This is a genomic window from Pedobacter africanus, assembly GCF_900176535.1.
GTDB classification, from domain to species: domain Bacteria; phylum Bacteroidota; class Bacteroidia; order Sphingobacteriales; family Sphingobacteriaceae; genus Pedobacter; species Pedobacter africanus.
Genome location: NZ_FWXT01000002.1, coordinates 173,015 through 230,685, shown reverse-complemented (window position 1 = coordinate 230,685; position 57,671 = coordinate 173,015). Strand labels below are relative to the sequence as shown.

The window sequence follows — 57,671 nt, the reverse complement described above, 5'->3', positions numbered from 1 at the left end:
GGCTCAGGATTTTTCTTTTCATCTTTTTTACAGGATACCAAAACTGTAAGGACCGCAACAAATGCAAGGGCTAGGTTTTTCATAATAAGATTTTTAATTTTTATACTTTGATATTATCTGGTACAAAAATAAAATCGGGAAAGCCCGGACTACTTGACTTCGGTTAGGAAATGAACAACTTACTTTGTGGCTGCAGATGAACGCATCCTGCCCCTTATCCTGCTTAAAGATTCTGGTTTAATGCCCAGGTAGCTTGCAATATGGTAAAGCGGGACCAATTGAAACAGCTCCGGCCGTGTCCTGATCAGATGTTCATAACGCTCCATTGGGCTTGAAGATAAAAATTGATTTATAGCTGCTTTATAGTTTGAATACTGCTTTTCCATTTCCATCCTGCACATAGATTCCAGTCTTGGAAAACGCTTGTACATTTCATATTCCACTTCAAATGGAAAAACTGAAACAATACATTCACTAACACATTCCCAGTTTACGATACTGGGAATCCTATTCAAGTTATTCCCACCATCAGTTAAACTTTCGCCAACTGTATAAAATGCCACGGTCTTTTCCTCACCATCTTTATAATAATATTCTCTTACACAACCTTTAAACAAATGGTATGATGCCGTAATGGCCTCGCCCTCTTTCAATAAAAACATTCCTTTCTTTACCCGCTTAACAGGGATATTTGCGGCAAAGAACTCCTTTTCTTCCGGCGTATTATAATCTGAACTTACAAGTGATTTCATGATCTCCAGAACCTCAGCATCTGGTTCGGGCTTATTGGGCGGTATGGGGCTATTGTTGCGGTTCATCATTAAAATTATCTACTAAAGTTAAAAGAAATCTGAAATATCTCTTAACCCTAGATGATGAATAAGTGCAATTGCGGAAACTCAATCGAAAGTAAGTACCACGTTTCCTTTTTTCTGTCCGCTCATAACATAGGTATAAGCATCGGCAATTTCGGCCAGACTGTACCTCCGGTCTATTAATGGAGTAAATTCTCCCTTTAAAATTAGCCCGTCAATAAACTGCATGCTCCTGTGTATGGAATAAGGAAGCGGAAATTTTACTTTTTTACCTGGCATAAATGGAGCTAACAAAGCCAGCAGCGGGTTTTGCCAGTTGGGGCCCAGCTCGGACGAGACATAGATGCCTTTTGGCTTGAGCAGTGGCTTACATTGCGCGAAAGTGCTTTTTCCAACAGCATCAAAAACGTAGTCGAACTGCTCATTAAGCTTGGTAAAGTCTTCATTCTGATAATCAATGACCCGATCTGGACCCAGAGATTGGAGTACGGCCGTATAAGCGGTTTCGCAGGTTACGGTAACCTGAACCTTCAAATGTTTTAAAAATTGTAATGCCGCATTGCCAATAGCGCCGGTGCCCCCGTTGATCAATACTTTATCACCAGCCTTAACCTTTAACGGATCCAGGAAATAAAAGGCATAATGTGCGCCCTCCAAACTTGCTGCCGCCTGCTCAAAATTTATATGGCCGGGCATTTTAAGCACGGCTTGTTTAACAGATACCGCTACATATTCTGCATGTGAGCTTAAGCCCTGATCAAAAAAGCCATACACATTATCACCAACGTTAAAGTTGTGCACGCCTGCGCCCTTTTCCACTACTATACCTGCAAAATCGGTTCCTGTAACGGGGCGGTAAGGCTTAAATAGCCCAATAAAGCACCTGATTGCCCAGGGTTTGCCGGTAAGCACACCGCAATCTGACCGGTTTACAGTAGTAGCTTTAACCTTAACCAGAATTTCATCATGGGCAGGTACTGGGACTGGTATGGCCGCTACCCTTAACTGATCTGGGCTACAGTACCGGTATCTTATGGCTGCTTTCATCAAATGCTGTTCGTCACTGCCTGCTGGCTTCATAAAGTATTGTTTTAACTACCGGGCTGCAAAATAACGCTTTGTTTTATACAAATTTCTTGACTTCGGTTAAGAAAGAGCTCCATTTTCCTATATTTAACCTATGATCAACTTGCTTACACTTCAATACCAGCACATAAAAGAATCTCGGGCGGTAGTGTTCCGGTACCTTCGGGATGAGGTAAAACTGGACATCCTGAAAAATGTTGAGGCCTTTAACCATAAAAGCATCGTTTATATGCTGGTACATGTAGCCAATACCTATATTGCCTGGGCCGGCAATTTTGCTTTATCTATGCAAAAGCCTTATTATGAAGAAAACGAATTTGGTACTCTGGAACAACTCCAGGTGATGTTTGAAGAGGTAAACCAGGTTATGGAGCAGTTCATCAGCAAATATGCAGAAGATCCCGGCAGCGCTGTTAAAGGCTATAAATGGGCAGATAAGTACATTGAAACCGACGCTTATGGCATCTTTACGCATGTGATTACCCATGAATTTCATCACAAAGGACAATTGATGACCATGAGCCGTTTGCTGGGACATGTGCCACCTGATACCGATGTAATGCGGTTTTAGATTTTAAACTTATTTTTCTTTTATAATCCCATCTTCATCCACATCGTCAATTGGTTCAACCAAAACCATATTACTTCCCGTACCATCCGATCCGGTATCGACAGCAAAAGGGTCGTAGTATTGTTTGGGTAACTTGGGATTGTCGCCATATTCATTTTCAGTTGTATCTCCAGGGGCAAAACACATCCAAAAGCCGTAAAAAGGTATTAACTGGTACCAACCACTATTTCCCCTGTCATGGCATCTTTTAGCACCTTGTGCCCAAAGGAAGTAAATACCGGGAAGAATTGCAATCAATATTGTTAATGAATTTTTTGGACTTTCAGTATCATCTATCAGTCCGATAGCTCCAAAAATAAACCCAACGGCAAATACATAACAAAGATATATCAGCTGGCTAAGGCAATATTCGAGTCTGCGAATTCGGCCTTCAAATGAAAAAGGATTCTGAAACATCAAAAATGGAATTTGATTACGTTAATAATAGTTTTTAGTAATTACGGCAGTATGGTTTGGTTATATCAAAGTTTAATAATTGATTTGACAAATGCAATATATTGGCCCTTATTTTTAATTCCTTTTATTTTTTCTTTTTGCAGCTATGTCGTAGGCTATTTCAAGATAGCGCATAAGGCAAAATAATTTTACAGAAACACTCAAGTCAATAAAATAATATTCTAACATCAATTTATTTAAAAAATAAAATTTTGATTTCCAATATTTTTGCTACCTTTGCTATATAATTAAATAAAATACAATGCAACAAGGAACAGTAAAATTTTTCAATGAAACAAAAGGTTTTGGATTTATCGTGCCAGCTAATGGCGATAGCGAAATCTTTGTTCATTCTTCTGGCTTATTAGATAACATTCGTGAGAATGACACTGTAAGCTATGACATCGAGCAAGGTAAAAAAGGCTTGAATGCAATTAATGTTAAAATCGCTTAATTAGATTTCCTTCATAAATTGAGAAAGGCATCTACCCTAGGGTAGATGCCTTTATTTTTATATAACTTTTAAAATCCGCAGGATTTATCTCAAAAAGCGATAGCTTCCTTCAGTGCCTGTAAAATAAAGCGACCCATCATCAGCTTTGGCAGAAAGCGCAGGCTTAAATACTTTACCATCTTTCAGGATCTGCCAGGTACCCGGCAAAAGATCTGTTATTACAAACTGGAATGTCCCTTTTCCGGTAACGGAAAAAGTAAAACCGCGATCCAGGGTTTCAGAAGTCCGGCTAAAGGTAACTACCCTGTCTGCCAGCTGTACCCCCACTACCTTGTCGCCATCAATGCGCTTAACCTCATGCAGCTGCTGCTGGGTGTTGTCAGCAATTTGCATTACATTCAGATAGTAGTCTTCAGCGGCAGCTTTTTTAGGACTGATTTCCACCCTCCATTCTCCACGCTCCAGCGCCTCGTCGGTACCTGGTTTTGGATCGTTGGCATAATTGGTTCCAAATACCCAGAAATCTTTACCCTTACCACCCACAGACTGGATATTGGCATTTGCCGCATCAGGCAGTAAAGCGGTGTTCACCAGCATACCACTATCCCCGTTCTTTGTACGTTTTATAGTTATCTGGTTACCCTTGATCTGTGGCTGCTCAATACTGTGCAGTAACCAGAACTTCTTGAAATCAGGATTGGAAGATACCACCTTATCAAAAACGATCATAGCTGCAGGAACTTTGGTATCTTTAAGGTTCAGAAACATAAAGGAGCGCTTTACGGCCTTCACTTTGGCTGAGTAAGCTTCTGTAATATCGCCCTTCAGGTAAGTATAGTCAGGAACCTGGCTATCGGGGCCAAATCCCTGTGCAAGGATTTTACCGGTCTTGAAATCGCCTGCCAGCATTTCTTTAAGATCGCGCGGGGCAGTCCAGCCATTTCCAGGCAATCTTTGTCCGCCATCATTGGCAGCAAAATCAGTCTGGTCTTTTCCGCCGTATCCATGAATGTTAAAAACCTCTTTTGGATCGTAAACCAATAAGCTGTTGTGGGCGATGGTCCGTTTAAAAAAGTTCTTATTGTGCGCACTGTTATACCCACCTGCAGTACCTGTATACGATCCTGCATCAATAGCCAGCGGCCCTTTATAATAAATCTGGAAAGCTCCGGCATCGTGATGCTGGTGGTTCAGGAAAGTATATTCATTGATCTTCATTTCCGCAATTACACTTTCTGGCCCCCAGCCTGTACGGGCAACCATCCAGCCAAATGGTGAGCCAGAATACCTGGATAGCGGCAAATCGTCTGGCTTACGGGCCCCAAGTTTGGTATCGCGCCACAGGAATTCAAATAACTTACAATGCGGTTCAACATTAGGATCTTTCAGAAATTCGTAATTCAGGTATTCATCTTTGTAATAGCTGCCTGCCAGAAATGTTGGTAAAGAATAATATTTGGGTTTCTTACGGGAATAATCTACATCTCCCCCTGCCAGGATCTGTCCATCGGGACGGCGTTTATAGATCATATCGTACAGTACGAACTGCTGTCCGGGATGAAATACGTTGCCGGCACCCATACGGTCTAATATCCACAGCGCAAAAAGATCATTGGTAAACCTTACATTCAGGTAAGACATACCCTGGTGGTAGTTATGTGATGGATAAAACCAGTTACGTGCCACCAGGTGCTCCTTGAAAAAGCGGCCCGCTGCCAGGTTATACATCTCTGGAAATTCATCATAAATAGCAATACCTACAGAAAGCAGGTCGCGCATGATCATCCATTCCGAAGCATGCCCTACAATAGATTTGTCTTTTACAGGTGGATAGCCACATTCGAGCATTTTGGCCAGCCTTACAAAGGCTTTTACAAAACGGGTTTTCTCTTCGGGTTTCAACTGATCGTAACACCAGTCGTATACTATAGCACCTGTTACCATGAACAGGCCAATACCTCTTGAAATATCACCAGCTTCTTTAAAAGTAGCGATTTCGAGGGTATCAATAATAGAGGTGATGGCCTCACGACCTATCTTAGGATCTTTGGTCATCAGGTACTTGAGCGCCATAAGTTCAACCCTTACAGTAAGTCCTTTCTGGTTAAAGTAAAAGCGAAAGTCTTTAACCTCGGGAATGTCCTCCGGTTTCCAGTCTTCCTGCATCTTGATCATATCGGCCCAGACCTTCTTCAGTTCAGGATCGTTCATTCTGTTTTTCAGATCAGGCACTTGCTGATCACGAATGTATAACCGGGGGTGTACCTTTGGCGGTACTGGCATCGACACACCATCCACTTCTTTCCAAACCACATCAGTTTTGGCCTGGGAGTAGCCTTTTGCCGCAAAAGCAACAAATAGGATTGCAAATAAGTATAGCTGTTTTTTCATCTATATAATATATTTCATAACCTCAATGTACAAAGATTTCAAGCCCGCGATAAGCTATGAGGGCTATTTTCAACATAATTGAAATGAATTTACTGATTTTTAAAACTGTGGGCTTCACCTCCAGGCAATGTGCTTTCTTTTAAGCAGCCAATCTTCTGTAGCATTTTTGCGTTCCAGCTCGTTTTAGGCATAAACTCAAACAAATATGAAAAGGATTCTGAATTTAACATTAATGGCAATGCTTTTACTCACCGCTTTAAGCTGCAAAAAAGTAGTCAGCAAAGACGGCATAGAGGGCACCTGGGAATTAAGACATTTAGCTGGCGGACAGGTACCAGGTCTTGATCCGAATTTTAAAAAGGGCAATGGCAATAAGTATAAATTTGAAGGACAAACCTATACCCGTTATGAGAAAGGAGAAATTACCGAGAGTGGAACCTTTACCCTAGAGAAAGCCGACGTGGCCATTAATGCCAGTAAAGCGAACGCCAGGATCAGATTTAGCCCCTCTGAGGATGAATACTATATCAACTTATCAGGCAATAAGCTCACTATTTTCATCGGTATTATTGCGGCTGATGGCGTAGAAACAACTTACAAAAGAGAATAAACCACCGTATTTTTACACTAAAGACCAGGGTGTTGCTTAAAGAAATTGATGATCACCTGGTTTGCGGCCTGGGGGTAAGTATGCCCTCCGGGATGACTGTAAATCACCACCGGATTACCTGTAGCAGATTTATACAGCATGGCCTGATCGGCAAAAGGCTCTCCTTTATCGCTGCAGCTGTTTAGCTTCAACAGGAACTGACAAGTACTTTTCTGCCATTGCGTTTTAACCAGGTTATCATTTTCGCCATACAGATGCAATACCGGCTTAGGTTTTAACTGATTCATTATCCGGGCTGCCACCGCTGCCGAAGGCGCAAGCGCTGCAAATACAGGTCCTCTTGTTGCCCAAAGCAGATAGGTAAACCCTCCGCCATTGGAATGACCGGTTGCATAAACCCTTTTAGGGTCTACCCGATAGTTCTTTTGAAAAAAAGCAAGCATCGCATCAAAAAACTTCAGGTCACGATCTTCATTTGCACCTATCCCCTTTTGCCAGCCTGGTAGTTTTCCTTCCGGATCGGTTAATTGCCCGGCTGTATTTAAACCCTGCGGACAAATAAATATGGCTTCTGGCCATAATTGGTCAAAACGCCGGGTCTTAAACATATTCTCCATAGTGCCCCCATGCCCATGAAAAGCAAAAATAACAGGTGTATTACTTGTTTTAGCCCCGGCGGGGATATAAACCAATGCCTTTCGCACCGTATCGCCCACTTTCCATTCCATAACCTGAGGCGCCGTAGGGCCAACCTTTTGGCCCAATGAAGAAATGGATGAAATAAGTAAAGCCAGCAGCAAACCGACAGTTCTCAAGATTTTTTTAGCGCCCATAAATAGCAAAGTTTATACCCCATAGAGTAGCGGCAAATCAAATGGTTTAATCTATCTTTAATTAATTGATTAACCTTTTCAGAAATGAATATTACAAAAACTGCGGCACTGATTTCCATAAGGTTTGCCTTCCTGTTTTGGATGCTTTTTGTGTACTGTTTTAACGGTGCCTTTCCCTTCCTTTACTACATACAACAGTTTACAACACCTGTACTGCATAAGTTTATTCCATGGGTTGCTACGCGGTTTTTAAACGTTTCGGAGCCCGTTAGCACCACCATTAACGGCAGCGGCGATACCACCTACCATTATGTACTGCTCCTTTGTATATTTATTTGCTCGGTCTTCGGAACACTGATCTGGTCAGCATTAGATTACAAAAGGAAAAGTTACAATCAGCTTCTTTATTGGCTTATAACGGTACTCAGGTTTTATGTAGGCCTGATGCTGGTATCTTATGGCCTTGCCAAACTTAACGACGGGCAATTTCCTGCACTCAGTTCCTACCGGCTGTTTTCTACCTATGGCGATTCATCGCCTATGGGCCTTGCCTGGAGCTTTCTAAGCTACTCAAAAGGCTATAAATGGTTTATGTGCTTTGCCGAGCTGATGGGCTTTCTGTTGTTTTTTAGGAAAACAGCCACCATAGGTGCTTTTCTATGCCTCATGACCACAGCCAATATTGTGGCCATCAATTATTGCTTTGATGTGCCTGTAAAAATTCTAAGTACAGGTTTAATGCTGATGTGCCTCACCATACTTTCACCAAACATCATTCAAATGTTCAGGTTCTTTTTTAAAGGCGAAACAGTTGGGCTAAATTTTCTTAAGACTCCTGTGTTTAAAACCAGGTGGATGCGCATTTCAAAACTGCTTGTCAAATATGCCATAATACTGCTATATGCCGCGCTGCCCTTATTTATCGCTTTAAAACTAGAGTGGTTTGGTGCCAGGTCGACTCAACAACATGCCATGAACGGGATTTTTGATATAGAAGAGCTAACATGGGCAGATCAGAAACAAGCCGACAGCGCAGATTTACAGCCTAAATGGACACAGCTTACCTTTGAAGATCGCAATTATGGACTGGCCAATGCTGCAAATAGCCAAAAAGCCTGGTATAAATACAAACTGGATACCCTTGCCAAATCTGTTCAGATCAGCTTTACTGATGATCCTAATGTAAATCATACTTTAAATTATACCCTAGCAGATCACGACAGAATAGTGCTGAAAGGCGATTTTTTCGGTAAACCGGCTACCTTAATTCTTAAAAAGAAATCATTTGAGCTTACCGGCAGGGGCTTTCGCTGGATCAACGAAGTCCCCTATAACAGATGATGGTTAGTCTTTTATACAACGGATAGAGAATCCCGAATATGTGTATGTTTCATGCCGTTCGATATATCCTTTTACATAAAGATCGTAATAAACTGCAAGTCCCCCACCCGTTCTTGTTGAGGTCCACCACATGCCGTTCCATCCTATACTTGAGAAAACACCTGATTCAGTTCTTCGGCCACCCGGAAGCGCTGTAAACAAAGTAATGTTAGAAGGTTTGGTATCAACTTCCCAATATGCAGTACCAGTCTGCTGGATTTTTGCACCATCCTCTCTTCTTCCGCCGATGTAATTGTACAACACCTTCCATTCGTCATCACTGGGAACATGCCATCCGGCCGGGGCTATTTTGGAGTTATGTGCAGCTTCCCAGTTATACAGATAGCCATAGGTATCAGCATTTTCCTTTTTATTTTCATAACTGCAATATGCAGCAGAAGTACTTGAACTCCAGGCTACCCGATCTGTTGCAAAAGTCATAGCTGTTCCATCGTTGTAACGGGTGGTTTTGAGGTTCTCCATCATCCAGGTTTGCGTGCCTATCTTAATGGTTTTATATACGTTACCATCAATATCGGTTACCGTATTTTCCACAACAGGAGGATCAATCACCACCAGTTCGGCACTAAGCGTACAAGCCTTATAGATTCCGCTCTCGGCCTGAGACCAGGTGATCACTGTTTTTCCTGCAGATTTAATCTGCACCGTTTTTCCCACCACACTGGCAACATTCGGATGGCTGCTGGTGTAGGAAATGGTCCCATCGCTATTGGTAGCGGGGCCTGCAATCTCAAACGGTGCATCACCCACTTTCTTTTCAGGGAGGGTAAAAACACTGGTTACAGGGCTCATCTTCTGGCCAATTTGAAAAGTTGCTTTTATTGAATCTCTCTTAAATGTATTGGTAGCGAGCTGTACCGCAGTAATGGTGCAGTTACCGTTGCTCCTGATTGTAACCACGTTACCTTTTATATTCACTACTCCGGTATCGCTTGTTTTAAATATAAAACTTCCATCGCTTTTACTTTTTGGATTAACCAATGTAAAAGCTGCTTCTCCCATTCTTTTTGCTCCGATACTAAAATCACTTAAGTCCGGAGAAAGTAATTCAGGCTCAATCTCCTGTTTAATGCAGCTGCTCAGCTGGAGCAGGAGAATGCACGCGAGAACGTTTAAGAGAACGTTTGATAAATACTTCATGTTTGGTTTGTTTGACTCCCTACATGCAGATGTTATGCCGTTCGTTAAATATGCATTTAAAACTTGTTTTCAATACCTGAGTTGTTCCGGTAATTTATTTATGGAGAAATAAATACACAGAATTCCCCGTTTCATTTTATTTATTTCATTGCCAGCTGCTGTTCGTCGGCTTCAGCAATTTGCTTATAAGACGCATTAAAAGATTCTACCTTATCCAGGGGTACAAAATCATTTTTTAACATGAAGCTTCGCTTCAAAGAAATTTTATTACCGCTTTGCGTACTTTCCAGTTTAAAATCCACAAAGTCATTGGAAACATGAATATTCTTAGGTATCTGTACCAGGCTCATATCAGCAGGCAGTTCCAAAGTTAATTCCTGTCTGGATTCATCCATTGAGAATAGCTGCGTAAGGTCTATACCAAATTTCCGTTCGGGAAGAATCTGCAAATTGGAAGCAGAGATCCTGTTAGACCAGGGAATAGAAAAAATCATCATTCCGGCTACAGGTTTATTTACGTTGATCAGCTTATAGGAACTGGAAGTGCCCAATGTATCTGAGGTTGCACCGGAAGCATCAAGATTGGTAAAACTAAGCGAATAAACTTCGTTTTCAGGGTAAACTGCACTGATCTGCTCTTTCATTTTCTTTAGCTGGTCCTTGCTGCTGAGATCTGTAAATACAGAACGCAGGTAACTTACCGCTGATCCGGTATTTTGATTGGTTTCAGAAACCATCATATTGGCATTGTCAATTTTCACTACCGTTTGATAGCTGAAGGTATTGCGCCCCCTCAGTGAAGGATTAAATCTGATCAGTTCATTGGACGCTTTATTAATCTCCAATACGTTCGAATTGATAAAACCAGTGTTAAAGGTGTTAAATGGCAAACTTCCTGAAGTAAGCTCCACCCAGTAATCCTGCTTATTTATTATTGCCTTTGCAATGCAATGGTTAAAGTCTATACTAGGAAGCGGCAGGGTACTTTGCCCGTTATCGCGCGTGCTTACCAAAGCCAGCGTCGCATCTATTCCCGCCTCTTTACACATGGCTACAAATAGTGTAGAAACATCCTTACAGTCGCCAATGCGTGTATTGATCACTGAAGCGGGATTCTGAGGAATTACTCCATTTTGTCTGAAAGGTATTGAGCTATAAGCAATGTTACGCGTGATGTAATTATAGATCATCTTGATTTTTGTAAGTTGATCTGTATTTTTCTGATTGGCAAAGAGCTCTTTCACCACCTGCTTTACCTCATAGCTGCTACGTGCCTTTGCCGTTGCAATATTGTTATACCAGTCTGCAACGAACTGCCAGTTTGGGATAGAAGACACATAGAGTTTGTTTACTACATCTTCAGAAGGAGGCATTTTATCTTCATAAAGCAATGCTTTCTGATTTTGCTGTTCCCATACATAAAGGTCGAACTCGTCCTTTTTTGTCTTTACAGGATCGATTGGATTTTTTGAAAAGACATACTTAAACGGCTTATTCTGGTGTATCAGTAAAGCATATTTCTTATTGATGAAAGACAAGCCGTAGCTGAAATAAAATGAATCTGAGAATTGTGAGGCCATTTGCCCACTCGAATAGTTTTCAATCGTATACCTGAGGTTCACTACATCACCTACTTCAAGATTGGTAAACACCAGGTGGTTCTGATTTTGTTCTGCCGGCACCTTAGTCCCGTTAGCCTTAATAACCTCAGCAATTTCAACATTATAGTTCTGATCATTATTATAGGGTATATAATACTCAGTAAAAGATTCCAGGCCCTTTTGGGTAAGCACTTTTGTCACATCAAAATGTTTTTCTTCGGATCCGCCATGTTCATAAACTACCTTCTGCACTTCTCTGTGCAAAACGAGCAACTGGTCCTCAGGATAATTACTCGCTTTTGGTGCAGCGCCGATAATCGTTTTGATATCCGGCTGCTCAAAATAATCAAAAACAGCTTTTTTCTGTTGTAATCTCCTCAATTCCTGTATAGCGTCATAATTGTTCGGATTTATCTGTAGCGTTGTAGTATAGGCCTGGATACTTTTTTCCTTTTCTTTATTTGCGTTGTATATGTGGCCAAGTGAAGCATAGGTATCGGCGTCATTGGGATCGATCTGTAAAGCTTGTAAGTACACTTTCTCTGCATCAGCATATTGTTGCAGGTTATAATACTGCGCCGCAAGGTCTGTATATACAGCAAAAGCTATTGGATCGTTCTTTATTTCGTCCTTATAAACTGATAACCCCTTTTCTGTCTCTCCCTTATCAAAATAGAGCTGGGCCAAGTATTTTGCTGAAGAGTAATCATCGTTTTCAGCAACATATTTCTCTAAAATTGCTGTTGCATTCGGGTTCTTTTTAACTTCTTTTTCGATAGCATATTTCACCCCTACAATATCCGGAAAGTTTGGAAACCGCAGGTATGATTTTTCTGCAAGATCAATTGTCTCCTGGTGGTTTTTGAGTTTCCCTGAAACAGCAATTTTTTTCATGTAGATATTTTCATTCTCGCCGTATATCTTTTCCAGTTTGGTAATAATAGCAGCTGCATTATTATAATCTTTCTGGTTGAGATACTCGTTGTAAATAAGCTCAAGTGCGTAAGCGCTTTCAGGATCATTCGTTTTAATGGCTTCCTGGAGCATCTCAATACCTGTTCTGTTGTCTACTTTCGAAAACAGATCTATAAACATTATATTCAGATAGGTACTCTGCGGAAATTGCTTCTTTAGCTTTTCAAGCAAGATTCTGCATTCATAAATATTGCCCAGTCTGAGGTAAAGCTTTGCAAGCATCAATTGGTTAAGGTAGTTATTGGGTTGCCTTTTCAGCTCTGTTTCAAAGTAATTAAAGGCCACAGGTTTTATATTGGTAGATACAAAAGCTGTTTCCCTGGTATACTTTTGAGGTGTGGCTGTAGTACTGATATTGGTCAGTGCTTTTCCTTTTTCGTCCGTTATACGGATCATAAAATTAGACCTGTTCGCATAACTCTCCCCGATCTGAACAAGTATCCTGTTATACCCTTCATTCAATTTTATTGAATTGATATAGGAATCCAGGTCGTTATTTCTCTCTTCGGCTTCGCTAAATATCAATTGGTCATTTACCCAGACCTTAACAGAACCAGAAACACCTGTCCTTAACTGAGCCGTAATACTTGCAGGGCTTTTTACAAAGGTCTGTGCAAACTGAATAGAATTTTTATAGCTGTTATAATATGAAAAATCAAACCATTTGTCTAGCCTCGTATAAGGCACGGTTCTCCAGCCAAACCGCCGGTTGTTTTTCCCGGAAAAACTCGCCTCAAGTTCCGGGTGGTCTATAACATCATATACCTTGTCAAATCCACTGGTAGAAACATTCTCATATTCACCTGTAATTAACCAGTTTTCAAGTTCCCCAAGCTGCGCATAAGCCTTATTTGCCAGTTCATAATTTTTATGCTCCTGGTGATGTTTTCCGATTAGCGAAAAAGCCATTGCGGGCAGCGTTCCGTCAATGTCTTTTCTTTGGGTTAAGTTGGTGTAATGCGACATCTGCGCAGCAGATTTTTTGTGCCCGCTATAATTTGCTGCACTTCCCCATAAGGCAAACAAATAGGGTTCCGGCTTTTTAGAACCTGTATAAAGTTTATTAAGATAGGTAAAAGCCTCATCATTCCGCCTGTCCATCTCCGAGATAAAGCATAGACCTATACAGGCATCATTAAGTGTTTTCGGATCTTTCAGGAGCTGTAAGAACAGGCCACGGGAAGTCTGACGGTCATTTTGAAAAAACTTATTCCATGCATTGTTGACGGTAACCTGCGCACTTAATTTTGTACCTAAGCACAGGGAGAGTATTAAAAGAGATTTAATTTTCATTTAGCGTATAACTGGTTAGAGTGGTTTTATTGTCAATTATAGAAAAAAAACTTTACTTATCTTACTCTGGATGCCTTTTGTTCGGCTTTAGCCAGGTAATTTTTACCAGATGTCCCTTATTTTATTACCTTTGCAACGCTTTTGGTTCCCGGATCTACACCCGGGATTAAAAGGGAATACGGTGAAAATCCGTAACTGTCCCGCAACTGTAAGCGCTTAAACGGTTTTCTAATCTGGCCACTGTTCCACATAAGGTGTAATGGGAAGGCGGAAAACCGGGCGCAAGTCAGGAGACCTGCCTTCAGCATTAATGATTTCATAGCTTTCGGGGATTGAAGCTGGAATGAGAACACGATTGATACTAATAGTAACCTATTGATGCGTTATTGTACTGTATTTATTGCATGTCCGTTCGTTTGCCATTTTTCCGACAGCGCAAACTGTAACAAACAATAAATAAATACATGAAACACTTAAACATTAAACAACTTTTTGCTGCCGGGCTTCTTTTAACTGCAGCCTTACAAGCCTGTAAAAAGGAAAACACTGACCCTACCCCTGTTGATCCGGAAGTGGCCCCTTATGAAAACGGTTTCTTCATCATTGGTGAAGGGTCTATAGGGAAAAACTCTGGCGCTGTTAATTTTTACAGATATGGGGATGATACCGTGGCAGTAAGGGCATATGAGAAAGAAAACCCTGATAAAATATTATCCAATGCTGCTAAAACAAGCACACTGCAATTTGCTTCAGTAATCAATGGCAGCATTTACCTGATGTGTAAAATGAATGGCCCTATTGTGAAAGTAAATGCATTAACCCTGAAAGAAGAGGCCCGTTATGCGCCAGAAACCAGCAACTGGAGAAGCATGATACAGGTGGATGGTAACCGCGGATTGGTAAGTGCAAACGATGGTGTATACCAGGTAGATCTGGCCTCACTTACCATACAAAACAAATTAACCACTGTAGGTGCTGTAAATACAGGCGACATGTGGAAAAATGGCAATTATGTTTATTTACTGCAAAGTAATGGAGCTCAAATTGTCAATGCCGGCAACTATTCACTGGTAAAAAGCTTTTCCAATATCAACCGCGGATTTGCACAAACGCCAAACGGTAAAGTATGGGCCTCTACGGGCAGCCGTCTTATTGCAATAGACAACAACCTGGATACAACCGGTGTAGCGCTTAAAGTAAGTGTTGGCTCATTTGGCCTGGATGCGCCAACCCGCCTTACCGCTTCTACAAAAGAAAATGCTGTTTTTTATCATTCAGGAAAAGCCATTTATAAATACGTAGATGGCAATACCGCATCGCTGGCACAGCCTTTTATTACCATTGCAGAAAATTCCTTTATGGTTTATGGCGCTATCAGGTATGATAAAAACAAAGATTATATTGTTGTAAATGGGATACAAGGCTATGGCGCCGCATCAACCGTTAATTTCCTGCTGATTTACAACGCTTCAACCGGTGAACTGGTTAAGAAAATCAAATATGGCGGAGATGGGGTTACTACTGATTTTACCAAGATCTATTTCCCTAACCTTACAGTTTTCCACTAAATAACCCAAATGAGAAAGGGGCTGTATCATAGGTAAATGATGCAGCCCCTTCTAATTCTAATATGGTCGGATTTAATTCTTCAGTTTCACTACAGGCTTGCCATTTACACATTCTATCTTTTCTACCTGCGATTTGTTCGGAACATAATCAGCCGGTGCTTGCTCGGTAATAATCCTGGCCCTTAACCTATTGTAAAGCGATATTTTTTTCTTAAGTACCGAATAATCCCTGGACCTGAGATAAGGTACATATTCTACGTTTCCTATTCTATCTTTAATTAAAACGGTATAGGTCCAGTCTGCTTCACCGGTGCAGGTCTGCGCATCTATGATAGTTTTTATTTCCTGGTAAGTCTGGTCTGCAAGTGGCTTGGCCTCTTCGATACTGATATTCTGAGAGGTAATCAGTTTGAGGTCAAAGGAATTACAGATTGTTTTTATAGGCTGCTCTGCTATCCAGTAAGACTCAAAGCAAGGATCAATGATAATACCTTGTTTTACCATCGCATCGGTTTGTCTGCGCAGCAAATCAAAATATTCTTTTTTTAATTGCTCAAACCGGGTCAGGTCTGAAGACTTAACAAGATAATAAGCTGCTGAACAGCCCTCAGAAATTTCTTTGACGGCTACATCGTTTAGCTGGGCACAGGGTATACCAGCGCTCAATGTTTTAATTTCATTCAGCTTGGCTTCAGCCATATTTCCTAGTTCAGTAACTGTAGGCCCTTCTTTCTTTTTACAGCTTACAACAAATAATACAGCAACAGCAAGGATAATGGTTAATGGTTTGATCATACAATTAATGGTTGGTTTGGTGCTTATACGTAACAAAGTAGCCAAACGCTACACATCGGTTCAAATTTATTACATTTGAAGCACAGCTAAAACCAAAACTATGGCCTACAATGAACAGCTAGCTAATCGTGTGCGCATCCTGCTCTCCGACCGTGATGATGTGACGGAAAAGGAAATGTTTAGCGGAATATGCTTTATGGTGGATGATAAAATGTGTATCTGCGTTTCGGGTACAGAACTCTTGTGCCGCATTGGTGCAGAAAAAGTAGAAACAGTATTGGAAGAAGGTAACTGCAGGAATATGATGAGCAATGGCCGCGTGATGAAAGACTATGTTTATGTAGAGGATACAGCCTTAGATAACCAGAACAAACTAAAATACTGGCTAGACCTTTGCCTGGCTTTTAACCCTAAAGCAAGGTCATCAAAGAAAAAAACCAAACCGGGCACATCATAAATTATCATCTTTTTTTCCCAATATCAGGTTTAAAGGATATTTTGCGGCTTTATTAATGAAATAACATATGGCTTCAGGCATTTTTGCGATTTTAGACGATATAGCTGCCTTAATGGATGATGTTGCGGTAACAGCTAAAATTGCAACAAAAAAAACAGCGGGAATTTTAGGAGATGATTTGGCGGTAAATGCAGAAAAAGCTACCGGTTTCCTTTCTTCAAGGGAACTACCTGTACTGTGGGCAATTACCAAAGGTTCTTTCATCAACAAACTGATTATTGTTCCGATTGCACTGCTGCTAAATGCATTTTTCCCGATTGCCATTAAAGTCATCCTGATCCTTGGAGGGGTTTACCTGGCCTATGAAGGCGTAGAAAAAATAATCGAATACTTCTTTCACCGCCAGAAAGAAGGCCATGAGGTAGTGGCTGAAATTAAACAGGATGGTAAGGATGCTGAAAAAGCAAAAGTAAAATCGGCCATCATGACTGATTTTATCTTGTCTATCGAGATTGTAATCATCGCCTTGGGAACCGTGCTTACAGAAAGCCTTAGCCTGCAGATCCTAACCGTATCTGTGGTGGCTTTACTGGCTACAGTTGGTGTTTATGGTATAGTTGCCATCATTGTACGAATGGATGATGCAGGCTATAAACTGATCAAACGCTCGGGCGACAAAGGCCTGGTTGCCAGCATGGGCCATATATTGGTGAAATCACTTCCTGTCATCATCAGGATACTTGCAGTAGTTGGAACAATAGCCCTGATTTTGGTTGCAGGTGGTATATTTGCACATAACATCGACTTTTTACACCATTTACTGCCAACGGTTCCTTCAATAATTAAGGAGACATTGTTAGGATTAATTGCAGGACTGCTTGCTGTTGCAATGGTAAAGATCGTAAAAGCAATCTTTTAAGTCCTGAGCTGCATCTATTTCAAACGTAGCAGTGCACCCTTTCTTTTAACTATGTTTTTATAGTCCCATTGTATTCCTCTGGATTTTTCGAGCCAGCGTTTCAGATCGGCTATATTGACCTCACCGGCATTGGTGTAGGTTATGGAAGCATCTTTAAATTTACCTGTGTTTATTTTAAGCTGCTCCTCATCAAAATCGGCCCCGCTCCAGAACATCAGGCGTATGCCTGCTTTTAATTTACTGTACCCTACTATAGGGTTTCCATCTAAAAACCAAACCGGATGTGCATGCCATATTTTACTTTCTGCTTCAGTAAGATTTTTGTTGATCTCTGAAGCCAGTTTGTTGCAGATTTCTTTATATACTTCAGATTGGGCATCATTATAAGCTTGTATATCAGTATTCATTACCTTTTTAATTAAATCTACACAATTTGTTACTGTAAATTTAATCAATGTCTTTTATCCAGCAACCTGAATGCGTAGGCACACAGCAACAAAAGAAAAGCAATGCCCGCCCAAAGCCAGTTATAGCCCAGTTCCCTGGCAATGTAAAAGCCTGTTAGCGGCCCAACAACCTGGGCAACCGACCAGCTTAAGGTATAACCTGCGGCATACAATCCCCTGTTATACTCGTTGCTCCTGCTAACCACCACCGTATTGATAAAAGGCAGCACCAACATCTCGCCTACGGTAAAAACAATCATCACCAGCACGGCTACAGCTATATGAAAGATGAGCGGGATGCTCAGCAACAGGTATGAACTTGCAAAGAAAACAGCACCAATAATAATGAAGAACATGGGTGAGCGCCTTTTTTCGATTCTGTTGATCATGATCATTTCAAAAAGTGCAATGACAGCCCCATTTATTCCCATAATAATACCAATAGCAAATTCATCTATATGCCATTGTTCTTTAAAAAAGACGGGTACAACCCTGAACATTAAAAATGCACAGGTAATAAATATGGTGGTAAGCAGAATGAACTTCACGTAGAAAATGTCCTGCCAGGGTTTGGCAATAACCTGCGTGGTCCTATTCTCTTTAGCCTTTTTTATGAACCCCTGAACTTTAGGCAAAAAGAACAGAATGGAAAGACCAACCAGGATACTTACTGCCCCTTCTACAATAAAGAGCAATTTGTAATTTATAGAAGCAATGATACCGGCCATACTGATGCCCACAGACCAGCCGATATTGGTAGCCAGCCTGTTTAGGGAATAGGAACGTGTGGTAGTGCCTTCTTTTGCATAGGAAACTACCGCGGTAAAGTTTGCCGGCCTGAAAGCATCAGAAAAAAAACTGATGACTACAGTTAAAATACAAAGGGTGGAAAAATGGCTAATGGTGGAAAATAGGATAAACAGGATTCCCCCGATAATGGACGAGAGGATCTGTACCGGCCTGAAACCAATGAGATCTGTAAGCTTACCTCCCATTGCGGAGCCTAAAATTGAGCCTATGCCAAACAGCGTAATGATTAAGCCGGCATCTACTTCAGAACGGTGCAGGCTTTGGGTTACGTATAGCCCCATAAAAGGTACCGCCATGCTTCCGCAACGGTTAAACATCATCACGATGCTAAGCAACCAGGTCTCGCGGCTTAAGCCGCTAAAGGATGTTTTATAGGTATGGAGTATAAGTTTAAGCATTATTCAATTTCAGGATTGCAAATCTAGCCAAAGCAGATGGATTATTTCTGCTTCTGACTGGCTTTGCAAACGTTTGCGCGCTATTTATACAATTTTCGGACAATGCTTCCCTGCGGTATTGTATAACTTTACCTGAGAAGAACACAACCAACATGAAACCACTTTTCAGACCTGAATTAAAACGTACAGCCATACTACTGCTGGCCCTGCCGTTAATATTGGCAGGCACAAACAGCATTGCACAGAAAAAAACGGCCGCAGCACAGCATAGCGCCCCCGAAAACCCGAAGGCAATCAGTGCAAAGAAAATAAGCCCAACTGTAATTGAAGTGTTGCTTTCCAACAAGCAAAAAATGCTACTGGATTTTTACGGTGACAATATATTCAGATTGTTTCAGGACAATTCGGGCGGAGCCATGAGAGATCCCGAGGCAAAACCTGAGGCAAAAATATTGGTTGCTAACCCGAGAAAGCCTGTTGCTAAACTAAGTGTATCGGAAGATACAAATCTGATTACCATAATTACCCCTAAGGTTAACATTCAGATAGACAAGCGTACTGCCCTGCTTAAAGTTATTAACCCACTTAGCCATACGGTGGCTATAGAAAGTATTGCCCCGGTTAAATTTGACACAAAAGCAGTCACACTAACTTTAAAAGAAAACCCACAGGAATATTTTTACGGCGGTGGTGTACAAAATGGCCGCTTTTCACATAAAGGAAGGGCTATTGCCATAGAAAACCAGAACAGCTGGACAGATGGCGGTGTAGCCTCACCGACCCCTTACTACTGGTCATCTAATGGATACGGCGTTTTATGGCATACCTTTAAAAAAGGCAGGTACGACTTTGGGGCAAAAGAAAAAGGATCGGTTAAACTATCTCATGAAACAACGTATCTTGATGTGTTCATCATGATAAACAATGGTGCAAAAGCACTTTTGAACGATTTTTATCAGCTTACCGGAAACCCGGTACTGCTGCCTAAGTTTGGTTTTTACCAGGGACACCTCAACGCTTACAACAGGGATTTCTGGAAGGAAAATGAAAAAGGGATTTTATTTGAAGATGGAAAACGTTACCAGGAAAGCCAGAAAGACAACGGTGGCATCAAGGAGTCATTAAATGGCGAAAAAAACAATTACCAATTCTCTGCGCGTGCAGTGATAGACCGCTATAAAAAGAATGACATGCCTTTTGGCTGGCTGCTGCCTAATGACGGTTATGGAGCTGGATACGGGCAAACAGAAACGTTGGACGGAAATATCGGGAACCTTAAAAGCCTGGGCGATTATGCCCGCAAAAACGGGGTTGAAATTGGCTTATGGACCCAGTCCGATCTTCATCCTAAAGCAGGCATCAGCGCCCTGCTGCAACGCGATATCATTAAAGAAGTAAAGGATGCAGGCGTAAGGGTATTGAAAACCGATGTAGCCTGGGTGGGCGCTGGCTATTCTTTTGGTCTTAATGGCGTAAGCGATGTTGCCCAGATCATGTCTCAATACGGAAATAACAGCAGGCCGTTCATTATTTCACTTGACGGCTGGGCAGGCACACAAAGGTATGCAGGCGTATGGTCTGGCGACCAGACCGGAGGCGTTTGGGAATACATACGCTTTCATATTCCTACTTATCTGGGATCCGGGTTATCCGGGCAGCCCAATATCACCTCCGATATGGACGGCATTTTTGGCGGTAAGAACCCGGTCATCAATACCAGGGATTTTCAGTGGAAAACCTTTACCCCCATGCAGCTGAATATGGATGGCTGGGGAAGCAACGAAAAGTATCCGCAGGCGTTGGGCGAGCCCATAACCTCTATTAACCGTACCTATTTAAAGCTTAAATCGGAATTGATGCCCTACGCCTACAGCATTGCCAAAGAAGCGGTTACCGGCTTACCGATGATCAGGGCCATGTTCCTCGACTATCCAAATACCTACACCATGGGTACGGCAACCCAATACCAGTTCCTCTATGGTCCTGATTTTCTGGTAGCACCCATATACCAGGCTACCAAGGCAGACGATAAAGGCAACGACATCCGTGACGGCATCTATTTACCTGAAGGGATTTGGATCGATTACTTTACCGGAGAAAAATATAAAGGCAACTGCATCCTGAATAATTTTGACGCCCCCCTATGGAAACTACCTGTTTTTGTGAAAGCAGGCGCCATTATTCCGCTGGCAAATCCAAACAATAACGTCTCCGAGATCAATAAAAAGATCCGTACCTATGAGATCTATCCTTTAGGAAAAAGCGCATTTACGGAGTACGACGATGACGGAACAACTGAACAATACCGGTCTGGGCAAGGGGTATCAACCCTGATTACTGCTGAAGTTGACCAGAAGGGCCTTGCAACTGTTACCATACATACCGCTAAAGGCAGCTTCAATGGCTTTGTAAAACAGAAAGCTACAGCTTTTAAGATCAATTTAACAACCAAGCCGTCAGGTATTTTAGCCAAAATAGGTAAAGCCAAAGTTAACCTGACTGAAGCCAGATCAATGCCGGAGTTCCTGAGGAAAGAAAACACCTATTTCTACGATGCAGCGCCTAATTTAAACAACTTTGCAACAAAAGGGAGCGAATTCGAAAAAGTACCCATCACCAAAAACCCTCAGCTTTTGGTAAAACTGGCTACAACGGACATTACCTTAAATAGTGTTACCCTTGCCGTAGCAGGTTTCAAATATGAGCCGGCAGACCAGCACCGCAATTCTTCAGGAAAGCTGGCAGCGCCTGCGAATGCCCGCGTTTTGGACAACAACACTGAGGCATATACTTTGAAGCCCAGCTGGGAAAAAGTTGAGCATGCAGATTTCTACGAAATAGATTTCAATGGCATGCATTACACAGCAATTAAGGATACCGCCCTTTTATTTGAAGGGCTTGCTGCCGAAAGCAAATATACTTTCAAATTGAGGGCAGTAAATAAAGATGGAAATTCTGAATGGACAGAAATTAAAGCTACCACAAAATCCAATCCGCTTGAATTTGCCATCCAGGGTATTACTGCCGAAACAACAGCACAAAACCAATCCTCATCAGAAATTGACAAACTGTTCGACTTTGATGAAGGGAACCTGTGGCACACCAAATGGGGTACCAAATCTGTTCCTTTTGACCTGGTTATAGACCTTAAAGCCATTAGCCAGCTGGATAAATTCCACTATCTGCCGCGTACCGGCAGAGGCAATGGCACCTTACAAAAAGGAAAAGTGTCTTATAGCAACAATAAGGCAGAATGGACCGCAGCGGGCGACTTTGAATGGCAGGCCAATGATAAGGTTAAAGTATTCAATTTCAGCACCCATCCAACTGCCCGATATGTTAAAATTGCTATTGACAGTGCCGTAGGCGGCTTTGGCTCGGGCAGGGAGCTGTACATTTTTAAAGTACCGGGTACAGAAAGTTACCTTCCGGGAGACATCAATAACGACAGGTTGATCGATAAAAATGACCTTACATCGTATACCAACTATACTGGCCTAAGAAAAGGTGATGCCGATTTTGAAGGTTACATCAGCAAGGGTGACATCAATAAAAACAACCTGATTGATGCCTACGACATTTCGGTGGTGGCTACCCAGCTTGAAGGTGGGGCAGACAACAATAAAGCCGATGAGCCCAGTGGTAAACTGGAAATAAGTACTGCCAGACAAAATTACAATAAAGGTGAAATTATTGAGGTTAAAGTGAAGGGAACTGGTCTTAAATCTGTAAATGCGCTAAGTTTTGCCTTGCCTTACAACCAGCAGGATTATGAATTTATGTCCTTACAGTCAATAAACATGAAACAGATGGAAAACCTGACCTATGACAGGCTGCACACAAACGGCGCCAGGGCATTGTATCCTACTTTTGTAAATGTGGGCAAAAAGGAAACCTTATCTGGTGATAACGAACTATTTATCTTAAAATTAAAAGCAAAGCGCAATCTAAAATTTGAACTCAAAATAACGGATGGCATCCTGGTTAACAGCAGGCTGAGTGCTGTTAATTTCTAAACACAGAAAATATTTGACATTAATCTATCTAATTGTCCAATATTTTATAAATTTAGAAAATTATTTCCATGATAGTTACGAATATCATACCGAGGGATAACAAAGTTTAATCATGATTGCAAAAAGACTGGAGGGTATTAGCGAGTATTACTTCTCCCAAAAACTGAGGGAGATAGATTCCCTCAACAAAGAAGGAAAAAACATCATTAACCTGGGCATTGGCAGTCCCGACCTTCCACCTCATCCTGATGTGATCAGGACGCTGCAGGAAGAGGCTGTAAAGCCAACTGTGCATGGCTACCAGGGCTATAAAGGTATTCCGGCATTGCGCCAGGCCTTTGCCGACTGGTACCGGCAATGGTACAGGGTTGACCTTAATCCGGATACAGAAATACTGCCGCTTATTGGCTCAAAAGAAGGTATTGTGCACATTTGCATGACCTATCTGAACGAGGGCGACGAAGCGCTGATCCCCGATCCGGGCTACCCTACCTATGCCAGCGCAGTTAAACTGGCCGGTGGTAAAGCTGTTACCTATCAGCTGCACGAAGAGTTAAACTGGTCTCCTGACCTGGAAGCTCTTTCCGCCAGTGATCTGAGTAAAGTAAAACTGATGTTTGTGAATTACCCGCATATGCCTACCGGCAGACAGGCAGGCCCTGGTTTCTTCGAAAAGCTGATTGGCTTTGCCAAAAAACATCAGATCCTGCTGGTACACGATAACCCCTATAGTTTTATCCTGAATGACCGCCCCTTAAGTTTGATGGAGTTACCCGGTGCCAAAGCCGTAGTACTGGAGCTAAACTCCCTGAGCAAATCGCACAACATGGCCGGTTGGCGCATAGGAATGCTTTGTGCAGCTAAAGAACGGATTGAAGAAGTACTCAGGTTTAAAAGCAATATGGATTCGGGTATGTTTATGCCAATGCAGCTGGCAGCAGTAAAAGCATTAGGACTGGGTAGCGACTGGTACAACCACATCAACAGCATTTATGCCGAACGCAGAACCAAAGTATACCGTATTCTTGATATATTGGGCTGCAGCTATGCATCGGACCAGGTAGGCCTCTTTGTCTGGGCAAAAATACCGGCACACTATGCCGATGCCTATGCCCTTAGCGATGAGGTCCTTTATGGGGCGAATGTTTTCCTGACCCCCGGAGGTATATTCGGCAGCCAGGGCAACAGGTATATCAGGATCAGTCTTTGCGGCGACCTATCGAGATTTGAAGAGGCGATAAATCGCATCAGTAAATAATATTAAACGCATAACATAATGAAAATAGCAGTAGTCGGCCTCGGACTTATAGGAGGTTCCATGGCTTTGGTGCTGAAGCAAAAGGGCTTCGCCACAAAGGTATATGGTGTAGATAATCAGGAAGCACACACAAAGAAGGCACTGGAGCTGGGAATTGTAGATGAAATAACCGATCTGGATAAGGCGGTTGCAGTAAGCGACCTGGTCATCCTGAGCGCTCCTGTAAGTGCCTGTGCTGCGTTGTTACCAGGCATACTTGACCAGGTTGAGCACCAGATTATATTGGATACCGGGTCTACTAAAATGTCGCTGCTTGAGGCCGCAAATGGCCATACCAAAAGAGGCAGATATATTGCCACTCACCCTATGTGGGGTACAGAATTCAGCGGACCGGAAGCCGCAACCGAGCTGGCCTTTACCGGCAGGGCCAACGTAATCTGTAATGCCAGCGAAAGCGATAAAGATGCGCTGGAAACTGTAGAACAGCTGTACGCACTGCTGGGTATGTACAATGTATATATGGATGGGAAAGACCATGATGTGCACGTAGCCTATGTGAGCCACATTTCCCACATTACCTCTTTTGCCCTGGCCAATACCGTTCTGGAAAAGGAGAAAGAAGAAAACGCAATTTTTGAGCTGGCCAGTGCCGGTTTTGAAAGTACGGTAAGGCTGGCAAAAAGTAGCCCGGCCATGTGGGTACCTATATTTCAGCAGAACAAAGAGAATGTACTGGACGTTTTGAATGAGCACATTACCCAGCTCAGGAAATTCAAGTCATGCATTGAAAAAGAAAACTGGGCCTACCTTTCCGAGTTGATGGAACACGCAAACAAGATCAGAAACGTACTGGACCGTAAGGCTTAATCAGCTGCCGGCCACATTGTATTGAGGATCTTCAATAATGTTGACATCAATAACTGATTCAGCATTTTTCAGTAGCCTTTTACAATCAGGGCTCAGGTGTTTCAGCTGCAGCTTTTTTCCGGCTTTGGCATAACGCTCTGTAAGTTTGTTCAAAGCTTCAATACCCGACATGTCTGCTACCCTGCTGTCTTTAAAGTCAATGACAACAACCAGAGGGTCTTCAGCTACATCAAATTTTTCATTGAAAGCGGCAACAGATGCAAAAAACAGCGGCCCATAAATCTCATAGTGTTTAATACCTGTTGTTTCATCTATATATTTCCTGGCACGGATTCTTTTGGCGCTTTCCCAGGCAAAAACCAATGCCGAAATGATAACCCCGATCAGTACCGCCAGTGCCAGGTTATGAAGGTAAATGGTAATTAGTGCTACCAGTATACCTACAAATACATCTTGCTTTGGCATTTTATTAATGATTCTGAAGCTTGCCCATTCAAAGGTACCCACGGCTACCATAATCATCACCCCGGTTAATGCAGCCATAGGAACGCGGTCTATAACCGGGGCCCCAACTAAAATAATTAAAAGAATGGTAAGTGAAGCGATGATTCCTGATAGGCGCGCCCTTGCCCCTGCAGACAGGTTAACCAGTGTTTGCGCAATCATAGGACAGCCACCCATGCCTAAAAAGAAACCATTGGCAATATTCGCAGCTCCCTGCGCAATACTTTCCCTGTTGCCATCCCCTCTTGTGGCTGTAATCTCATCTACCAGGTTTAATGTCAGTAAGCCTTCCGTAAGCCCAACCCCTGCCATAATCAGTGCATAGGGAAAAATTACCTGTAAAGTCTGCAGGTTAAAAGGTATGGCCGGAATGTGAAATGATGGGAAGCCGCCGCTAACTGATGCAATGTCTTTGACTGTCTTGGTATCGATATTAAAGCCAAGTACCAGCAAAAAAACAATAACAATGGCTACAAGTGATGGTGGTACTGTTTTGGTGATGCGCGGAAAAACAATTACGATAGCTATGGTAAGTGCCACAAGCGCGGCCATTATATATAAAGGACTGCCGCTAAGCCAGACTGGCGCTCCGTTTACCATTGTTTTAAACTGCTCCAGCTGCGCCATAAAAATAACAACCGCCAGTCCGTTCACAAAGCCATACATTACCGACTGCGGTACCAGCCTGATGAACTTGCCCAGTTTAAATATCCCTACCAGGATCTGGATCATACCCGCCAAAGCTACTGCTCCAAAAACATATTCAATACCATGTGACTTCATCAGCGCGATAAGTACAATAACTGTAGCACCGGCACCTCCGGAAATCAGGCCCGGCCTGCCACCAAAAACCGAAGTGATAAGGCCCATGATAAAAGCAGCGTACAAACCCGCCAGCGGAGGAAACCCAGCCAGTATAGCAAAAGACAAAGACTCCGGCATCATGGTCATCGCTACAGTGAGCCCTGCCAGAATTTCGTTCTTATAATTGATTTTTTGTTTGAAGTCGAACAGATTAAAATAAGTCTTCATCTCCAGCCTTCCCGCTTTATTTCAAACATCGCCGCGGCATCTTTCAAAAGAATCTCCCGCAGTAGCATGCGATCGGTTTCTGCATAAATCTTCATAAGCGCAAATTTACTAGCTTTGAGGCATGAATATGAAAATATTGCAAGGAAATTTTGTAAGGCTGGAGCCCCTTAGCCATGCCCATACAGATGGCTTAACTGAAGCTTCGGCTGGAAATGAATTGTTATTTAAATGGACGCCGGTTCCGCAAGGTAAGGCAGCCGTAACGGACTATATCAATACTGCGCTAAAAATGAAGCGTTCCGGTACTTCCGAACCCTTTGCAATTATAGGGAGTGATGGGCTGGTAAAAGGCTCTACCCGTTTCTGGAACATGGAGTACTGGGCCTGGCCCGAAGGGCACCCACGACATGGAAACAAAAGCCCCGATGTTTGCGAAATTGGTCATACCTGGCTAACACATACGGCAATACGCACAGGCATCAATACAGAAGCAAAATTGTTGCTGCTCACCCATGCTTTTGAAACCTGGAATGCATTACGTGTTTGCCTTCATACCGACGTCCGTAACGAACGTTCGCGTGCAGCCATTGAGCGCATAGGCGGAAAATTGGAAGGAATACTCAGGGCGCAAAAAATGAGTGCGGATTTTAAGCCCAGGGATTCGGCACGTTATTCAATTATCGTAGAAGAATGGCCTGAGGTAAAGGAAAACCTGATTTCAATGCTGAAATCCAGAAATTAACACAAGATAAGCTTAACTTTTATTATCTTTGCCCACACAAACAATACAAAACTAAATGTAGGATATAATTTCTTTCAGAAAATAAACAGGATTGCCCGTAACTGGCAATCTTTCATTTGTTCACCTGTTAAAGAAAGAAATTATGCTTATTCTTCAAGACCTTACCTATATACATCCCAATAAAGATTTATTGTTTACTGATTTAAATTTCATAGTAAACAAGCAAGATAAAATTGCCTTAATAGGCAATAATGGCTCCGGAAAATCTACACTTTTGAAGATCCTGGCCGGAGCGCTGCACCCCTCGGCCGGACTGGTAAAAAATAATCCTAAACCTTATTATATTCCCCAGGTTTTTGGTCAGTTTAATGATTACACTGTAGCGCAAGCTCTTCAGATCAGCGATAAGCTTCAGGCCTTGAATGAAATTCTGAATGGAAACATCACGGATGAAAACCTGAGCCAGCTTAACGATGACTGGGCTCTGGAAGAACGCTGTCAGAAAGCCTTTGACTACTGGGGCCTTGAGGGGCTGGATTTAACCCAGAAAATAGAAACGCTGAGCGGCGGACAAAAGACGAGAGTGTTTTTGGCAGGAATTATGGTTAACCGCCCCGAATCCGTATTGATGGACGAGCCAAGTAATCATTTAGATACCACCGCCAGAAACATGCTTTATGATTACATCAGCCAAACGAAAAACACTTTAATTGTAGTAAGCCATGACCGCACACTGCTAAACCTTTTGGATGTAGTATATGAACTTAGCAAAGGTGGGATTAACATTTATGGCGGAAATTATGATTTCTATGTTGAACAGAAAAACACAGAAACAGCAGCGCTGAACCAGGATTTAAAAAACAAAGAAAAGTCTCTTCGCAGCGCCAGGGAAACAGAAAAAGAAGCGATGGAAAGGCAGCAAAAACTGGATGCAAAGGGAAAGAAGAAACAGGAAAAAGCCGGTCTACCAACCATAGTGATGAATACCCTGAGAAACAAGGCCGAGAACAGTACCTCGAAAATGAAGAGCGTCCACGCTGAAAAGATAAACAACATTTCCGTGGAACTTACGCAATTGCGTAGCACACGTCCGGAGAGCGGCAAAATGAAAATGAACTTCGATAATTCGGCCCTGCATACAGGAAAAATCCTGATCGACGCAAAAGACATTAATTTTGGATATACCGACCACCCGCTTTGGAAAAAAGGTTTAAATTTTCAAATCAATGCTGCCAAACGCATACTCATTAAAGGATTAAATGGTTCAGGAAAAACTACTTTAATTAAAATACTACTGGCCGAACTTCAGCCAGGATGGGGCACCATTCAACGCGCAAAGTTCAATTCGGTGTATATCGATCAGGATTATTCCTTAATAGACAACAGGCTTACAGTTTATCAGCAGGCAGAACGGTACAATACCGGCATACTTCAGGAGCATGAAATAAAAACCCGCCTGAACAGGTTTCTCTTTACATCAAACTATTGGGACAAACCCTGCAGCGCGCTGAGCGGAGGTGAAAAAATGAGGCTTATGCTCTGTTCGCTCACCATCAGCAACCAGGCTCCGGATATGATCATACTGGATGAACCTACCAACAACCTGGATATTCAGAACATTGAAATATTAACAACGGCAATTAATGAATACCAGGGCGCACTACTTGTGGTATCTCATGATGAGCACTTCTTAAAAGACATCCATATAGAACAGGCCATTGAATTAACCTGACTTTCTTTGTTGACTTTTTATGGCCGAAAAATAAATCCATGCAATAAAAAACAATTGCAAAGGGATCCTAAACCATAGATATCCGGTACCAGTGCCTTCATAGTTGGCTTTGTACATATCGATATGCTCCAGCGCAGCTTTAGCGTTCGATGGCAGGATAAGTATAAAAAAGAGGATCAGCAGCCAGGCGGTAAGCAACCTTAATTTAGGGAGCTGCAGGCCAATGGCTGCTGCAACCTCAATAACCCCGGTTAGATAAACCAGCTCTATTTTGAAGGGAATAAAGTCGGGAACCATCATGCTCATCCCCCTGGCAAACATAAAATGCCCCAATGCTGTAAATAACAGCATGACCGACATTCCTATTCTTGCAGCAGCCGGCAAGTGATGTTCGTGGCTCATGATTTTAATGACAAGCGCCGCAATACCCGTTGAAATAAACAATACAACTAATACATTCATGATTTTTTATTTACAAAATTGAACATTGCAGAAAGCATACGCAATGAACCTGGGTTAAGAAATCCGTCGTCTTATTCTGCTAAGGGCTTGTGGGGTAATGCCAATATAAGAAGCAATGAATTTTAAAGGAATCTGCTGAAATAAATGTGGTTTTTCCGCAAAAAGGTTCAGGTAACGCTGCTCTGCGGTATCGTTTAAAAGCGAAAGCTCTCTTTTTGATTTTTCCAGAAATAAGGCCTCTGCCGCTCCCCTTCCTATGGTGTTACCTATTGCAGTATTTTCATAGACCAATTGCAGGTCAGCATAATTTATACGCCATAAAACGGTTTCAGTGACGGTTTCTATGTGGTATACCGATGGAGTTTGGGTTAGAAACGAATCGTATGCGCTTACAAAAGCACCAGCATGTGCAAAACCAAAAGTAAGGTCATCAAACTCAGCTGGAATGCAAAGCCGCACTATCCCATTTTCAATAAATGACAGGTAATTTTCTACTGTTCCTGCTTTTAGAACAACAGCCTTTTTTTTGAACTCCTGTTTTTTTAGTTTAGACAAAAAAAATTGCCAATCGGTATCGGAAAGTTTGGCAATTTTCTCAAAGTACGTCCGGATTTGTTCCATCAATTCATTTGAGGAAGTGGCAACAGGTATTCTTCCATATGGGCTTTATTAAACCGGTTGAAAGCATTCATGAATGTTTTGTAGTCCTGATTGGAAACAGGAAGCGAAGTCTGGTAAAGATTAACAGGTTGTAAGCGTTCGTCAATAGACTCAAATATCAGTTTCATGGCCTGGTTACCGGCCTGAAAATTCTCATGAAAAGGAATTACCCTTAGGGTTTTGGTAATACTTACAGTTCTTAGGGGCATTTTAATGAAGCCATAGCACTGCTGATAAGTTAAAGTATGTTTTTTCAAAATGATCGTTTCCGATCCATAAAGGTTCCAGAGTGAATACCGGAACAACAGAACCTCCATTACAGCAATGAATAATGTAATTATACCTATATCTCCTATAAAAAAAAGTACCACCACAGCAATCAATAAAATATTCAACGCATATAAAAAGATTTTGCCAGCGGTGGAAGATACCACAGCTATCGTAGTTTTTATAGAATTATCACCCTCCTCAATAGTAAAACGCCCTGCTTTCATAAACTTGTAAATTACCCTGCAAAGCTAGCAAATCATTGGCATAATGCCGAAAATAGAAGGTTTTTAATCAGTTTTTCTGCTTTGGGCTAACCAATTTTGTCAGCTCACGGGCATCCTCCAGCTGTTTCTTCGCCAGGGGCAGGTATGCCGTTCCAAAATTCTTCAGACCATTATCTTTAGACGCTCCTGCCACAGTAAGCAGCAATATCAGGTCCTGATGACCTGATATCATCGCCTGGACATAGTCAAAATCACTCTTTGCTACTGCAGATCCCGCTTTGGGGCTATTCTGGCTACGGACCGCTTGCGCTGCCAGCAGCTTTTTAAGCTGACTTTGAGCAGCCCCGTATTCTTTTAAAACCGCCTCAGCGTAATTCCTGATCTTTTCCTTTCCGGTGCTTTTCAAGATGCTGCCGCTCATATCTACGATTCCATTCTGTAGCTCCGAAATCCGGCCCATCAGTTCTTCGTCGCTTAAACCCGACAGCTTACGCTCAGAGATTTTGACAGCTACATTTGCTTTTGCGATTGCGCTATTGGCAATACTGGTTGCACTTTCTTCGGAACCGGCCCCGTTTGATCTGCCAATCCCAGGGGTAAGTCCATCACCACTCGCATTGATCACCCCCCTGCTTGGGTTCTTAATTGTTGGCGTAACACCGGTTATCGCCGGTTTACGTTTCTGCTCAGCATCTCTTGTGGGCTTCCTGGACACGCAGGAACCGAACAGGCAAATAACAAGGCTCAAACCGGTGAATAGCTGAAAAGGCTTCATAGCTGTACATTTATTAGTTACTAATAACTACAAAAAACAATACCAGAATGTTTAGAAATTACACCTTTTTAGGTGGAAGCTCGAAAGCAATAGCTTCATGTTCAAAGTGGCCGTTATGAGAACCATCACAAAAAGGCTTATTCTTAGACAGTCCGCAACGACAGATAGACAACACGGTTCTTCCCTGTAAGCCATAAGCATCCCCATTTCTATCCACGATTTCGAAATCACCTTCTATTTTTACCGATCCGTTGTTGTTAATTGTAAGTTTTGTTTTTGACATTTGATTTTTAATTTCCCGCAAAACTAGAACAATGCCGAAACAGTTTAGCATATGATTTTAGTTTAGAAACGTTATTGCTAAACTTAAAACCTGTAAAGCCACCCCTCTTAATTAAACAATTCAAAGCCATATTTTGCGTCGCTCCAAAATTCATCCAGCGCAATGATTCGCGGCTTAAAAAAAGAAATAAGCGCGGGCCAGTCTTCTTTTCTAAAAATACTTACGCCTTCGATTTTCTGGCAGATCCTGCTTACCGTTTTTCCATTTTCTCCGGTTACGTGCAGTTCCCAGCTCCACGCTTCTCCAAGCTGGAGCTCCAGCAGCTTCCGGTATGCTTTAAATTGCTCAAAAACAAGTTCCTGCATACCGGTATCTGGATGGGCAATTTCTATAGCAATATCAGCACTGCGGCCATCGGCCTGCATTTTAAAAAAAACATGTTTGATCCCGGTCTTGTAATTGACCCAGTTTATCTTTAGCCCCTCTGCCGAAGGCTGTGGCGCGATATACTGCCCAAATGTAGTCCAGAATGTTTGTCTGAGTTGTGAAGCCTGATCTTTTGAGTACAAAACCTGTAGTTTTAAACCAACAAAGATCATTAATTAGGTCGACATATTGTCACTCTAAGTTCTCTTTGATATCTTTAGGAAATGAATCCAACTATTACCCGTAAAGATTTCATCAGGTATTCGCTTATAGCCGCGGCAGCTTTACCAGCATCTTTCCCTGCTTTTGGCGGCCCGGTTAAAAAAGGCCTACCCAGCAATAAGCTGAGCATCAGCATATTTTCCAAAAACCTGCATTGGCTAAACTATAAAGATATGGCAAAGCTTGCGGCAAAAATGGGCTTTGACGGGATAGACCTTACCGTTAGGCCCAAAGGCCATGTATTGCCTGAAAAGGTAAAAACCGACCTGCCGCTGGCTGTTGAAGCCATAAGAAATGAAGGCCTGGAAGTCTTTACCATGACAACAGATATCAAGGCTGCAGATGAAAAACACACCATAGACATTTTAAAAACTGCCTCAGCGCTGGGTATAAAAAACTACAGAATGGGCTGGTATCCTTATCCGGATGACGGAGATCCCGCAGCCAGTATAGCGCAGTTTAAAAAACAGCTGGCAGCACTTGCTGTGCTGAATGAACGCTACAACATTCATGGCGACTACCAAAACCATACCGGTTTGTTTGGCGGCTCACTCTGGGACCTGTGGCTGGCCATTAAAGACCTGGACCCAAAATGGATTGGCTGCCAGTTTGATGTAAGACATGCAACCGTAGACGGTGCCAAAGCATGGCCAAACGGGTTTAAGCTTTTGCACAAACATATAGGTTCTATGCCCATCAAAGATTTTTACTGGGCAAAGGAAAATGAAAAATGGGTTCCCCGGAATGTTTCCCTCGGTGAGGGTATGGTCGATTTCAAACAGTATTTTCAGCTCCTGAAAAAATACAACATTATAAAGCCCATATCCCTGCATTACGAATATCCGTTGGGAGGTGCGGAGTCTGGTGCTACGAAACTCTCGATATCAGAACAGGAAGTGATCAGGTATATGGAAGCCGACCTGAAAACACTAAAATCCTGGCTGGCTTAAAATTTTTAACCCATACTTCAGGCTAATGTAAAATTAGCCGGTCATCCGTTTTTTTATTACAATTACATGTTTCAAAATGCACAGCAGCCGTTTTTTGAAAGCCTAACTTTGGGCTTTTTAAAATAACATCGCACCCGTTTTGAGCACTACAAAAGTATTATCGCAACAGCACCAGGGCATTTCTACCCTGCTCGCATTTGCCCTCTTACCCCTATCTGGCTTCGCTACAGACATTTATATCCCTTCGCTGCCTAGCATGGCTGCTACCCTGCATGTAAGCAGCCTTCAGGTACAGCTTACATTGAGTTTATTTTTAATCAGCTATGGCATTTCACAACTGTTTATCGGCAGTGTGCTCGACAGTTTTGGCCGTTATCGCTTAAGCCTCATCTGTCTTGTTATTTTCGCCGCAGCCAGCATTATTATTGCCAATACGCATAATATTTACCTGATCTACCTCATGAGGATCATTCATGGCTTTACCGTAGGCACCATTATAGTAGCTAAAAGAGCGTATTTTGTAGATCTTTTTAGCGGCGATCAGTTAAAGCACTACCTGAGCCTTTTTTCTATCATATGGTCTACCGGCCCCATTGTTGCCCCTTTTATTGGCGGTTACCTGCAAACCGCATTTGGATGGGAGTCTAATTTCTACTTTCTGGCTTTACTGGCTATTGTACTGGCCATACTGGAATTCATTTATAGTGGCGAGACCCTAAACCATTTCTCGGAATTTTCATTAAAGAAAATTGCCTGTACCTATCTTAAAATGATCAAAACGTTAAGCTTTAGTTTAGGCATCGTGATGCTTGGCCTGGCCTACACCATGGTAATGATCTATAACATGACAGGCCCTTTTATTGTGGAGCACCACCTGCATTTTACACCGGTGGTAGCTGGCTACAGTTCGCTGGTATTGGGTTTTGCATGGATGGTAGGTGGTTTTATTGGTAAAGCTACCCTTAACCGTCCTTTCTTTAAAAAGATGAGCACCAACCTGCTATTACAGGTAATATTTGTATTGATGATGCTGATCAGTATCCAGTTTATTTCCAGCCTTTATACTTTGGTTCTATTTGCTTTTCTGATCCACGTTACTGCAGGTTATATTTTTAACAACTACTTTACCTTCTGCCTTGGCCAGTTTCCTAAAAATGCCGGAATAGCCAGTGGCCTAACCGGAGGCATCACCTATGTAATCGTATCTTTTTTAAGTTACAGCATCATTTCGGTTTTGCCGGCAAAAGATGAGCATCATCTTGCCGAAAGCTACCTGATCCTGACGGTGCTTTCTGCACTGATTATGTTTACAATCTACAGAATGAGTAAAAAACCAGATCACCAGGCTATACCGTAATCTTCGCCATGGTTACTGGAACCTCCCCATAAAGAATGATGTTTCCAATCGAAATAAATAGCGTTGATAGGCCCGCTGGTGCGCTCATCAAAACTTAAGGTGTAACCCATTTTTTTGAGTTCAGTGCGCACAGCATCACTTGTTGAGTTGTTTAGCAGTAATTGACCTGCTTTAGGCTTCCTGTCGTTCATTGTTGTACCCCCCAACGAAAGCCAGAGTTGATTGGTATTGAAATTGGCCGCCTCTGCCGCCTGTTGTACATTCATCCCAAACTCTGCTACATTTAAAAAGAACTGCAGCAGGTTTTGGTCCTGGGTGTCGCCCCCCTGAACTGCCGATGCAAGGAAGGGTTTACCATCCTTCAAAGCCAGTGAGGGCGATAAAGTCACTCTTGGCCGTTTACCGGGTGCAACTACATTAAAGGGATTTATAGTTGAATCCAGTACAAAACTCTGCATGCGCTGGCTCATTCCTATCCCGGTGTTACCTGCGATACAGGCAGGCAGCCAGCCTCCGCTGGGCGTAACAGAAACTACCCATCCTTCTTTATCGGCCGCTTCTATCGAAGTCGTCCCCCGCCACAGCCTGTCCATGTATGCCTCATCCGGCAAATTCAGTCCCATATCGTGCTTGGGTGCAAAATTCCTTTTCCCGGTGTCCTGTTCAAATCCCCTGCTTTTAAGTAATGCCAGGTACGGATTTACCTTGCCTTCATACGGATAAGGATCACCCGGGCCGACATCAGGATTATTTTTTTCGAATTGTATCAATCCGGCCCGCTCCTTTGCATAGGCTTTGCTCAGTAAACCCTTAACCGGTTCCTCGGGTGCAGTATAAGGGTCGCCATAATAAAAATCACGGTCTGCAAAAGAAAGGTTCATCGCCTGGTACAAGGTATGGATATACCTGGTACTGTTATAGCCCATCGATTTAAGGTCAAAATTCTCCAGAATATTCAGTGCCTGCAACAGCACTGGTCCCTGCGTCCATTGCTGCAATTTATAAACATCTATGCCTTTGTAATTTACCGTGAGTGGTTCTTCTTCCAGAGGTTTCCATTTTTCGAGATCCTGCATCGTGATCAGTCCGCCTTGTTCCTGGCAGCCCCGTACAAATTCTTGTGCAATATCTCCTTTATAAAAACGGTCATAGGCCGCCATTAATGCTTCTTTTCTGGTTTTACCCTGCTTCAATGCCTGCTGCTCCGCGGCTACCATTTTGTTTAAGGTAGCCAGCAAGTCCTTCTGCACAAAGATTTCGCCTGCCTCAGGAGCTGCTCTCTTTTCTCCGGGATGGGTCAAAAAGACCTTCTTGCTGTAGGGCCATTCTGCAATTAAATTTTTCTGGCGCTCAATGGTATTGGCGGCCTGTGCTTCAATAGGATATCCTGCAGCCATTTCCATGGCCGGTGCCAGCACCTGTTTCAGGCTCATTGTTCCATAATTGACCAGCATGTATATCAGTCCGCCCGGTGTTCCCGGTGTAGTAGCAGCAAGCGGACCAAATTCAGGAGGGAAACCATAACCTTTGTTTTTAAAGAATGTTGCTGTAGCGCCGGTTGGTGCTACTCCCATCGCATTGATGGCTATCACTTTCCTGGTTTTTGGATTATAGATCAACACTTGTGTTTCTCCACCCCAGCTTAAGGTATCCCACATGGTGCAGGTGGCAGCAAGCATAGCACAGGAGGCATCAACAGCATTTCCACCCTGTTGAAAAATCATTGCCCCAGCAGTTGCAGCCAGTGGCTTTCCGGTAATGGCCATCCAGTTGCGCCCGTGCAAAACCGGCTTCTGGGTTTGCTGGGCTGACAGGGATAAGCTACAAATCCCTGCAATCCATAAAGTGAACAAATATTTCATAAACCGCTATTGATGCTTAAAATTAAGCAAAAATAGCTAGCAAACCTTTACCACATCCATATTTAACAATTGCCCCAGCTTTTCAATTTTTGAGCTGATATGTCCCACACCTATTGCACAATGGTGTGCAGGGCCGTAGCTGTTCCATTTGTTAACGAAATTCCTGGCCCCGATTGCAAACCTGTACCGGCTATTGGTATTGCCAATCTGCAGGATCGGTCCGGCTACCGCTTCAGCCTCAGCAACCAGAAGCATCAATCGGCCTCCTTTCTGCTCCACTACCGATAACAAGGTCACAGGACCATTTTTTACCGACATTTCCACAGACAGCCCTTTTCCTACCTTACCATGATAAACGCCAAGCGGCCGCACTTTGGTTTTGCCCTCCGCAATCGCAATATGCCCCGGACCATCATGCCCCATCAATACCACATCAGCTGCAAAATCCATAGCATAATATTCAGTAAATGAACCTCCTGCACCAAAAGCATCCATAATTTTCATCGCCTGGGCATTTTTAATTTCATATTCGCCCGCAACAGGGATGCCCCGGGCCGTTAAAAGAGAATTACCCAGGATAATGGAACTGATGGCTTCTTCATTTTCGGGGTTTCCTGTCCCTTTGTAATAATAGGCCATAGAACCCAACTGATGCAGTTCTACCAGCTTATCGAGGGCCAAAGAGGTGATGGCCGCTTTCTGCAGTTCCTCTTCCGCACAATCCGGCTGAACATCAAAAACTTCGGCAAAAAGTGCAAGCCTGGCTTGTACCTCTGCTGTATTTACCTGCTTTCTCAGCGCGGCAAGCTCTTCTACTTCCAGCAATTCAATATGCCCGCCAAAACAGGCATATTGTAGTGTCAGATCGGAATAAATATCCAGCATGCCGCTGTAATAATGTCCCATACAGCCCATGCGGTTATAGCTCATAATACTGGCTACTCTGGCAGCTTCTACCCATTCTTTAATTTCATTCCAGCATTCAGGATCGTCATGCAACATACCTGTAATCTGATGAAACCTAATGCCTACCCGGTTAAATACATTGGCAAGCTCTGGTACCGGACAGGCCGAACAATAAGCCAGCCATTCCCCGGTCATCCTCGTCCTGTCGTTCATTGCATTAAAAGCTTCATAATCAATAGCATTATCCGGACTAAGATTAAGGATAACTACCGGTACCTTTGCACGTTGCACAACCGGCAGTACGGTAGCCGATAAAGCATAGGTGCTTACGTATAAAAAGATCACATCTACGTCTGCCTTTTTGAATAACTTACCCGCTTCAAACGCTTTATCTGCACTGTCTACCAATCCAGCATTTACAATGTCAGGGTGAATAGCAGAAAGACGCTTTTCCACAATATCGAGCTGTCCTTCCAAACGATCCTTTAATCCTTCAAATTGTGGCCAGTAGGTATCCAGCCCTATGCCAAACAAACCAATTTTAAGTGCTGAAGCCATTTCATTATTCATCATAAGATTTATACTTTTAGGTCAGTACAAAATTTGACATTAAACTTTACAGGATCAATGTATAATCTGATAAACAGCATATACAAATTGAGACATAGGATGAATAACTATTTTAAATACCTTCCTTTAAGCGACGACGATGCCAAATGGGGCCTTCATATACTGAATGCCGGCTATAACCGCATAAACCCCGGCACCCCCTATCCTGCCTCCGGTCACCCTTCAGACCATCAGTTCGACTGGGATAAGGGCAGGATACTCGAAGAATACCAGCTCATTTACATTACCCGGGGTAAGGGTGTTTTCGAATCCCGGAACTGCAGACAGACAAGGGTGCATGAAGGAATGGTCATCCTGCTCTTTCCCCGGGAATGGCACAGGTTTAAGCCGGATGAACATACGGGTTGGGATGAATTCTGGGTAGGTTTTAACGGGGATATTATCCGCAACATTGTCAGAAATGATTTTGTATCTCCCGACCAGAGCGTTCTGGCTATCGGGATTCATGAGCAGCTCATTGCACTTTTTACCAGCATCATAGAAAAAACCAAGGCAGAACAACCTGGTTACCAGCCACTGGTTGCAGGTATGGTGCTGCATCTGCTGGGCGATATCTATCACCGGAAAAGACAGGAACACCTGAGCAGGCAAAACATCTCCGAAGCCCTGGTCAACAAAGCAATGGCCTTGCTCAGGGGACAGGTAAATAAGAACGTGAACATGGATGCAATTGCTGCAGAACTACAGGTGAGCTATTCCTGGCTGCGAAAGGCATTTAAAGCGTTTACCGGAATTGCCCCTCACCAGTATCTGCTGCAGCTTAAAATAGAGCATGCCAGGAACCTGCTGGCAGGCACCCGAAAGCCGGTAAAAGAGATCGCTTTCGAACTGGGCTTTGAGTCTGCCTTTTATTTTTCCAGGCTCTTTAAACTTAAAACCAACAGTTCACCTGAAAACTACCGCAAACGGATGAACAGTTTCTAGACGGCACATTGCATATGAAAATAATCTCCGCCCATAAATCCCCTTTCCTTTACGGTAAGGAAACCAAGGCCCGAGTATAGCTTTTCTGCCCTGGGGTTTTCTTTACTGACCAGTAAACCTACTTTTTTATGACCAGTCTTAGCGGCATGTTCCAGCAAGGCTTTAATCAGTTCCCTGCCGATACCTTTTCCTTGTGTGCCCGGCGATACGCTTACACAATCAATGTAATATTCACCTTCCTGTGTTTCCTGTTCAGGAATTTCGGTAAAACCATAGGTTCCGGAAATGTGTTCAAGGAAAGGTGCTCTGAGCAGTTCCAGACGAGCTCCATCGTATGCACTGATCATTCCACTGATCCCTGCTTCATCAACATATACCAGTACATTTTCATAACTGTACTGGTTTGCGGGCAATCCTGCAAATTTTTCAAACAGGGCAAGGGTCTCGGCCGATTCAGCGCTGTTCGTAAACTTTGCTGCCAGGCTGTCCATGGCCAACACAATTAAAGGGGCTATAGCCCCTGCATCTTCGGGTTGTGCTTGTCTTATCATCTCAGTTTGTTATTTGCCTGTAATTGTCCCCGGGGTTTTTCTTTCTTATAAAATTCAAATACACAGACAGGAAAGCCGCAATGGCAAAGCAGATCGAGGTTGCCAGGTCAATAAAACCCGCCGGCACATCCTGACCTGTTATTTTATCTGCGTAATACTTGATAAATGAGTTTGGCAGGCCGGTCTCGCCCAGATGTTCTTTAACCTGCCATTGCCAATCTGTGACCGGGCAATAACCCAAGCCATACCAGATGCCCAGAACAAGCCAGGATGCTGCTGTAAGCAGCACGAGTATAAAATGAAGTCTTCTTGTCCTTTTCCAGATCCAGCCGAGCAGGTTAAAGCCCACAATCAACAGGTGCAAAAGGGTAAAGAAGATATCGTACAACTGGTACATTACAATTTATGATACGGCATCATAGATAATTACCTTTTCGAAAAGTACCCTGAACTCATCCAGAAATGCCTTATGAATTTCGTGCACCTGGTAAACATCATGCGCAGCAAGGTTTTCGAAAAACAACAACAGGGAGAAAGTATAGGTAGTATCTACCACCGCACGCTCAATAGGTGCCGGTGTACCGATATGAAAAGTTTTAACTACCTCTATTTGCTCTAACGACTGCAACCCTTTGCGGAAAGCTGCTTTCTGATCTGCTGATGTATCTGCTTTTAGCCAGAATAAAACGTGATGTGCTATCATTTCTTAATTTTTCTGCGAATATAAAGAAACAGAACCAGACAATTACAGGGATTGCAGCAATCCCTGTTGTCCTGCTACTTTAATCAGCAAAGCGACATTCTTCACTTCGAACTTTTGCAGCAAATTTCTGCGATGGGTTTCTATAGTTAAGGGACTTACAAAAAGCTCTTTCGCCATAACCGCCGTAGTCTTACCCTCTGCAATCAACTGCAGGATCTCTTTTTCGCGCCTGGTAAGCTGAGGAATACCCTTCAGATCATTTGCAGACGGACGGGCTATGATTTCTTTAACGGCTTTACTGAACGCAACCTCGCCTTTGAGCGATTCATAAATACAATCCAGCAATTCTTCAACAGCAGCGTTTTTAAGCAGGTAACCACTGGCCCCGTTTTGCAGCATCTGCATCACCATGCTGCGCTCACTGTGATTACTTAAAGCGAGTACGCTCGTTTCAGGCGAAACCAGTTTAATCTCCTTGCAAAGGTCCAGTCCATTACAATCTGGCAGCATTACATCCAGCAATACCACATCAACTTTATGCTCCTTTAAAAAAGACATAAATTCTGCGCCCGTAGTAAAACAGCCGCCTACCTCAATGTCTTTATTATTGATCAGCAGCATTTGCAGGCCCTGGATCACAATCGGATGGTCGTCTACAATAGCAAGTGTTTTAGGTAGATACATAGGTGAAAAATAAGCATCATTTTATGATCATCCCAAATTATAACAAAAATACCTGAAAACCAGTAGAACAAAACCCCTGTTTAAGGTGATTGCCAGTCAGGCTTGCATCAAATAATTTTGCCGGTATATGAATTTAAAAGAAGAAATATCTATGAAAACTTTAACATTAAAAAGCTACGCGCTAAAAATGACTGCTTTATTTCTGGGAGTGGTTTTATTTGCATCATGCAGTAAAGATAAAAAAGACGGCCCTAGTGGATATCCAAAAGACGTACAGGTTGAGTATAAGGTTACATCTGTTGCAAATGTAACATCCGGTGAAGTAATTTACGATAATGAAACCGGTGCAAGAACTACTATCAACCCGGCAGCATTGCCCTTTTCAAAGAAAATGACGGTAAAAGTAAAAGCCGGTGATGTACTGAGCATGTCATTTTACACAGGAACTTCAGGAACTGTAAAACTTGAGCTTCTGGTAGATGGAAAAGTGGTAGACAGTAAAACACCGAGTTCTTCGGGCAGCTCAATCTATGACGTAGTATCTTACGGTTTTGAATAACCATTAAAGCATTAAAACGCTGATTCGAAGCATCACTTAAATATAAGTGGTGCTTTTTTATGCTTTGTATTTAATTCAATATGAATTGTAGTTCCATTACCCATCACCGACTCTACCTGCACTTTTCCTTTCATAAAGTCTACACGCTTTTTTACATTTGCCAAGCCCAATCCTTTGGCATCGACCTCTGCATCAAAGCCGCTCCCATTGTCTTCCACTGTAATGAAAAAGGTATCCTGGTTCTGACTGCACTGAATAATGATATGACTGGCCCCCGAATGCCGGATAGCATTGTTTAACAGCTCCTGCACAATCCTGTATACATTCAGCTGGGTTTGCAGGGGCAGACTGGACTCGATCTGGAAGGACTGAAAATCGATATACTGCTTTTCTGTCATCACAGATTCACAAAGATCCTTTAATGCGGTCTCCAAGCCAAAGCGCAACAAACTTTCGGGCATCAGGTTACGCGATATATGCCTAAGTTCCTTCACAGAATTATCAAGTTCTGATACAATCCTGTTAAATTCGGAATTTCCATTTTTTACCTCCTGATTCGCGCCCCAGGCCGATAACTTAATCTTTACACCTGCAAGCATCCCCCCGAGCCCATCATGTAATTCCCTTGCTACCCTTTCCCGTTCTCTTTCCTCTCCTTCCAGCATCGCATGAGTTGTCATCAGCTTTGACCTGTTCCTGTAATAATAAAACCCAAAAGCAGCCAGTACCAGAATCAGCATTATGGTGATCACAAGTGACAAAATAACCAGCCTCGTATTCTTTGAATACAGTAATGCCCTTTCATTTTCTGCCTCCAGCTGTATAATCTTCTGTTGATTTTCGGCATTTCTGTACTTGATCTCCATCTCGCTAAGTCGCTCTTCGAGTCTGCCTGCGTGTATGCTGTCGTTCAGTTTACTGTAGGCCTTCGACCAGTAATAAGCCTGATCCATCATACCCAGACCAGAATTTGCTTTTACCAATTGGTCGTATATGATTTTTCTACTCTCCGCATCGGCATAAAATAGTTTGGATTGCAGCATGTCTTCCAAAAAAAACTTTGCGAGTTCATAATACCTTGCCTCAATCAACATATCGTATTTTTTGGAAAGCAACAAACGCTTTATAGCATCCCCTTTTCTGTGCCCGCTGGCTTCCCACTTTTTTAAAAGGGCATCCAGTGTCTTTCCAAACCGTTCGTTATCGTTATATAAAGACTCATTGTAATAATAATGAGCCCCTTTGGTCCAGGATGGATACGGCCAAAGTATAGCGTCAAGCTCTTCCAGCATCTCTCTGGCTTCTTCAAACTCATCAATAGCGATGTGATTGCTTACCGCCCATAAATAGGCCATCAAAAAAGTACGAAAGTCAGCTGGCCTGCCCCTCAGCAATTTCGCGGCACGCTTAAAATATGCCGCTCCCGTCCTATACTGTTTTTCCAGCATAAAATAGGTAGCAATCCTGTAATTGTACTGCGCAATCATGGTAGAGTCATCGCTCTTTTCAACCAGTGGTAACACCTTATGTATCAGTAGCTCAACATACAATCGGTTGTCCAGATTTTCAGATGCCAGTACCCGACCGGACAAGGCACCCGCCTGAAAAAGGTACGCTTGCTTGGTATTAAACGGCAATAAGGCTATTCTGGCTTTCTCATAAGTATCAGAGGCCCGTTTATCATCCACTATCATATAACACTGTGCCTGGTAATACAGATATAGTGCCTGCAAAAAAGCATTTTTCCCTGAAAGCAATTTCCCTTTCTCCAGGTAATACCTGCTTTTGGCTTTATCCGTTCCCATCAATCTGGAAGAAAGCAAATAGCTTGCCCTTGCCCTAATACTATCTGACGCATTTGATCTGACAACAAGTGCAAGACTGTCCATTTCAATTTTGTTCTTTCTCATTTTCCAGTCCTGGGCACTGGAATCAGGGCTAAGGGCAATTAAAGAAAAAAATAGGAAGACTGTTCTGATCATATCCTTTAAAAATGCAGACATTTTTTAAGCCAGCGAAATATTAAAATAAAATACCGGTAAACAGGTAGCTATAAAACACCAGTTTTAAGCTATTGTATCTGCTTATCGTACTGGCGTAATTTGTATAAACACTATAAAACAAACAAATAACAAGCTATGAAAACACCGGTATTCACATTAGTTATTGCCTTTGCAGTACTAATGAGCAGCAAAAGCTACGCTCAAAAATTAGAAAACGAGATATTTACTTCATCAACCGGAATTGAATTTAAGGTGGGCGATAACATCACCATCGGAATGCCATCTAACGGTACTGAATTTACCAATATTACAGAACACCTCAAAGGATTTAAAAAACTTGGAAAGCTTGCCGGGGATCTTAGTGATGTAGGTGCCCAGGTGGTATCCAGTGGTTACGACGCTGGAAGTGCCGGAGCAGTAAAAACAGGTGCAAAATTAAGTCAAACCGGTAGCCAGGCTGCAAAACTAACCGCCTTAACAGATAAACTTTCTCCTCAAGCCAAGCCTATTGCCGGCAAAAAATTACGCATACTTAAATTTAAGGTAGAGGGAAATGAAAAAAGGGGCCAGCACTTCTTTGCAATTGTTGCAGCAGAGGGAAATAAAGACTTCAAAATTGAACTTGAACCCGCCATTGAATCAAAAGAAATTGTTGCCGTTGGCACAAACAACTTTGGTAACCCCAAGAAAAAGTAAGGGCATAACGGATGATGAAAACTTGTGTATCAATAGGTAAACCTTATATTTACGCACCTATTGATCACTATGAAATATGCGCTAATCCTTTTATTCCTTTCGGTTTTTACGATTTCGGGCTGCCAGCAGTCTAAAAAAGATGTCCTTTCAAAAATCCCTGACCCTAAAAGTCTCAACGAAACTTATGTCAGCAATCCTGATGGGATTCTTTCTGCGGAAACAGTTGCCGCACTTAACAGCAAATTAAGCCCATTAGACCAGGCAGGAACTGCACATATTGATGTCGTTTTTGTAAAGAGCATTGGCGAGCATGTGCCGAAAGACATTGCCCATGAACTTTTCAGGGCCTGGAAAATTGGCAGCAGCGAAACCAACAATGGCCTGCTGGTATTTGTTGTAGAAGACCAGAGAAGAATTGAGTTTGAAACCGGTTACGGGCTGGAGGGCATATTACCCGATATGATCTGTAAAAGGATTCAGGAAGATTACATGATCCCGCATGCCCGCAACAACAATTTTGACCTGGCCATCACCCAAGGGGTCGATGCCTTGATCAGAAGGCTTAACAGCCAATCAGCTGAGCCTTATGCCGACCCTGCAACCGATGACCCAGGGCCGGCAGTGGACATCGTTCCACCGCCACCAATTGATATGGCAGTACCTGCTCAGGAACCTGTTGCCGATAGTGCCACAGCAGCCAGCCCCCAAACAGAAGCTATACAGCCTCTGCTTCAACAGCAGCCGGTACAACAACGTTCCGGCCCCATTGCAGATTGGCTTACCATCTGCATATTTATTGTATACGCAATCTTTGCCTGGCCAATTGCCGCTGTTCTGTACCGTTATCAGTTCAAAAGGCAATGGTTGAATCCATTTGCCTATTTTATAACATTCGGCCCACCAATATTTGTCGTCTACCTGAATTTGTACCATCCGGGCGACTGGTATAATGTAAGGGCCTTACTGATCCTTCTTGCTTTTATCTGGTTATACGTAAACCTTCATTTTCTGATACTGAGCAGCTTGTTAAAAGCTTCCCTGAGCGGAAAAAGCCGGCACCAGCAGTACCTTGTCTGGCGTAAAAGCCACGAACCAGCAGAACATGCTGTTTTAAAATTCTTTTCTTTCCCCTTCCTCAAAGCGTATTGGAAAAACTACGCAGATGCACAATACCAGCGAAGGTTTGCCAGCTACAATTGCGCGGCATGCAGCAATCCTATGGAATGCCTGGACGATGATAAAGAAGATCAGTTCCTCTCTAAAGGTCAGCTGGCGGAAGAAAAGGTTGACGCAGTTGATTACGATGTATGGGAGTGCAGGTCCTGTAACAACATCATGATCCTTGACTACAGCAACCTAAAGTCAAAAGTAAAAGAATGCCCTGAATGTAAATTTAAAACCCTTAAATACCGCGACAGGAAGATTGTAAAAAGAGCTACCAGGTATGCACCCGGCTATGGCGATGAATATTATATTTGCGCCAACTGTAAGTTTTTAGAAACGATCCGCTTCGAAATTGCACAGATTCCAACGCCTTCCAGCAGCAGTTCCTCCTCTTCTTCCGGTTCATCTTCTTTTTCAAGTAGTTCTTCCTCCAGTAGCTCTTCAACAAGCAGCGGAGGATCCTCTGGTGGTGGCGGTGCCGGCAGCAGCTGGTAGGCCTAATTATCTTTAGCGCCTATATGAGCCAGATAATTGTGCACCACCGGAATATCAGCAGCTGCCCAGTCCAATTCCGTCAAATTGTGCGGGGCCTGCCAGAAATAAGCTGCATGCTCTTTTAAAAAAATTTCCCCGCTTATAATGCGACAAGTATAGGGGATCAACCGTATGGAAAAATCAGGATAGTGATGCTCATTCGCTGGTATTTCAGCTATAATTGCGATATCAACCCCCAATTCCTCCCTGATTTCCCTGATTAAACCGGCTTGGGGCGTTTCACCCTCCTCAACTTTACCACCAGGAAACTCCATTTTTAAAGGCAATTTCATGGCTGCGCTCCGTTGCGCCACCAATACCCTGCCTTCTTCATCAACTATAATTGCACAGGTTACCGCGATCATCTAAACCGTCCCCCTCCCTTCGAGCCAGGCCTTAAAACTGCCTACCCTTTCCCTGCTGATGATCGCTTCGGTATCTATTGCCGGAAACAATTGCACAATAAACCTGCTGTTGTAATAGGTCGTAATTTTCCTGATGGCATCAATATGCACAATCAGTTTGCGGTTGATCCTGAAAAACAAACTTCGGTCCAGCATCTTTTCAATCTGGTCCAGTGAATAATCCAGCGGAATCTTTTGATCTGTCAAGGTAATGGCCCAGGTAAGCCCATCCAGAAAATAAACATAAGCAATGTCCCTGGCCTTAACATACACCAGCTGATTGTTTATCTTACCAATAAAGCGCGTATGCTCCCTTTTAAAAAATTCTTCCGCGATCTTGGAAATGTTCAATGCCGGATTAGCCGGAACCTTAAAGTACTCGTATTTTTCTATAGCCCGCTGCAGATCTTTGACATCGATAGGTTTCATCAGGTAATCTACACTATACACCTTAAAGGCCTGCAATGCAAAACTATCATAAGCAGTGGTAAATACAATCGGAGTTTGAATTTCCATTTTTTCAAATAGCTCAAAGCAATTGCCGTCCGACAGTTGAATGTCCATAAAAATAAGTTCTGCGGCATTTTCATTATTGCTTAACCACCGTAATCCCTCTTCTACAGATTCGATAATGGCTAAAACTTCAACCGCCTCCAGGCATTTCTGCAGCAGCTGTACCAACCGCTCCGCATTGTGCTTCTCATCCTCGAATATGATAATCTTCATAGGTATTAATTATAGGGACTTTAACAATAAATTCATCATTGGTCTCTGTGATCTCGATCCTTTTGTCGCTGGTCAGTTCATATCTTTTACTAATGTTGTCCAGCCCAACACCAATCGAGTTATGCAGGCCGGAACGTTTTCTAAGGTCATTGGACACAATCAGCGAATCCCCTTCATCCCTGATGTTGATGTGCAGGGGGTCATTGGCCGAAAAACGATTGTGTTTTACCGCATTTTCAACCAGCATCTGCAGGGTTGCGGGCGGCACCATACCGGTATGCATTGTTTTTTCTTCAATATCAATATTAAAGACAATACTGCTTTGATGTCTGATCCGGATCAGGAAAGAATAAGACTCCAGAAATTCCAGTTCCGTGCGTATCGAGACCAGGTTTTCAAACTTCTTATCCAGGATATAGCGGTAACTTTTTGCAAGTTGGGTAATGTACTCTGCTGACAGGTCTGCACTCTTATATACCAGATTGGTCAATACACTTAATGAATTAAAGAAGAAATGCGGGTCTATCTGACTTTTCAGAACGTCGTACTTTGCCTGTATGTTTTCCCGCATCAGCCGCTCAGCGTTTAGCTGGCTTTCTTTCCAGTTCTTATAATAAAAGACAATACCACTATAAGCCAGGATCAGCAGATAGAACATAAACGCACCGAAATACAGGTCGTAACTCAAAGAAGAAAAGCTGGTCCAGGCTTCGTACTTCTTGTACAGCAGGATATCAAATACCGAATAAGAAAAACCAAACAGGAAGCTGGACAACAGACCGTAAACAATCAGGCTAAAACAAAGGAATAACAGCTTGTAAGATAGATTTTTATTAAAAACATACCGCTCTACATATTTGGATAACCTTACCGCACCTTCCCATACCACCAGACCAACCAACACAAACATCAGACTAAAAGCTTGCGCCCTGAAAAAATAGGGACTGGAATTTTTCGGGAAGGTAAGGTCAAAGGATTTAAAAATAATACTGAATATCAACAGCACAAATATCCTGATGCTGTATTTAAACAGTTTACTTTGAAAAACCGCCTCCACTTGTGCTGTATTCATTCTAAGTAGCATTATTATAAGCGAACCAATCAACATTTCCTGGTAATTAACAGTAATTATTTTCCTTAAACCAGGTCAGTGCATTGCTGATGGCCTTCTCTACAGGCGTGTATTTCACCATCAGCTCCCGTTCAGATTTTTTACCTGAATAGTAATTGTATATGCACAGCATATAGGCTGCAGAATAATTCAGCTTTACCGAAGTCTTGCTCAATACGCCAAGCAATGTACCCATTATTCCGATCATTTTTAAAACAAACTGCGGGATACAAAGCATAACCGGCTTTTGTCCCGACACCTTGTTTAATAGCTTAAAAAATGCAGCGTAACTTAAATTCTCGCCCGCCAGCAAATAACAATCACCATTTTTCCCCATCTCAATTGCATTGGCTATGCCTGTACATACATCATTGATGTGAACAAAATTTTTTCCGCCAGGCGGATAAAAGATTACCCGTTTGTTAATGCCATGCATAATGATCTTTCCCGAACTGGGTTTCGCATCCCCCTGTCCAATCATAAATGTAGGATTGAGGATTATTGCTTTAAGTCCTTTGTTCACCACCTGCTCCAGCACATATTGCTGCGCAATATATTTACTGCTGATGTATCCGGACCCCAGGTGCGAAAGCCGGAAAGAATTGAGTTCTGTTGCGGGTTTAACTTTATTTCCATGACCAATGGTATTTGCCGTACTGATATGGATCAACCTTTTTACCTGGTATTTCAGGCAGGCATTTACGATATGGATTGTTCCTTTTACATTAATTTCTTCATAGGTTTTAAAACTTATGCCCCATTGCCCGGTTACCGACGCCGTATGCACAACATAGTCACAGCCTTTAACAGCATTGAATACATCTTCTTCCTTACTGATGTCGCCATAATACAACTCACACGGAATATCAGCTATAGCCATCACATCGGCCGATGCCCTCATCATTAGCTTTACCTCATAACCCTGGCGATACAATTCCCTGGCAGTATTTGCCCCCAGAAACCCATTGCCTCCGGTTATTAGAACTTTACTCATTTTTCAATCATTTTATGGCCATTTCCTTTTTAACAGCCTTAGATACAATCTTAAGCTTGGTTTCTACAGGCAGAATGCCCATAATACGATGATTGATCTTGTTCCAGAAGCCAGGGATGATCACCGCTTTGCCAGCCAGGCATTGCCTCAGCGCTATCCGGGCAATTTCGGAGGTAGCCAGCAAGCCTATGCGGCCTTTCATGCCCTGTCCTATTATCCGGGCTGATACCCCGGAATTGGTCATGATGGGCCCCGGATAAACTACGCTTACCGATAAATTTGTAGGGCTTAATTCCTCTCTTAAGCCCAGAGAAAATGACGATATAAATGCCTTGGAAGCCGGGTAAACCGTTTTATAGGCAATAGGTGTAAAAGCGGCCATACTGGAAATGTTCAGGATATGACCTTTCTCCTGTCTAAGCAAACCTGGTAAAAGGATCTGGGTAATTAGTACCATGCTTCTGATGTTTACCTGCAAAATCCTGTCAATCGCGGTAAGCGGACTTTCGGTAATAGCCACCGTTCCACCAATACCTGCATTGTTGATCAGAAAATCTATTTCAAAATGCTCATTAATGTAATTTAGCTTTTCAACCAGCAAAATGCTATCCGTCATATCAAATTCAAACACGCTGATCTGTATACCAAACTCCAGCATCAGGTGATCTGCCAGTGATACGGTATTGCTGCCAGGAAGAGCAATCATGATGATGTTCATGCCCATACCTGCGCATTGTATAGAAAACTCACGGCCCAAGCCCGAACTTGCCCCCGTAATCAGGGTATACTTTTTATTTTCCATAGCTGTTAGTTGTGCTGTTTGCTGCCTTCAAAATAAGTGCTCAGGTATTGTTGTATACTTTTTAAATAATCCCGGTCTGCCCTCCCCTCAAACTCCGCATTGTTAAAACTAAAATTTGTGATAAAACGCCTGATGTCGAGACATACAAATGGCTTCCCTATGTAATGCCTGATGCCCGATACGTCTTCCCTGTCCATATAAACTACCGCTTTACGGATAAGGTGTTCCAGTAAAAGCATATTTACATCATCCAGTTCATCTGTAACTGTATAATCAGCCAACGATCTGAGCAGGCTATTGATCATCAGTAACTCTACCCAGCTGCAGGCAAATCCATAATAGGTATAATCTGTATGCTGAATTACGGCCTGTTCTTTAAGCCCTCTACCCGAATATGCGCCTTCTATCTTTTCCAGGAAATCCACCAGCAAAGCTGATGCTGCTGTACCGGCCAATTCATAATCTACCACCACGCTCCTAACTTTTCTAACCGTATCATGTAAAGTTTTCAGATCCGACAATTCTCCCAATAATTTAACGCCCGATCCATTTTCAAAAAGACAACCTTTTAACATAATGTGCTTATTTGTACATTACAAAACTGTCTATATGTTAGCTAAAGAAAAATAAATAACAGACGAGCCGTAGATATTTCAACCTGAGTTGTAAGAAATCTGTGTTCAAAAGAAATCATGTTTTTGTCTTTGCATCAAAAAACAGACACTGCATTTTTTAGCAAACTGCAGCAAAAACCAACCCCATTAAAACATCTAAATCAAGTAGTTAAAGGAATTTACCGGAAATGCAAAATGGCCTTAAAAGAGAAACGGGAATGAAGTCGGAGAGACTATTCCCGTTTATAAGGTCGATCCACCACAGATCAACCTAAACCAAACTAAACCGATATGTTATTTACAAATAGCATGCCAATAATTTCAAACCCTAAAAACAGCTTTATTTTTGGTCTGCATTGGCAAACAAATACCAGATAACTGGTCATAAAATCATAATTTTGTCCAGAAAAGTTAACGCACCCGTCAATCCATATGAAAACCATAAAGATTCCGCCACTCCCGGCCGTACTTCTTGCCATAATTAGTGTACAGGGCGGCGCCGCCATTGCCAAAGGGCTCTTCCCTTTGCTCGGGGCAGCTGGCACCGCTTCTGTAAGGATCGGTTTCTCCGCATTGATCCTTCTTGCGGCTTACCGGCCCAATCTGAAACAGCTTAGCCCGCAACAATGGAAAGCCGTTGTCCCCTATGGAATTTCACTGGGTGCCATGAATGTTATCTTCTATTTCGCTATTGAAAGAATACCTTTGGGACTTGGGGTTACACTTGAATTCATTGGCCCCCTGCTTCTGGCCGTATTTGGTTCTAAAAAGGCGATCGATTTTTTATGGGTAGCACTTGCAGCCCTGGGTATAGCCTGCATAGCGCCATGGGGCGATAAAGGGGCAGACCTGCTGGGCATGTGCCTGGCTTTGCTTGCCGGCGCATTCTGGGCCGGATACATTGTACTTGGGGGCCGCATTTCTAAATTAATGGATGGCGGACAGGCCGTAGCCATCGGCATGATCTTCGCCTCGGTCATTGTGCTTCCATTTGGTATTGCAGGTGGCATACTCAACCATTTTAGCCCGGTTATGCTGTTGTCAGGAATAACACTGGCCTTATTGTCCAGTGCCATTCCCTTTACCCTGGAAATGAGTGCACTAAAAAAAATGCCAGCACGTACATTTAGCATACTGATGAGCCTTGAACCTGCCGTAGCAGCCCTGTGCGGGCTCGTCTTCTTAAAAGAAATGCTTTCCTTTTATGAGTGGCTGGCTGTTGCCCTGGTCATCATCGCCAGTGCCGGTGCAACGCTCAGCAAAGGAAAACAAAACTTATAAATGTTATTTCAGCAATTTATCAATTGCCAGGTAAGTCATAGGATGATAATTTGGCCTCGCCAGCTGGTAAATCGCCTTAGCCTTTTTCAAACCCTCCGGGGTACCCATCATCTCTTTATATAAAGGGATAATGTGCCACATCCTTCCATTTTCCAGCAAATAAGCTTTAATACTGGCATCAGCTAAGGTATAATGATGTCTGATCGCCAATGTATACCAGGCCAGCTGTACATCGGTATTATGGGAGGCTGTAAACTTAAATTCTTTATCCAGTCCGGCCATATCAGCTGCAGTCAATCCGGCTGGCAGCTGACTAATAAAATAACGTCTCTCATTGCTTGAAACAATCTGTTTACCCAGCCCGGTTGCAACCCCAGTTTTTTGCCATCCAGCTACCAGAGCATCGATAGCTCTGAAACGCTCTGCACCTACCACCACAACATTCGAAGGAATACCCGGACCATATACCCAGTCGTTAATCCGTATTTTGCCGGCCAGCCCGGTATCATTTTTTATAAGATGCCTGTTCAGGTAGTCTATAAACTGGACGGTTGTTACGGAGCCAAAAGCATGGCTGTCAAAATAACCACGCAAAAAGGCATCAAACCGCTTCCTGCCTACAGCCTGTTCAATGGTACGCAAAAAGAAAAAGCCTTTTTCATAAGCAATGTCATTTGTACCCTCGTCAGGGTTACGGCCTGTATAATCAGTTTTTAAATGAGTATCCTTGTTGTCGGCCCCCATATCTTTGATCGCCTCATCCAGGGCCTGCCTTGCAAATACCTCTTGCATCTCTGCCTCCTTTCTGCCAAATATCTCTTCGTCTATTCTGCGCTCAAAATAATTGGTAAAACCTTCATTCAGCCAGAAATCGTTCCATGTAGCATTGGTCACCAGATTACCACTCCAGCTATGCGCCAGTTCATGACAAATAATACTTACCAACGAACGATCTCCCGCCAGAATGGTCGGCGTAATAAAAGTAAGGTTTGGATTCTCCATTCCCCCAAAAGGGAAACTCGGCGGTAATACCAGCAAATCATACCTGCCCCACCTGTAAGGACCGTACAACTTTTCTGCAGCATGCACCATTTTGCCCATATCGGCAAATTCCCAGGCAGCCTTCTCCAGCACCGATGGCTCTGCATAAACACCAGTGCGTTCATCTACAGCTTTAAACACAATATCACCAACCGCCAGGGCCATTAAATAAGAGGGGATGGCATGGGTTTGTTTAAACTCGTATACTCCAGTGGTGTTCTTTTCCTGTGGGTTCTCGGCACTCATCAATGCCAAAAGGTCCTTTGGTACGCTTACCTTAGCATTGTAAGTAAATCGTATACCCGGACTATCCTGACAAGGGATCCAGCTCCGCGCGGCTATACTTTGCGATTGGGTAAACAGGTAAGGTTTCTTTTTACCGGCTGTTTGCCGGGGGGCCAGCCATTGCAAAGCGCTGGCATCCTTACCGGTACTGTAATAAATATGCACCGTTTTGGTTTCAGGCAAAACAGCCACCTTTAGTGCTTTACCCAAATATTCCCGCTCAGCTCCATAAGTAAAGCTGGTTTCCTTTTCATCGGCATCCAGTGTTATCTTTGAAACAGCAAGCCCGTTATCATCAAAAATGATCTCTGATGCTTTTCCTGTGTTCTTAATCTTCCAGCTGGCCTTGCCAGTAAGCTGTTTTTTGTCAAAGTCTACCGCGAGCATCAGGTCAAGGTGCTGCACAACAGCCAGCTCAGGATTTGAAAATGAATGCGGATCAGCCTTTTCAATATGCGCTGATGCAGTTCCGGATTTGTGGGCAGGTGACTGGCAGGCCAATATCATCAATACAGGAATAGATAGAAGAAATTGTTTCATGTTCTTGTTTATAACCGCAATCTATAAATTTTTTCAGCAAACGACCAAACTACAACAGATCGTTGGCCAGATTGGCCAGCTCACTGCGTTCCCCTTTATCCAGCGTAATGTGCGCATAAAGCGGATGGTCTTTAGCATGTTCTATAAGGTAAGAAAGTCCGTTACTTTCTGCATCCAGGTAGGGTGTATCTATCTGGTAAATATCTCCCGTAAAGATGATTTTGGTTTCCTCTCCGGCCCTTGAAATGATGGTTTTGATCTCATGAGGGGTCAGGTTCTGTGCTTCGTCTACAATAAAGAAAATCTTACTCAGCGTCCGCCCCCTGATATAGGCCAGCGGTGTAATCACAATCTTTTCCGTACTTACAAATTCATCAATGCGCGCCTGCATCTTAGGATCATCATTAAACTGTTCCTTAATAAACCTTAAGTTATCCCATATGGGGGCCATATAAGGGTCGATCTTCGATTTCACATCCCCCGGCAGAAAACCTATGTCCTTATTGCTCAAAGCAACAATAGGTCGGGTTACATAAATCTGCCTGTAGTCTTTGCGCTGCTCCAAAGCACTGGCTATGGCCAGCAAGGTTTTACCGGTTCCGGCTTTTCCCTGTATGGTGAGCAGCTTTATCGCCGGATTAAGCAAAGCATCCATCGCAAAAGCCTGCTCATCATTACGTGGTGAAATATGAAATGTGCTTCGCTTGCTGATTAAGGAAAGCCTGCCTGTTGCAGCGTTGTACCAGGTATTGGCGGTTTTACGCTTACCTTTTAAAACACAGAAATGATTGGTCTGCGGATCTGAAATATCCAGTAAACCGGCCTCCACACTTCCTTCGGATTTCAATATTTTAAAAACCTCATCGGAAACATTGTACAATACCGCCTTACCGGTATACAGCTCATCTACATTTTTAACCTTTCCTGTTTCGTAGTCCTCTGCATAAAGTTCAAGCGATTTCGCCTTTAACCTCAAGCAGATGTCTTTAGAAACCAGTACTACTCTTTTTTCGGGGAATTCCTGTTTAAGGCTCAGGGCCGCATTCAGGATACGGTGATCAAACTTACCTTTACCAAATACCGCTTCTGCATCCACTTTGTCAGGTCTGTTGTCCATCACCACTTTAAAGCGACCGCTTTTATGCCCATTCAAAGGGATCCATTTGTTCATGATCCTGTCGCCGGAAGCATTATCCATAAGTCTGATAAAACTCCTTGCTTCTGCATTACGCGTCTCGTTCCCGTTTTTCATATTGTCCAGTTCTTCCAGCACCTGAATGGGAATAGCCACATCATGTTCCTGGAAATTTCTAAAAGCCATATGATCGTAAAGGATTACAGAAGTATCGAGAACGAATATCTTTTTTTCTACAACGGGAGGTTTGGCTACTTTACTCATGATGCATAAAAATAGCGAAAAGATTTGTATCGAACAGCGCAAAAACAATTAAAGCACCCTAAAAAGAGTGCCTTAACATGGATATTAATTTTGAATCTGATTATACTGTTTTTTAACACACTTCCCCGATCTTACCGCGTTTAAAAAGCGAATTCAGGAATTTACAGCTCAGGGTGCAGCCTCAGCATAGGTAGATGCTATTTTTAATCCATGGACCCTGTTTGTGATGAGCTCTGAACTAGCCCCATAAACACCCCATTTAGGATCGCAATAGTCAGCGTCGAGCGTGCGTCCGTAATACCGCTGTGCACCCCCCAGCAAAGTTTGTTTTATACCGTTGAACCAGAATTCGATAAAACCAACGGTAGCGGTACGCGAAACCTTGATCCTTACTACAAAAGTATTCCAGTTATTTAAAGTTACCGGGCCATTCCATATATAAGTACTGGTTCCACCTGAAGCAGTATGCATCAGTTTGAAATCACCACCAATCGTTTTGATAACAATAGGAAAATTCTGGGTCATATTGGCACCATAGGCCTTCCACTGAAAAAGTGCATTGGTGGTTAAGCCCGTAGAACTCATGCTCAATTGCGACCGCCAGCCCAGGTAAATATCGTCTCCCTCTACAGCATCAAAGCCTTGTGCAGCATGAACTTCACAACGATTACTGCCAATCTCCTTGGTAAATCTCCATATTTTTCCGTAAGTCGCGTTGTTTACAGCCGCCAGGGTTGCAGGAGCATCTACATTTAGCACTTTAAAGATCCCGGTGCCCAAATTTGCGTCCCCATCCCATAATATGGATTGAATACCCACATCAGCTGCCCTGGCCTGGTTTAGCGTAGTCTTTTCAGGATGCAAGGTTTCAGTAACTGCTCCGCCTTCTTTTTTGCAGGCGGGAAAAAGAAAGGCATAGGCGCCGCATAATGCGACCATGATTAATTTGTTTTTCATTGAATTAGTTTAAGAGGTTTTACAATAACAATGAGCCTGTTCAGAAAAACCCTCCGCATCATTATCTGTGTTCAACATGGTTTTCCTAAACCTCTCAAGGTTGTTAATAATGCTTTGAAATTAAGAGGTTAAAAAATCAGTAAGACGAATATAGCGGATACAAAGCAGGCATAATTATGCGCTACTAACCTGATAGTAAACCATATGAGCATTTTTGATCTGGCAAAAACCGCATAAAAAGAAAACGGAGAACTCCTCTTTCGATTCATTTCTCCGTTTTCACCTCTCCTACAGCCGTAGCCGTAAAAAAAGCATCAATCCGTTTTATTACTTTACAATACGTGTGTTTCTTCAGTTCCTTCGAACTTGGAAATCCGTTATACTTACTTTAGTAGACAATCCCGTAGAATCGTTCATCTGCTGTAAGGCCTGTTCCGGTTCAGCTGTTATTCCTTTTTGCCTCTCGGCCTCAGGTAATGTAGGTCTTCTTCTCTGTCTCCTTTGAATCCGATCCTATGCTGTTCCTTCGAAAATCCCAGAAGCTTTTGCCCGGAGGCCAAGTGTTTCTTTTTGGAATATTTCTTTCAGACTGTCAAAGTACTTCGTAATTGATAGATCTAATATACGGGGAATTATTACTTTAAGCAAATATATCTAAATGTATTTATTCACAAGTTTTTAACAGGTTTTTAACAGGTTATCAACATCTACCCGCTAATCAGCACCCAACTCCTCTATCGTAAATGCCTTTTGGCGTCCTTTCAACCTTTGCCGCACTTTTGCAACCTCTGCAGCATTGATCTTACCTGCGTTATTTTGCCAGGAACCACGGATAAAACTCAGTACCTGCGCTACATCCTCATCAGAAATTTCCTCACTGTGTGCAATACCGGGCATATCTGCCGATATCTCCGGTGCTTCATAAACGTACCCATTGATTTTTACAGGACCGGTAAGCCCATACAAAACTATGGAAATCAGTTTTTCTTTATTTCCTGTTACCCACTCCGACTTGTTTAAAGGCGGGGCCAGCGATTTGATGCCGTTTCCATCGGTAGCATGACAAGTCTGGCAACTCGAGGCAAACAAAGCCGCCCCTTTTGGAAATTCCTTTGCCAGCATCAAAGGGTCCTGGTTTTTACGCGAACTCCTTATCCTGTTTACCAGGCTTTTCAGTTGCTTATTGACTACAAGATTGGTATCCGGTTTAAGGGCCAGCACCTCTTCTGCAAACGCTTCTTCACGGTAGGCCAGGTTGCTAAGCACTGCCGAGGCCACATAAGGATCATCAGGATATTTTTTAACCAGTTCCAGCAACAAACGCTGCGCAGCTGCTCCGTCAAACGGCCTGATGTAATGTGCAGCAAAAGCAATATAAACTGCTGCTCTGGCATCATTTTGTGAAACCATATCCCTCAGCGCCTTAACATAGTATAAATAAGAACTTCCATTCATTACAGAAG

General features: G+C 42.8%; 54 protein-coding genes and 1 riboswitch (2 of these 55 running past the window's edge). Of the genes, 19 read left to right on the top strand and 35 right to left on the bottom strand.

The features are described 5' to 3' along the window. From B9A91_RS15335 to B9A91_RS15325, 3 genes are all read right to left on the bottom strand, one after another. Positions 1-83, bottom strand: partial view of a hypothetical protein gene (locus B9A91_RS15335; RefSeq protein WP_084239893.1) — the 5' end (the start) only. 301 nt of this gene lie to the left of the window's left edge; 83 of the gene's 384 nt are visible here — the first part of the coding sequence; its start codon is at positions 81-83; its stop codon lies beyond the left edge, outside the window. Between the two features lie 96 nt (positions 84-179). Continuing rightward, positions 180-821, bottom strand: a complete 642-nt coding sequence (locus B9A91_RS15330) for a Crp/Fnr family transcriptional regulator (RefSeq protein WP_144008954.1) — start codon at positions 819-821, stop codon at positions 180-182. Between the two features lie 78 nt (positions 822-899). Continuing rightward, the gene (locus tag B9A91_RS15325; protein ID WP_200815671.1) at positions 900-1,895 is read right to left on the bottom strand and encodes an NAD(P)-dependent alcohol dehydrogenase; all 996 of its coding nucleotides are present in this window, start codon (positions 1,893-1,895) and stop codon (positions 900-902) included. Positions 1,896-1,995: 100 nt separating this feature from the next. Here B9A91_RS15325 and B9A91_RS15320 point away from each other — a divergent pair, with 100 nt between their 5' ends. Next, positions 1,996-2,472 (top strand): DinB family protein, encoded by a 477-nt coding sequence (locus B9A91_RS15320; protein WP_084239891.1) that lies wholly within the window; start codon positions 1,996-1,998, stop codon positions 2,470-2,472. Between the two features lie 9 nt (positions 2,473-2,481). Here B9A91_RS15320 and B9A91_RS15315 read toward each other — a convergent pair whose 3' ends face one another. Further along, positions 2,482-2,928, bottom strand: coding sequence for a DUF805 domain-containing protein (locus B9A91_RS15315; protein ID WP_084239890.1), 447 nt, complete (start codon positions 2,926-2,928; stop codon positions 2,482-2,484). Positions 2,929-3,229: 301 nt separating this feature from the next. Here B9A91_RS15315 and B9A91_RS15310 point away from each other — a divergent pair, with 301 nt between their 5' ends. Further along, on the top strand, positions 3,230-3,421 hold the full coding sequence (locus B9A91_RS15310) for a cold-shock protein (protein ID WP_084239889.1): 192 nt from the start codon (positions 3,230-3,232) through the stop codon (positions 3,419-3,421). Between the two features lie 84 nt (positions 3,422-3,505). On the opposite strand, the gene hepB is transcribed toward B9A91_RS15310, so the two are convergent. After that, positions 3,506-5,812, bottom strand: coding sequence for a heparin/heparin-sulfate lyase HepB (gene hepB / locus B9A91_RS15305; protein WP_084239888.1), 2,307 nt, complete (start codon positions 5,810-5,812; stop codon positions 3,506-3,508). A gap of 205 nt (positions 5,813-6,017) precedes the next feature. Between hepB and B9A91_RS15300 the strand changes: the two genes are divergently transcribed. Then, on the top strand, positions 6,018-6,422 hold the full coding sequence (locus B9A91_RS15300) for a lipocalin family protein (RefSeq protein WP_144008953.1): 405 nt from the start codon (positions 6,018-6,020) through the stop codon (positions 6,420-6,422). A gap of 17 nt (positions 6,423-6,439) precedes the next feature. Here the strand turns inward: B9A91_RS15300 and B9A91_RS15295 are convergent, their stop codons facing one another. After that, complete coding sequence (locus B9A91_RS15295) at positions 6,440-7,255, bottom strand: CE1 family esterase (protein ID WP_084239886.1); 816 nt, start codon at positions 7,253-7,255, stop codon at positions 6,440-6,442. Positions 7,256-7,339: 84 nt separating this feature from the next. Between B9A91_RS15295 and B9A91_RS15290 the strand changes: the two genes are divergently transcribed. Continuing rightward, positions 7,340-8,596 (top strand): hypothetical protein, encoded by a 1,257-nt coding sequence (locus tag B9A91_RS15290; RefSeq protein ID WP_084239885.1) that lies wholly within the window; start codon positions 7,340-7,342, stop codon positions 8,594-8,596. Between the two features lie 3 nt (positions 8,597-8,599). On the opposite strand, the gene B9A91_RS15285 is transcribed toward B9A91_RS15290, so the two are convergent. Continuing rightward, entirely contained in the window at positions 8,600-9,796 is a 1,197-nt protein-coding gene (locus B9A91_RS15285) for a fibrobacter succinogenes major paralogous domain-containing protein (RefSeq protein WP_084239884.1), read from the bottom strand. Between the two features lie 140 nt (positions 9,797-9,936). Then, positions 9,937-13,665, bottom strand: a complete 3,729-nt coding sequence (locus tag B9A91_RS15280) for a DUF3857 domain-containing protein (RefSeq protein ID WP_084239883.1) — start codon at positions 13,663-13,665, stop codon at positions 9,937-9,939. Between the two features lie 125 nt (positions 13,666-13,790). After that, a riboswitch (cobalamin riboswitch) is annotated at positions 13,791-13,982 on the top strand. Between the two features lie 147 nt (positions 13,983-14,129). On the opposite strand from B9A91_RS15280, the gene B9A91_RS15275 reads away from it, so the two are divergent. Continuing rightward, positions 14,130-15,233 (top strand): DUF5074 domain-containing protein, encoded by a 1,104-nt coding sequence (locus B9A91_RS15275; protein WP_084239882.1) that lies wholly within the window; start codon positions 14,130-14,132, stop codon positions 15,231-15,233. Between the two features lie 72 nt (positions 15,234-15,305). On the opposite strand, the gene B9A91_RS15270 is transcribed toward B9A91_RS15275, so the two are convergent. Beyond that, positions 15,306-16,028, bottom strand: a complete 723-nt coding sequence (locus B9A91_RS15270; protein ID WP_084239881.1) for a hypothetical protein — start codon at positions 16,026-16,028, stop codon at positions 15,306-15,308. Positions 16,029-16,128: 100 nt separating this feature from the next. Between B9A91_RS15270 and B9A91_RS15265 the strand changes: the two genes are divergently transcribed. After that, positions 16,129-16,485, top strand: coding sequence for a TfoX/Sxy family protein (locus B9A91_RS15265; protein ID WP_084239880.1), 357 nt, complete (start codon positions 16,129-16,131; stop codon positions 16,483-16,485). 67 nt (positions 16,486-16,552) lie between these two features. Beyond that, the gene (locus tag B9A91_RS15260) at positions 16,553-17,404 is read left to right on the top strand and encodes a DUF808 domain-containing protein (protein ID WP_084239879.1); all 852 of its coding nucleotides are present in this window, start codon (positions 16,553-16,555) and stop codon (positions 17,402-17,404) included. Positions 17,405-17,418: 14 nt separating this feature from the next. Here B9A91_RS15260 and B9A91_RS15255 read toward each other — a convergent pair whose 3' ends face one another. Both B9A91_RS15255 and B9A91_RS15250 read right to left on the bottom strand, forming a co-directional pair. After that, positions 17,419-17,811 carry a DUF1801 domain-containing protein gene (locus B9A91_RS15255; RefSeq protein ID WP_084239878.1) on the bottom strand — a complete coding sequence of 131 codons (393 nt, stop codon included), beginning with the start codon at positions 17,809-17,811 and terminating at the stop codon, positions 17,419-17,421. Positions 17,812-17,855: 44 nt separating this feature from the next. Beyond that, complete coding sequence (locus B9A91_RS15250; RefSeq protein WP_084239877.1) at positions 17,856-19,058, bottom strand: MFS transporter; 1,203 nt, start codon at positions 19,056-19,058, stop codon at positions 17,856-17,858. 152 nt (positions 19,059-19,210) lie between these two features. Between B9A91_RS15250 and B9A91_RS15245 the strand changes: the two genes are divergently transcribed. The 3 genes from B9A91_RS15245 (at position 19,211) to B9A91_RS15235 (ending at position 25,199) form a co-directional block, all read left to right on the top strand. Next, positions 19,211-23,074, top strand: a complete 3,864-nt coding sequence (locus tag B9A91_RS15245; protein ID WP_084239876.1) for a TIM-barrel domain-containing protein — start codon at positions 19,211-19,213, stop codon at positions 23,072-23,074. Between the two features lie 112 nt (positions 23,075-23,186). Continuing rightward, entirely contained in the window at positions 23,187-24,332 is a 1,146-nt protein-coding gene (locus B9A91_RS15240; protein ID WP_084239875.1) for a pyridoxal phosphate-dependent aminotransferase, read from the top strand. 18 nt (positions 24,333-24,350) lie between these two features. Then, positions 24,351-25,199: a prephenate dehydrogenase gene (locus B9A91_RS15235; RefSeq protein ID WP_084239874.1), complete on the top strand. Its 849-nt coding sequence runs from the start codon at positions 24,351-24,353 to the stop codon at positions 25,197-25,199. Here B9A91_RS15235 and B9A91_RS15230 read toward each other — a convergent pair whose 3' ends face one another. Beyond that, entirely contained in the window at positions 25,200-26,735 is a 1,536-nt protein-coding gene (locus B9A91_RS15230; RefSeq protein WP_084239873.1) for a SulP family inorganic anion transporter, read from the bottom strand. Positions 26,736-26,862: 127 nt separating this feature from the next. Between B9A91_RS15230 and B9A91_RS15225 the strand changes: the two genes are divergently transcribed. Together B9A91_RS15225 and B9A91_RS15220 are read left to right on the top strand one after the other, a co-directional pair. Continuing rightward, the gene (locus B9A91_RS15225; RefSeq protein ID WP_235012574.1) at positions 26,863-27,477 is read left to right on the top strand and encodes a GNAT family N-acetyltransferase; all 615 of its coding nucleotides are present in this window, start codon (positions 26,863-26,865) and stop codon (positions 27,475-27,477) included. Positions 27,478-27,619: 142 nt separating this feature from the next. Beyond that, complete coding sequence (locus tag B9A91_RS15220; RefSeq protein ID WP_084239871.1) at positions 27,620-29,209, top strand: ABC-F family ATP-binding cassette domain-containing protein; 1,590 nt, start codon at positions 27,620-27,622, stop codon at positions 29,207-29,209. On the opposite strand, the gene B9A91_RS15215 is transcribed toward B9A91_RS15220, so the two are convergent. The 6 genes from B9A91_RS15215 to B9A91_RS15190 all read right to left on the bottom strand — a co-directional run bounded on the left by B9A91_RS15215 (position 29,201) and on the right by B9A91_RS15190 (position 32,452). Beyond that, complete coding sequence (locus tag B9A91_RS15215; RefSeq protein ID WP_084239870.1) at positions 29,201-29,671, bottom strand: DoxX family protein; 471 nt, start codon at positions 29,669-29,671, stop codon at positions 29,201-29,203. The genes B9A91_RS15220 and B9A91_RS15215 overlap by 9 nt on opposite strands. A gap of 54 nt (positions 29,672-29,725) precedes the next feature. Continuing rightward, complete coding sequence (locus tag B9A91_RS15210) at positions 29,726-30,292, bottom strand: Crp/Fnr family transcriptional regulator (RefSeq protein ID WP_084239869.1); 567 nt, start codon at positions 30,290-30,292, stop codon at positions 29,726-29,728. Then, positions 30,292-30,825, bottom strand: a complete 534-nt coding sequence (locus B9A91_RS15205; RefSeq protein WP_084239868.1) for a hypothetical protein — start codon at positions 30,823-30,825, stop codon at positions 30,292-30,294. Before B9A91_RS15205 ends, B9A91_RS15210 begins: the two co-directional genes overlap by 1 nt. Positions 30,826-30,892: 67 nt before the next feature. Further along, complete coding sequence (locus B9A91_RS15200) at positions 30,893-31,600, bottom strand: DUF4142 domain-containing protein (protein WP_084239867.1); 708 nt, start codon at positions 31,598-31,600, stop codon at positions 30,893-30,895. A 58-nt stretch (positions 31,601-31,658) separates the two neighbouring features. After that, positions 31,659-31,883 (bottom strand): CDGSH iron-sulfur domain-containing protein, encoded by a 225-nt coding sequence (locus tag B9A91_RS15195; protein ID WP_084240247.1) that lies wholly within the window; start codon positions 31,881-31,883, stop codon positions 31,659-31,661. A gap of 107 nt (positions 31,884-31,990) precedes the next feature. Further along, the gene (locus tag B9A91_RS15190) at positions 31,991-32,452 is read right to left on the bottom strand and encodes a DUF4268 domain-containing protein (protein ID WP_200815670.1); all 462 of its coding nucleotides are present in this window, start codon (positions 32,450-32,452) and stop codon (positions 31,991-31,993) included. Positions 32,453-32,533: 81 nt separating this feature from the next. On the opposite strand from B9A91_RS15190, the gene B9A91_RS15185 reads away from it, so the two are divergent. Then, the gene (locus B9A91_RS15185) at positions 32,534-33,481 is read left to right on the top strand and encodes a sugar phosphate isomerase/epimerase family protein (protein ID WP_084239865.1); all 948 of its coding nucleotides are present in this window, start codon (positions 32,534-32,536) and stop codon (positions 33,479-33,481) included. Between the two features lie 139 nt (positions 33,482-33,620). Continuing rightward, positions 33,621-34,838 (top strand): MFS transporter, encoded by a 1,218-nt coding sequence (locus B9A91_RS15180; RefSeq protein WP_084239864.1) that lies wholly within the window; start codon positions 33,621-33,623, stop codon positions 34,836-34,838. Here the strand turns inward: B9A91_RS15180 and B9A91_RS15175 are convergent. Together B9A91_RS15175 and B9A91_RS15170 are read right to left on the bottom strand one after the other, a co-directional pair. After that, entirely contained in the window at positions 34,820-36,700 is a 1,881-nt protein-coding gene (locus B9A91_RS15175) for a gamma-glutamyltransferase family protein (protein WP_084239863.1), read from the bottom strand. The genes B9A91_RS15180 and B9A91_RS15175 overlap by 19 nt on opposite strands. Before the next feature lie 36 nt (positions 36,701-36,736). Then, entirely contained in the window at positions 36,737-38,179 is a 1,443-nt protein-coding gene (locus B9A91_RS15170) for an arabinose isomerase (protein WP_084239862.1), read from the bottom strand. 96 nt (positions 38,180-38,275) lie between these two features. Here B9A91_RS15170 and B9A91_RS15165 point away from each other — a divergent pair, with 96 nt between their 5' ends. Then, complete coding sequence (locus tag B9A91_RS15165) at positions 38,276-39,160, top strand: helix-turn-helix domain-containing protein (protein ID WP_084240246.1); 885 nt, start codon at positions 38,276-38,278, stop codon at positions 39,158-39,160. Here the strand turns inward: B9A91_RS15165 and B9A91_RS15160 are convergent. The 4 genes from B9A91_RS15160 to B9A91_RS15145 are packed head-to-tail and all read right to left on the bottom strand — an operon-like array spanning position 39,157 to position 41,098. Beyond that, positions 39,157-39,711, bottom strand: coding sequence for a GNAT family N-acetyltransferase (locus B9A91_RS15160; protein WP_084239861.1), 555 nt, complete (start codon positions 39,709-39,711; stop codon positions 39,157-39,159). The two genes, B9A91_RS15165 and B9A91_RS15160, sit on opposite strands and share 4 nt — an antisense overlap. A gap of 1 nt (position 39,712) precedes the next feature. Next, positions 39,713-40,108, bottom strand: coding sequence for a DUF2784 domain-containing protein (locus tag B9A91_RS15155; RefSeq protein ID WP_084239860.1), 396 nt, complete (start codon positions 40,106-40,108; stop codon positions 39,713-39,715). 6 nt (positions 40,109-40,114) lie between these two features. After that, on the bottom strand, positions 40,115-40,414 hold the full coding sequence (locus B9A91_RS15150; RefSeq protein ID WP_084239859.1) for a Dabb family protein: 300 nt from the start codon (positions 40,412-40,414) through the stop codon (positions 40,115-40,117). A gap of 42 nt (positions 40,415-40,456) precedes the next feature. Then, a complete protein-coding gene (locus B9A91_RS15145; protein WP_084239858.1) occupies positions 40,457-41,098 on the bottom strand; it encodes a response regulator transcription factor in 642 nt (213 codons plus the stop codon). 151 nt (positions 41,099-41,249) lie between these two features. Here B9A91_RS15145 and B9A91_RS15140 point away from each other — a divergent pair, with 151 nt between their 5' ends. Further along, positions 41,250-41,657 carry a hypothetical protein gene (locus B9A91_RS15140; protein ID WP_144008952.1) on the top strand — a complete coding sequence of 136 codons (408 nt, stop codon included), beginning with the start codon at positions 41,250-41,252 and terminating at the stop codon, positions 41,655-41,657. A 32-nt stretch (positions 41,658-41,689) separates the two neighbouring features. On the opposite strand, the gene B9A91_RS15135 is transcribed toward B9A91_RS15140, so the two are convergent. Beyond that, the gene (locus tag B9A91_RS15135) at positions 41,690-43,660 is read right to left on the bottom strand and encodes an ATP-binding protein (protein WP_084239856.1); all 1,971 of its coding nucleotides are present in this window, start codon (positions 43,658-43,660) and stop codon (positions 41,690-41,692) included. A gap of 135 nt (positions 43,661-43,795) precedes the next feature. Here B9A91_RS15135 and B9A91_RS15130 point away from each other — a divergent pair, with 135 nt between their 5' ends. Further along, a complete protein-coding gene (locus B9A91_RS15130; protein WP_084239855.1) occupies positions 43,796-44,356 on the top strand; it encodes a hypothetical protein in 561 nt (186 codons plus the stop codon). Between the two features lie 69 nt (positions 44,357-44,425). Further along, positions 44,426-46,015 (top strand): TPM domain-containing protein, encoded by a 1,590-nt coding sequence (locus B9A91_RS15125; protein WP_084239854.1) that lies wholly within the window; start codon positions 44,426-44,428, stop codon positions 46,013-46,015. Between the two features lie 2 nt (positions 46,016-46,017). On the opposite strand, the gene B9A91_RS15120 is transcribed toward B9A91_RS15125, so the two are convergent. Genes B9A91_RS15120 through B9A91_RS15095 form a run of 6 tightly spaced genes read right to left on the bottom strand, consistent with a single transcriptional unit; the run spans position 46,018 to position 50,666 of the window. Continuing rightward, positions 46,018-46,419, bottom strand: a complete 402-nt coding sequence (locus tag B9A91_RS15120) for a (deoxy)nucleoside triphosphate pyrophosphohydrolase (RefSeq protein WP_084239853.1) — start codon at positions 46,417-46,419, stop codon at positions 46,018-46,020. Then, positions 46,420-47,184 carry a LytR/AlgR family response regulator transcription factor gene (locus B9A91_RS15115; protein ID WP_084239852.1) on the bottom strand — a complete coding sequence of 255 codons (765 nt, stop codon included), beginning with the start codon at positions 47,182-47,184 and terminating at the stop codon, positions 46,420-46,422. Next, positions 47,159-48,256 carry a sensor histidine kinase gene (locus B9A91_RS15110; protein ID WP_235012572.1) on the bottom strand — a complete coding sequence of 366 codons (1,098 nt, stop codon included), beginning with the start codon at positions 48,254-48,256 and terminating at the stop codon, positions 47,159-47,161. Before B9A91_RS15110 ends, B9A91_RS15115 begins: the two co-directional genes overlap by 26 nt. Positions 48,257-48,302: 46 nt before the next feature. Beyond that, positions 48,303-49,289, bottom strand: coding sequence for an NAD-dependent epimerase/dehydratase family protein (locus B9A91_RS15105; RefSeq protein WP_084239850.1), 987 nt, complete (start codon positions 49,287-49,289; stop codon positions 48,303-48,305). 7 nt (positions 49,290-49,296) lie between these two features. After that, positions 49,297-50,091 carry an SDR family NAD(P)-dependent oxidoreductase gene (locus B9A91_RS15100; RefSeq protein ID WP_084239849.1) on the bottom strand — a complete coding sequence of 265 codons (795 nt, stop codon included), beginning with the start codon at positions 50,089-50,091 and terminating at the stop codon, positions 49,297-49,299. Between the two features lie 5 nt (positions 50,092-50,096). Continuing rightward, positions 50,097-50,666, bottom strand: a complete 570-nt coding sequence (locus tag B9A91_RS15095; protein ID WP_084239848.1) for a DUF6904 family protein — start codon at positions 50,664-50,666, stop codon at positions 50,097-50,099. Positions 50,667-51,137: 471 nt separating this feature from the next. Here B9A91_RS15095 and B9A91_RS15090 point away from each other — a divergent pair, with 471 nt between their 5' ends. Next, a complete protein-coding gene (locus tag B9A91_RS15090) occupies positions 51,138-51,986 on the top strand; it encodes an EamA family transporter (protein ID WP_084239847.1) in 849 nt (282 codons plus the stop codon). A 3-nt stretch (positions 51,987-51,989) separates the two neighbouring features. Here B9A91_RS15090 and B9A91_RS15085 read toward each other — a convergent pair whose 3' ends face one another. From B9A91_RS15085 to B9A91_RS15070, 4 genes are all read right to left on the bottom strand, one after another. Continuing rightward, positions 51,990-53,852: a hydrolase/aminopeptidase gene (locus B9A91_RS15085; protein WP_084239846.1), complete on the bottom strand. Its 1,863-nt coding sequence runs from the start codon at positions 53,850-53,852 to the stop codon at positions 51,990-51,992. Positions 53,853-53,901: 49 nt separating this feature from the next. Next, complete coding sequence (locus B9A91_RS15080) at positions 53,902-55,251, bottom strand: PhoH family protein (RefSeq protein WP_084239845.1); 1,350 nt, start codon at positions 55,249-55,251, stop codon at positions 53,902-53,904. 168 nt (positions 55,252-55,419) lie between these two features. Beyond that, positions 55,420-56,208: a heparin lyase I family protein gene (locus tag B9A91_RS15075; protein ID WP_084239844.1), complete on the bottom strand. Its 789-nt coding sequence runs from the start codon at positions 56,206-56,208 to the stop codon at positions 55,420-55,422. Positions 56,209-56,922: 714 nt separating this feature from the next. Then, on the bottom strand, positions 56,923-57,671 hold the 3' end of the coding sequence (locus tag B9A91_RS15070; protein WP_084239843.1) for a DUF7133 domain-containing protein. Its footprint extends 1,531 nt past the window's final position; 749 of the gene's 2,280 nt are visible here — the last part of the coding sequence; its start codon lies beyond the right edge, outside the window — the gene reads right to left on this strand; it ends in the stop codon at positions 56,923-56,925.

What these genes read in the sequence shown, in the direction of transcription:
- B9A91_RS15075 (WP_084239844.1), bottom strand. Translation starts at nt 56,208, where the DNA reads ATGAAAAACAAATTAATCATGGTCGCATTATGCGGCGCCTATGCCTTT.
- B9A91_RS15105 (WP_084239850.1), bottom strand. Translation starts at nt 49,289, where the DNA reads ATGAGTAAAGTTCTAATAACCGGAGGCAATGGGTTTCTGGGGGCAAAT.
- B9A91_RS15115 (WP_084239852.1), bottom strand. Translation starts at nt 47,184, where the DNA reads ATGAAGATTATCATATTCGAGGATGAGAAGCACAATGCGGAGCGGTTG.
- B9A91_RS15195 (WP_084240247.1), bottom strand. Translation starts at nt 31,883, where the DNA reads ATGTCAAAAACAAAACTTACAATTAACAACAACGGATCGGTAAAAATA.
- B9A91_RS15235 (WP_084239874.1), top strand. Translation starts at nt 24,351, where the DNA reads ATGAAAATAGCAGTAGTCGGCCTCGGACTTATAGGAGGTTCCATGGCT.
- hepB (WP_084239888.1), bottom strand. Translation starts at nt 5,812, where the DNA reads ATGAAAAAACAGCTATACTTATTTGCAATCCTATTTGTTGCTTTTGCG.
- B9A91_RS15210 (WP_084239869.1), bottom strand. Translation starts at nt 30,292, where the DNA reads ATGGAACAAATCCGGACGTACTTTGAGAAAATTGCCAAACTTTCCGAT.
- B9A91_RS15135 (WP_084239856.1), bottom strand. Translation starts at nt 43,660, where the DNA reads ATGTCTGCATTTTTAAAGGATATGATCAGAACAGTCTTCCTATTTTTT.
- B9A91_RS15215 (WP_084239870.1), bottom strand. Translation starts at nt 29,671, where the DNA reads ATGAATGTATTAGTTGTATTGTTTATTTCAACGGGTATTGCGGCGCTT.
- B9A91_RS15220 (WP_084239871.1), top strand. Translation starts at nt 27,620, where the DNA reads ATGCTTATTCTTCAAGACCTTACCTATATACATCCCAATAAAGATTTA.
- B9A91_RS15295 (WP_084239886.1), bottom strand. Translation starts at nt 7,255, where the DNA reads ATGGGCGCTAAAAAAATCTTGAGAACTGTCGGTTTGCTGCTGGCTTTA.
- B9A91_RS15205 (WP_084239868.1), bottom strand. Translation starts at nt 30,825, where the DNA reads ATGAAAGCAGGGCGTTTTACTATTGAGGAGGGTGATAATTCTATAAAA.
- B9A91_RS15310 (WP_084239889.1), top strand. Translation starts at nt 3,230, where the DNA reads ATGCAACAAGGAACAGTAAAATTTTTCAATGAAACAAAAGGTTTTGGA.
- B9A91_RS15330 (WP_144008954.1), bottom strand. Translation starts at nt 821, where the DNA reads ATGATGAACCGCAACAATAGCCCCATACCGCCCAATAAGCCCGAACCA.
- B9A91_RS15290 (WP_084239885.1), top strand. Translation starts at nt 7,340, where the DNA reads ATGAATATTACAAAAACTGCGGCACTGATTTCCATAAGGTTTGCCTTC.
- B9A91_RS15100 (WP_084239849.1), bottom strand. Translation starts at nt 50,091, where the DNA reads ATGGAAAATAAAAAGTATACCCTGATTACGGGGGCAAGTTCGGGCTTG.
- B9A91_RS15200 (WP_084239867.1), bottom strand. Translation starts at nt 31,600, where the DNA reads ATGAAGCCTTTTCAGCTATTCACCGGTTTGAGCCTTGTTATTTGCCTG.
- B9A91_RS15245 (WP_084239876.1), top strand. Translation starts at nt 19,211, where the DNA reads ATGAAACCACTTTTCAGACCTGAATTAAAACGTACAGCCATACTACTG.
- B9A91_RS15110 (WP_235012572.1), bottom strand. Translation starts at nt 48,256, where the DNA reads ATGAATACAGCACAAGTGGAGGCGGTTTTTCAAAGTAAACTGTTTAAA.
- B9A91_RS15140 (WP_144008952.1), top strand. Translation starts at nt 41,250, where the DNA reads ATGAAAACTTTAACATTAAAAAGCTACGCGCTAAAAATGACTGCTTTA.
- B9A91_RS15255 (WP_084239878.1), bottom strand. Translation starts at nt 17,811, where the DNA reads ATGAATACTGATATACAAGCTTATAATGATGCCCAATCTGAAGTATAT.
- B9A91_RS15300 (WP_144008953.1), top strand. Translation starts at nt 6,018, where the DNA reads ATGAAAAGGATTCTGAATTTAACATTAATGGCAATGCTTTTACTCACC.
- B9A91_RS15080 (WP_084239845.1), bottom strand. Translation starts at nt 55,251, where the DNA reads ATGAGTAAAGTAGCCAAACCTCCCGTTGTAGAAAAAAAGATATTCGTT.
- B9A91_RS15250 (WP_084239877.1), bottom strand. Translation starts at nt 19,058, where the DNA reads ATGCTTAAACTTATACTCCATACCTATAAAACATCCTTTAGCGGCTTA.
- B9A91_RS15185 (WP_084239865.1), top strand. Translation starts at nt 32,534, where the DNA reads ATGAATCCAACTATTACCCGTAAAGATTTCATCAGGTATTCGCTTATA.
- B9A91_RS15285 (WP_084239884.1), bottom strand. Translation starts at nt 9,796, where the DNA reads ATGAAGTATTTATCAAACGTTCTCTTAAACGTTCTCGCGTGCATTCTC.
- B9A91_RS15325 (WP_200815671.1), bottom strand. Translation starts at nt 1,895, where the DNA reads ATGAAGCCAGCAGGCAGTGACGAACAGCATTTGATGAAAGCAGCCATA.
- B9A91_RS15120 (WP_084239853.1), bottom strand. Translation starts at nt 46,419, where the DNA reads ATGATCGCGGTAACCTGTGCAATTATAGTTGATGAAGAAGGCAGGGTA.
- B9A91_RS15280 (WP_084239883.1), bottom strand. Translation starts at nt 13,665, where the DNA reads ATGAAAATTAAATCTCTTTTAATACTCTCCCTGTGCTTAGGTACAAAA.
- B9A91_RS15260 (WP_084239879.1), top strand. Translation starts at nt 16,553, where the DNA reads ATGGCTTCAGGCATTTTTGCGATTTTAGACGATATAGCTGCCTTAATG.
- B9A91_RS15320 (WP_084239891.1), top strand. Translation starts at nt 1,996, where the DNA reads ATGATCAACTTGCTTACACTTCAATACCAGCACATAAAAGAATCTCGG.
- B9A91_RS15145 (WP_084239858.1), bottom strand. Translation starts at nt 41,098, where the DNA reads ATGTATCTACCTAAAACACTTGCTATTGTAGACGACCATCCGATTGTG.
- B9A91_RS15130 (WP_084239855.1), top strand. Translation starts at nt 43,796, where the DNA reads ATGAAAACACCGGTATTCACATTAGTTATTGCCTTTGCAGTACTAATG.
- B9A91_RS15090 (WP_084239847.1), top strand. Translation starts at nt 51,138, where the DNA reads ATGAAAACCATAAAGATTCCGCCACTCCCGGCCGTACTTCTTGCCATA.
- B9A91_RS15165 (WP_084240246.1), top strand. Translation starts at nt 38,276, where the DNA reads ATGAATAACTATTTTAAATACCTTCCTTTAAGCGACGACGATGCCAAA.
- B9A91_RS15240 (WP_084239875.1), top strand. Translation starts at nt 23,187, where the DNA reads ATGATTGCAAAAAGACTGGAGGGTATTAGCGAGTATTACTTCTCCCAA.
- B9A91_RS15315 (WP_084239890.1), bottom strand. Translation starts at nt 2,928, where the DNA reads ATGTTTCAGAATCCTTTTTCATTTGAAGGCCGAATTCGCAGACTCGAA.
- B9A91_RS15150 (WP_084239859.1), bottom strand. Translation starts at nt 40,414, where the DNA reads ATGATAGCACATCACGTTTTATTCTGGCTAAAAGCAGATACATCAGCA.
- B9A91_RS15155 (WP_084239860.1), bottom strand. Translation starts at nt 40,108, where the DNA reads ATGTACCAGTTGTACGATATCTTCTTTACCCTTTTGCACCTGTTGATT.
- B9A91_RS15085 (WP_084239846.1), bottom strand. Translation starts at nt 53,852, where the DNA reads ATGAAACAATTTCTTCTATCTATTCCTGTATTGATGATATTGGCCTGC.
- B9A91_RS15095 (WP_084239848.1), bottom strand. Translation starts at nt 50,666, where the DNA reads ATGTTAAAAGGTTGTCTTTTTGAAAATGGATCGGGCGTTAAATTATTG.
- B9A91_RS15265 (WP_084239880.1), top strand. Translation starts at nt 16,129, where the DNA reads ATGGCCTACAATGAACAGCTAGCTAATCGTGTGCGCATCCTGCTCTCC.
- B9A91_RS15270 (WP_084239881.1), bottom strand. Translation starts at nt 16,028, where the DNA reads ATGATCAAACCATTAACCATTATCCTTGCTGTTGCTGTATTATTTGTT.
- B9A91_RS15125 (WP_084239854.1), top strand. Translation starts at nt 44,426, where the DNA reads ATGAAATATGCGCTAATCCTTTTATTCCTTTCGGTTTTTACGATTTCG.
- B9A91_RS15275 (WP_084239882.1), top strand. Translation starts at nt 14,130, where the DNA reads ATGAAACACTTAAACATTAAACAACTTTTTGCTGCCGGGCTTCTTTTA.
- B9A91_RS15160 (WP_084239861.1), bottom strand. Translation starts at nt 39,711, where the DNA reads ATGATAAGACAAGCACAACCCGAAGATGCAGGGGCTATAGCCCCTTTA.
- B9A91_RS15225 (WP_235012574.1), top strand. Translation starts at nt 26,863, where the DNA reads ATGAAAATATTGCAAGGAAATTTTGTAAGGCTGGAGCCCCTTAGCCAT.
- B9A91_RS15175 (WP_084239863.1), bottom strand. Translation starts at nt 36,700, where the DNA reads ATGAAATATTTGTTCACTTTATGGATTGCAGGGATTTGTAGCTTATCC.
- B9A91_RS15170 (WP_084239862.1), bottom strand. Translation starts at nt 38,179, where the DNA reads ATGATGAATAATGAAATGGCTTCAGCACTTAAAATTGGTTTGTTTGGC.
- B9A91_RS15230 (WP_084239873.1), bottom strand. Translation starts at nt 26,735, where the DNA reads ATGAAGACTTATTTTAATCTGTTCGACTTCAAACAAAAAATCAATTAT.